At 60.9% G+C, this 57,671-nt stretch carries 38 protein-coding genes (1 of these 38 running past the window's edge); 11 read left to right on the top strand and 27 right to left on the bottom strand.

Translation table 11 applies throughout. The features are described 5' to 3' along the window. Positions 1–46: 46 nt before the first annotated feature. On the bottom strand, positions 47–1,357 hold the full coding sequence (locus E5334_RS01675) for an aspartate aminotransferase type Ic (RefSeq protein WP_275438878.1): 1,311 nt from the start codon (positions 1,355–1,357) through the stop codon (positions 47–49). Positions 1,358–1,607: 250 nt separating this feature from the next. Between E5334_RS01675 and E5334_RS01670 the strand changes: the two genes are divergently transcribed. After that, a complete protein-coding gene (locus tag E5334_RS01670; protein ID WP_136011862.1) occupies positions 1,608–1,865 on the top strand; it encodes a hypothetical protein in 258 nt (85 codons plus the stop codon). Here the strand turns inward: E5334_RS01670 and nhaA are convergent. Then, positions 1,862–3,256, bottom strand: a complete 1,395-nt coding sequence (gene nhaA, locus E5334_RS01665; protein WP_136011861.1) for a Na+/H+ antiporter NhaA — start codon at positions 3,254–3,256, stop codon at positions 1,862–1,864. The genes E5334_RS01670 and nhaA overlap by 4 nt on opposite strands. A gap of 360 nt (positions 3,257–3,616) precedes the next feature. Between nhaA and E5334_RS01660 the strand changes: the two genes are divergently transcribed. Further along, positions 3,617–4,510, top strand: a complete 894-nt coding sequence (locus tag E5334_RS01660) for a DegV family protein (RefSeq protein ID WP_136011860.1) — start codon at positions 3,617–3,619, stop codon at positions 4,508–4,510. A gap of 114 nt (positions 4,511–4,624) precedes the next feature. On the opposite strand, the gene E5334_RS01655 is transcribed toward E5334_RS01660, so the two are convergent. The 10 genes from E5334_RS01655 to E5334_RS01615 all read right to left on the bottom strand — a co-directional run bounded on the left by E5334_RS01655 (position 4,625) and on the right by E5334_RS01615 (position 16,349). After that, entirely contained in the window at positions 4,625–5,536 is a 912-nt protein-coding gene (locus E5334_RS01655; RefSeq protein ID WP_136011859.1) for a Fic family protein, read from the bottom strand. Between the two features lie 195 nt (positions 5,537–5,731). Then, positions 5,732–6,100: a DUF4143 domain-containing protein gene (locus E5334_RS08725; RefSeq protein WP_275438877.1), complete on the bottom strand. Its 369-nt coding sequence runs from the start codon at positions 6,098–6,100 to the stop codon at positions 5,732–5,734. After that, positions 6,061–6,390 carry an AAA family ATPase gene (locus E5334_RS08720; RefSeq protein WP_275438893.1) on the bottom strand — a complete coding sequence of 110 codons (330 nt, stop codon included), beginning with the start codon at positions 6,388–6,390 and terminating at the stop codon, positions 6,061–6,063. The genes E5334_RS08725 and E5334_RS08720 overlap by 40 nt, the downstream gene beginning before the upstream one ends. Before the next feature lie 412 nt (positions 6,391–6,802). After that, positions 6,803–7,861, bottom strand: a complete 1,059-nt coding sequence (locus E5334_RS01645; protein WP_136011858.1) for a nucleoid-associated protein — start codon at positions 7,859–7,861, stop codon at positions 6,803–6,805. A gap of 136 nt (positions 7,862–7,997) precedes the next feature. Beyond that, positions 7,998–8,759, bottom strand: a complete 762-nt coding sequence (locus E5334_RS01640) for a mechanosensitive ion channel family protein (protein WP_136011857.1) — start codon at positions 8,757–8,759, stop codon at positions 7,998–8,000. Between the two features lie 3 nt (positions 8,760–8,762). After that, on the bottom strand, positions 8,763–11,249 hold the full coding sequence (locus E5334_RS01635) for an ATP-dependent helicase (RefSeq protein ID WP_136011856.1): 2,487 nt from the start codon (positions 11,247–11,249) through the stop codon (positions 8,763–8,765). Between the two features lie 45 nt (positions 11,250–11,294). Then, on the bottom strand, positions 11,295–13,817 hold the full coding sequence (locus E5334_RS01630) for a homocysteine S-methyltransferase family protein (RefSeq protein ID WP_275438876.1): 2,523 nt from the start codon (positions 13,815–13,817) through the stop codon (positions 11,295–11,297). After that, complete coding sequence (locus E5334_RS01625; protein WP_136011855.1) at positions 13,814–14,482, bottom strand: vitamin B12 dependent-methionine synthase activation domain-containing protein; 669 nt, start codon at positions 14,480–14,482, stop codon at positions 13,814–13,816. The genes E5334_RS01630 and E5334_RS01625 overlap by 4 nt, the downstream gene beginning before the upstream one ends. Next, entirely contained in the window at positions 14,482–15,345 is an 864-nt protein-coding gene (locus tag E5334_RS01620; protein WP_136011854.1) for a methylenetetrahydrofolate reductase, read from the bottom strand. The genes E5334_RS01625 and E5334_RS01620 overlap by 1 nt, the downstream gene beginning before the upstream one ends. A gap of 62 nt (positions 15,346–15,407) precedes the next feature. After that, complete coding sequence (locus tag E5334_RS01615) at positions 15,408–16,349, bottom strand: undecaprenyl-diphosphate phosphatase (protein ID WP_136011853.1); 942 nt, start codon at positions 16,347–16,349, stop codon at positions 15,408–15,410. Between the two features lie 279 nt (positions 16,350–16,628). Here E5334_RS01615 and E5334_RS01610 point away from each other — a divergent pair, with 279 nt between their 5' ends. The 6 genes from E5334_RS01610 to E5334_RS01585 all read left to right on the top strand — a co-directional run bounded on the left by E5334_RS01610 (position 16,629) and on the right by E5334_RS01585 (position 26,625). Next, positions 16,629–17,081, top strand: a complete 453-nt coding sequence (locus E5334_RS01610; RefSeq protein WP_136011852.1) for a universal stress protein — start codon at positions 16,629–16,631, stop codon at positions 17,079–17,081. 414 nt (positions 17,082–17,495) lie between these two features. Continuing rightward, the gene (locus tag E5334_RS01605; RefSeq protein ID WP_275438875.1) at positions 17,496–18,551 is read left to right on the top strand and encodes a coiled-coil domain-containing protein; all 1,056 of its coding nucleotides are present in this window, start codon (positions 17,496–17,498) and stop codon (positions 18,549–18,551) included. Between the two features lie 742 nt (positions 18,552–19,293). Continuing rightward, positions 19,294–20,277, top strand: a complete 984-nt coding sequence (locus E5334_RS01600) for a DMT family transporter (protein WP_136011851.1) — start codon at positions 19,294–19,296, stop codon at positions 20,275–20,277. 139 nt (positions 20,278–20,416) lie between these two features. Next, a complete protein-coding gene (locus E5334_RS01595) occupies positions 20,417–23,350 on the top strand; it encodes an insulinase family protein (RefSeq protein ID WP_136011850.1) in 2,934 nt (977 codons plus the stop codon). Between the two features lie 20 nt (positions 23,351–23,370). Continuing rightward, complete coding sequence (locus tag E5334_RS01590; RefSeq protein WP_136011849.1) at positions 23,371–24,762, top strand: 2-hydroxyacyl-CoA dehydratase subunit D; 1,392 nt, start codon at positions 23,371–23,373, stop codon at positions 24,760–24,762. Between the two features lie 144 nt (positions 24,763–24,906). Beyond that, positions 24,907–26,625: an acyl-CoA dehydratase activase gene (locus tag E5334_RS01585; RefSeq protein ID WP_136011848.1), complete on the top strand. Its 1,719-nt coding sequence runs from the start codon at positions 24,907–24,909 to the stop codon at positions 26,623–26,625. A gap of 70 nt (positions 26,626–26,695) precedes the next feature. On the opposite strand, the gene E5334_RS01580 is transcribed toward E5334_RS01585, so the two are convergent. The 6 genes from E5334_RS01580 to E5334_RS01555 all read right to left on the bottom strand — a co-directional run bounded on the left by E5334_RS01580 (position 26,696) and on the right by E5334_RS01555 (position 36,127). Continuing rightward, the gene (locus tag E5334_RS01580; protein ID WP_136011847.1) at positions 26,696–28,348 is read right to left on the bottom strand and encodes a hypothetical protein; all 1,653 of its coding nucleotides are present in this window, start codon (positions 28,346–28,348) and stop codon (positions 26,696–26,698) included. Between the two features lie 65 nt (positions 28,349–28,413). Next, on the bottom strand, positions 28,414–29,199 hold the full coding sequence (locus E5334_RS01575) for an ABC transporter ATP-binding protein (RefSeq protein WP_136011846.1): 786 nt from the start codon (positions 29,197–29,199) through the stop codon (positions 28,414–28,416). A gap of 491 nt (positions 29,200–29,690) precedes the next feature. Next, entirely contained in the window at positions 29,691–30,944 is a 1,254-nt protein-coding gene (locus E5334_RS01570; RefSeq protein WP_275438874.1) for a DNA recombination protein RmuC, read from the bottom strand. A gap of 148 nt (positions 30,945–31,092) precedes the next feature. Further along, positions 31,093–32,529: an aldehyde dehydrogenase family protein gene (locus E5334_RS01565; RefSeq protein WP_136011844.1), complete on the bottom strand. Its 1,437-nt coding sequence runs from the start codon at positions 32,527–32,529 to the stop codon at positions 31,093–31,095. Between the two features lie 171 nt (positions 32,530–32,700). Continuing rightward, positions 32,701–34,917 carry an isopeptide-forming domain-containing fimbrial protein gene (locus tag E5334_RS01560; RefSeq protein ID WP_136011843.1) on the bottom strand — a complete coding sequence of 739 codons (2,217 nt, stop codon included), beginning with the start codon at positions 34,915–34,917 and terminating at the stop codon, positions 32,701–32,703. Between the two features lie 289 nt (positions 34,918–35,206). After that, positions 35,207–36,127 carry a proline iminopeptidase-family hydrolase gene (locus tag E5334_RS01555; RefSeq protein WP_136011842.1) on the bottom strand — a complete coding sequence of 307 codons (921 nt, stop codon included), beginning with the start codon at positions 36,125–36,127 and terminating at the stop codon, positions 35,207–35,209. A 159-nt stretch (positions 36,128–36,286) separates the two neighbouring features. Between E5334_RS01555 and E5334_RS01550 the strand changes: the two genes are divergently transcribed. Further along, on the top strand, positions 36,287–37,933 hold the full coding sequence (locus E5334_RS01550; protein ID WP_136011841.1) for a peptide ABC transporter substrate-binding protein: 1,647 nt from the start codon (positions 36,287–36,289) through the stop codon (positions 37,931–37,933). A 384-nt stretch (positions 37,934–38,317) separates the two neighbouring features. Here E5334_RS01550 and E5334_RS01545 read toward each other — a convergent pair whose 3' ends face one another. From E5334_RS01545 to fusA, 4 genes are all read right to left on the bottom strand, one after another. Then, entirely contained in the window at positions 38,318–39,760 is a 1,443-nt protein-coding gene (locus E5334_RS01545; RefSeq protein WP_136011840.1) for a hemolysin family protein, read from the bottom strand. A gap of 206 nt (positions 39,761–39,966) precedes the next feature. Further along, positions 39,967–40,155: a heavy-metal-associated domain-containing protein gene (locus E5334_RS01540; protein ID WP_136011839.1), complete on the bottom strand. Its 189-nt coding sequence runs from the start codon at positions 40,153–40,155 to the stop codon at positions 39,967–39,969. Positions 40,156–40,344: 189 nt separating this feature from the next. Then, on the bottom strand, positions 40,345–41,532 hold the full coding sequence (locus tag E5334_RS01535) for an FprA family A-type flavoprotein (protein WP_136011838.1): 1,188 nt from the start codon (positions 41,530–41,532) through the stop codon (positions 40,345–40,347). A gap of 367 nt (positions 41,533–41,899) precedes the next feature. Beyond that, on the bottom strand, positions 41,900–43,954 hold the full coding sequence (gene fusA, locus E5334_RS01530; RefSeq protein ID WP_136011837.1) for an elongation factor G: 2,055 nt from the start codon (positions 43,952–43,954) through the stop codon (positions 41,900–41,902). A gap of 249 nt (positions 43,955–44,203) precedes the next feature. Between fusA and E5334_RS01525 the strand changes: the two genes are divergently transcribed. Both E5334_RS01525 and E5334_RS01520 read left to right on the top strand, forming a co-directional pair. After that, a complete protein-coding gene (locus E5334_RS01525; protein WP_136011836.1) occupies positions 44,204–45,280 on the top strand; it encodes a 6-phosphofructokinase in 1,077 nt (358 codons plus the stop codon). Positions 45,281–45,895: 615 nt separating this feature from the next. After that, on the top strand, positions 45,896–48,007 hold the full coding sequence (locus tag E5334_RS01520) for a hypothetical protein (protein ID WP_136011835.1): 2,112 nt from the start codon (positions 45,896–45,898) through the stop codon (positions 48,005–48,007). Positions 48,008–48,158: 151 nt separating this feature from the next. Here the strand turns inward: E5334_RS01520 and E5334_RS01515 are convergent, their stop codons facing one another. The 5 genes from E5334_RS01515 to E5334_RS01495 all read right to left on the bottom strand — a co-directional run. Beyond that, positions 48,159–52,355 (bottom strand): hypothetical protein, encoded by a 4,197-nt coding sequence (locus tag E5334_RS01515; RefSeq protein ID WP_136011834.1) that lies wholly within the window; start codon positions 52,353–52,355, stop codon positions 48,159–48,161. Between the two features lie 674 nt (positions 52,356–53,029). Continuing rightward, entirely contained in the window at positions 53,030–53,677 is a 648-nt protein-coding gene (locus E5334_RS01510) for an MgtC/SapB family protein (RefSeq protein ID WP_265592397.1), read from the bottom strand. A 303-nt stretch (positions 53,678–53,980) separates the two neighbouring features. Continuing rightward, positions 53,981–56,434, bottom strand: coding sequence for a hypothetical protein (locus E5334_RS01505; RefSeq protein ID WP_136011832.1), 2,454 nt, complete (start codon positions 56,432–56,434; stop codon positions 53,981–53,983). Then, positions 56,394–56,606, bottom strand: coding sequence for a hypothetical protein (locus E5334_RS01500; protein WP_136011831.1), 213 nt, complete (start codon positions 56,604–56,606; stop codon positions 56,394–56,396). Before E5334_RS01500 ends, E5334_RS01505 begins: the two co-directional genes overlap by 41 nt. 297 nt (positions 56,607–56,903) lie before the next feature. Next, on the bottom strand, positions 56,904–57,671 hold the 3' portion of the coding sequence (locus tag E5334_RS01495; RefSeq protein WP_136011830.1) for a radical SAM/SPASM domain-containing protein. Its footprint extends 699 nt past the window's final position; only the last 768 of its 1,467 coding nucleotides appear in the window; its start codon lies off the right edge, out of view — the gene reads right to left on this strand; it ends in the stop codon at positions 56,904–56,906.

Here is a 57,671-nt window from a genome sequence, read left to right as displayed (position 1 = left end):
CCAAATGTGCATTAGGCTGAGTATGAGCTATATATCCCTTAATTGGTTACGAACGGCGCTCTAGCTCTTGAGCTGCGGCAACGGCTTTGACGCAGGCACAAAAGACGTCCAAGGCCCCCCCTAATTCTTGAAGCGTTGGATAGCTGGGAGCCAACCGAATGTTGGAGTCCCGGGGGTCATCGCCATAAGGCCAGGTGGCTCCAGCGCCAGTAAGCGTAACGCCCACTTCGCGACACAGATCCACGATGGCCTTGGCACATCCTTCCGGCGCCTCAAAAGAGACGAAATAGCCGCCACGAGGGCACGTCCAAGCAGCGCACCCCACCTCGCCCAGCTGCTCTGCCAGCTTAGCCTCCACCAGCTCGAAGCGAGGGCGCAGCACCTGAGCCATCTGATCCATGTGCTCTTTCACGGCAGAGACGTCTGCAAAGACGCGGGTGTGCATGAGTTGGTTGATCTTATCGGCACAGACGCGCTCGATGCCAAAGGAGCGCCTGAGGTCTGCCAGGTCCTCCACGCTCGCTGCCACGCAGGCAATGCCCGAGCCTGGGAAAGTGATCTTGGAGGTAGAGGCAAACTCATAGACCAGGTTGGAGCCTCCCGCCTCCTCGATGGCCGAGAAGATCTCCAACAGCGAGTCCTCTTCGTGGGGGTAGAGGCCATGCACCACGTAGGCGTTGTCCCAGAGAATGCGGAAGTCTGGGGCTGCAGGCTTCAAGGCGGCGAAGCGGCGGACGGTCTCATCCGAGAAGGTCACCCCGGTGGGGTTCTGATATTTGGGGACGCACCAGATGCCCTTGACCGCGGGGTCTTTGACCAGCTCTTCTACCTGGTCCATGTCGGGGCCGGTGGCGGTCATGGCGACCGGGACGTTTTCGAAGCCAAAGTGCTCGCTCACCGCAAAATGGCGGTCGTAGCCGGGCGAGGGGCACAAAAACTTAAGATTTTGCTGCTGACACCAGGGAGTCTCGCCTTGAATGCCGCGCACAAAGCCATGGGCCAGCACGTCGAACATAAGGTTGAGCGAGGAGGAACCAGACACGATGATTTGGGCGGGATCCACCTCTAAGATCTGCGCGAAAAGGCGGCGGGCAGAGGGCAGGCCGTCGGGCGCGCCGTAATTAGCTGCGTCCACACCCTCGTCAGTGAGGTCGCTGGAGGCGTTCACGGCGTCCAACAGCGGGCGGGAGAGGCCCACCTGCTCCGGCGAGGGCTTGCCGCGGGCCATATCAAGCTTGAGACCCAGCGATTTGAGGGCTTTTACCTCGCCTTTGAGGCGCTCCACCTCACAGGCGAGATCCGCGGCGGTCATTGCGCTATAGATGCTGGTTTGAGGGGCACTCAGCACGCTGTCCATGAAAACCTCCCAGACTGGCGGTGGTCTTTTTAACGCCTAGCTGCGCTTTTGTTAGTATAGCGACCCGAGCCCTGTTGCTCTGCCTCACTGCAGCGGCATTCTCTAATGAGAAATGATAAGCGACAGATGACATACTTACTGCTGCAGCCTACAGGCGCGCCGACACCTCGCCTGCCGCCAGCACCATCACCCAACCCGAGCCGGCACTCCTATCGCCGCAGGCCAAGCCGGCCCTACCCAAAGGAGGCTCATGGACGCACAAAACTGGGAGCAAGCTCCCGAGCACGGCGATCTCCAACGCCTGGTAGACGCCCTGTTTGCGACCGAGAAACGCGCCAACCGCCTGGATGCGCTCATACTGGCGCAGGCCCACGGCCTCTCCGATGATCTCATCGAGGTAGTGGGCCTGCTTCCTCCCATGTCCATGACACGGGCGCAATTTTGTGACCAAATCAACTCCACCTTGGCCGCCCATGGCTGGGGCAGGCGCTACGGCATCGTCTCTTAGTCTTGTGAGTCGCCAGAGCCTGCAGACGCCTTCTTCCCGGTGAGGAGGATGTAGAGGCAGCCGATGGTGGCAGCGATCACCGAGCCGCAGAGGATGGCGAACTTGGCGGCCAGGATCTCGACGGGATTGGTGAAGGCCAGGCCGGCGATAAGGATGGACATGGTGAAGCCTAGGCCGCCCATGAGACCTACGCCTATGATCTGGTGCCAGTCAACGCCAGAGGGAAGCTTGGCGAAGCCGATCTTTACCAAAAGCACAGTCACAGCCACGATGCCGATGGGCTTGCCCAAGATGGAGCCGCACATGGTGCCCAGGGTAACCGGGTCTGCAAAGACCGAGGCCACATCGACGCCCACCAGGCGCACTTGGGCGTTCACGAAGGCAAAGATGGGCAGGATGACGAAGTTCACCGGCACCGAGATGGCGCGCTCGGTACGTTCCAGCGGCGGCGTCACCTGGTGCATGATGCGCTCCACGGTAGCCGAGGTGGCCATGAACTCATGCTGGCCCAAGATGTGCATGTTGTCGTCGTAGATGTCGTCCAGCCTGTCTGCCTTCTTCTTGAGCCAAGGGCGCAGGGCGGCCAGCGAGATGTCGGACTTGGCAGGCAAGAAGAGCGCCAGAAGAACGCCGGCCAGAGTGGCGTGGATGCCGCTGTTAAACATGCAGAACCACAAAAGCAGGCCCACGATCATGTAATGGCGTACACGGAACACCTTGAGGTAGTTGAAGACTGCCAGGATGAGCAGGCAGCCGGCAGAGGCGGCCAGCCACGCCAGAGAGGGCGCATGGCCGTAGAAGAGAGCGATTACTATGATGGCCAGGATATCGTCTGCGATGGCCAGAGTGGAGAAGAACACCTTGGTAGCCGGGGCAACGCGGTCGCCCAAAAGCGACATGACGCCCAGGGCAAAGGCGATGTCGGTGGCCATGGGAATGGCCCAACCCGAGGCATTGGAGCCCGAGGAGTTAAAAAGCAGATAGATGGCCGCAGGCACCACCACGCCACCCACCGCGGCCAGCATGGGCAGGGCCGCCTGGCGAGGCTTGCGCAACTCGCCCACGGTGACCTCGTACTTGAGCTCGATGCCCACCAGCAAGAAGAAGATGGCCATGAGGAAGTCGTTGACAAAGGCTTCGATGGAAATGGATCCCACTAGCGGCCCGATGCCCAGCGTGAGCGGCTCCATCAAAAAGTGATGGACTGCCTCGTAGGCGTCGCTGTTGGCCACGATGACCGCCAGCAGTGCGGCGCCCACCATGACCGCCGCGGCAATGGTGCCGTTGGAAGTGATCTTAGTGAGCTTCTTTTGGCGGCGGCGGCGCTCGAGCACCTGGGGCACCGCGATGATGGACTCGCTCTTGGGCGAGCTCTGAGGCGTATCAGACATGGATGCAAAACTCCTCTCAGGCACAGAAGGCCTGGCTAGCTGGAAGAACGCAGGGTGATGGTCCGAAATTCTCAGTTTGTCATCAGGAAGACTCTAGGTGGGGCTCTGAAACCCTGAAGCAGAGAAATCCCACGAGTGAGTTCGTGGTGTCGCCGTGAATTTAAGGCCGGACAGCCGCGCCGCTTGGCATTGGATGCCTGGGGGTAGATACCCTAGAATTCACTGGTTGGCTCAGCTCATCTGCACTATCTGGGCCTGCCTCCTGTTGGCATTGCGCCAGCAGGAGGCATCGCAGCTCTCACGCTGTGATTTGGGTATCAAAGATTCGCTTTCATCCGCGAGGGAAAAGGGATGCACCCTATGAATTCGCAAAAGATCGCCGTTATCACCGACTCCGGCACCAACGTGCCCCCAGCATTTGCCAAAGAGCACGACATCCGCATCGTGCCGCTGCTTATCAACTATACCGACGGCACCTATCGCTCGGAGATAGACATCACCGGCCAGCAGGTCATCGACCGTCTGTCTTCCGAGGTTCCCACCACGTCGCTTCCCAGCCCCTCCTCCATTCGCGAGGTGCTGGAACAGGCTAAGGCGGACGGCTATGAGAAAGCGGTGATCGTCACCATCTCCTCAGGGCTTTCGGCCACCAACCAGACGGCGCACCTAGTCGCCAGCCAGATGGAGGACTTCCCAGTGGAAGTGGTGGACACCCTCTCCATCGGCATCGCCGCCGGTCTCACGGTGATGGATGCCTCCCTGATGATCGAAGCGGGCGTGCCCTTTGAGGAGCTGCCCGGCAGGCTCAATGCGCTAGCCAACCAGACGTTGGTGCTCTTCTCGGTAGACGACCTCACCTACCTGCGCAAAGGCGGCCGCATCTCCGAGGCCACCTATCGGCTGGGCTCCGCGTTGAACATCAAGCCCATCTTTGATTGCGATGACGAGGGCCACTACCGCACCGTCAAGAAGTGCCGCGGCCGCGACAAGGCGCTCAAGAGCACTATCAGCCTCATCGCCGAGCGCGCCAAGGAGTACGAGCAGGTGGTGCTGGCCGCCGCCGTCGCAGTGCATGACGCCGCCAACGATGCCGCCGTACATGCGCTGCAAGAGAAGGTCACCAACGCCGTGGGGCTCATCTCCACCTCTATCTCTCCCGACCTGCTGGTGCACACCGGCCCGTCGCTTTTAGGCATGGCCGTGCAGCCCGCCATCCCCGAGATGGCTGCTGCAGCCGCCGCCCTGGAGGGCTAGTGCAGACGCTTCGGGCAACCCACATATAACGTGCGGGCCCACTTATTACGTGCAGGCGGCTGGATGACGAGGGTTTTCCAGCCGCCCTTTTCATGTAGAGCAAAGCGCGGCTTTCTATCTCTTGATGCCAAGTGCATCCATAAGGGCAACCACCGAATCTTGACCGTCGAGACAGGTGTCGATCAGGTAGCCTGGCTCCGACTCCCACTGAGCAAGACCGCGATAGTAGAACGCTTTCTTTGAGTCCTCGATAAGAAACGGCACATGGCCGTGGCGCAGACACTCCTTGAAAGCTACGAGTCTACCCACGCGGCCATTGCCATCCTGGAACGGGTGGATGCACTCGAACTCCTGGTGAAATCTCACTATGTCAGTAAATGAGACCTCATCTTGGGTCTCGTATTCCTGTATCAGTGAGCCCATCTGGCGAGGGACATCCTTAGGAGCACAAGTGGTGCGCCCTCCCACCACATTGGGGCGCGTCTTGTAGTCTCCCACCGCGAACCAGCCAAGGTGCGAGTCATGAGTGCCCCATTTCAAAATATGGTGCAGCTGCTTCACAAGGTCTTCCGTAAGCGGTTCTTCCGCTTTGTCGATACAAAAATCGATCGCCCTAAAATGGCCTACCGTCTCTAGGACGTCGTCCACAGGTATGCCGCCAGTCGCATCTATCGTACGGGTCTCGAAGATCATTCTGGTCTGATCCTCGGTAAGCCGACTCCCCTCGATGTGGTTCGAGTTGAAAGTCATTCTCACCTGGAGCTCGTGGTAGATACCGCCAGAGATGTGGGCCTCCTTCTCGTCTCGCAAGGCTTGAAGAAGCGCGTTGTCCGAGATGGTCCTGCAGAGGTCATCAGCCCGACATCCTAGATAGGCGGCCATACGATTGATGACGCGACCTGAGACCGACTCTCCTCGGCCAATCTTGGCCATGGTTCTGGAGGATATGCCAAGAAGCTTGGCGAAGGCGGTTCTCGAAAGGCCACGCTCACCAAGCCTTTGGGACAGGCCTGTATAGTCGACCATTGCGAACCTCCATGCTTTACTTTTCGCCCGCATCTAGGCGAAAATACTTTACTTTTAGTAGTAATTTTAGCTTATAAGTAAAGCACTCGGCTGTCCGGACGCGAGGCTAAAGCATCACTTGGCAATAACCGAAATATCTCGCCTATTATTTCGGTTATTGCCTGGTAGGCAAAAAGAACCGCAAGGCCGCAGTGCCTACACAGTAAGCGTGTCAAGCGGTATCACATAGATACCGCTATCAGACAGCTGGCGTGCATAGGCTCCACTTCCCACCACCACCGCCTTGAATACCGGCTCGCACCCGCGTGCAAGAGGATTGTTAAGCACTTTCTTCTCAAGACGCAAAAGATTCTTTACTCCCTGATCTACCTTCGAATCACCAAGCTTTGTCTCGATAGCAGCCCACCGGCCATCTGTGAGCTCAATGATGACATCTACTTCGAGGCCATCGCTGTCGGCATAGTAATGAAGCGGATGAGCCCCGGCTCCTGGCAACAGACTGGCATAGACACACAGATCGTGAACTACCAAGTTCTCAAAGAGCGTCTCCCAACAGCTGCCCATCCATAAGTAGCGCTTCGGGACCCACACCGAGAAGAGCCCGTGAGAATAAACTGCCCAGGACGGCTTCCTGAATCATCCACTGCATGACGCACTCGATTCCAAATGGCAGGCACATCTTGCCATTCATCAATGGCCACCGGCTTCTCCCCCACCAAAGCCAAGGAGGGGTCTGCCTCAAGAATCTCTCGCCGATCATCAACTCGCACCAGGCTCTTGGCGAACGCCGTTGACGTCCATGACTTCCCCGACCAGCGAGTTCCGCATATCTCTACGGCGCCAAAGGCATCCATACGCCGTTGAACAAGCACATCCATAAGACGCGGAGCATATCCCTCTGGCACCAATGGGCCATACGCAACCATGCTGTCCCTCTCTCACTATTGCCGCATGACAATACTAGCATGTACCTGCAATAATCGTGATTTTCGAGGATGTCCAACCGGGTTTTTCGAGAAATCGTCCTACATGCTCAGAAGCCTCTACTCCGGCATGGAGGCAATCCAGTCAGCCATATAAGGGGGCGCAAAGGAAACCTTGCCACGCTCTGCCGCCAAAATGATCTGAGCATCGGTCAGCACGTGACGGCGTCCCCAACACTTGTGTACAAAAAGTACGTTTGTGTACATTTGTGTATTCTAGCAGCTCAGGAGGGATGTTGTCTCCCCCCAGAACATCGCAGCAGCCCTCTCGTCGCCCTCTCCCCTAGCGGTTCTCGATGGCAGAGACATTCTTGATGGCGATGGAGATGGTGCCGTCCAGGTTGCTGGTGAACTCCAGAAAATCGGGATTCTTGCCAAATTCCGCCGGGAAAGTGATGTCGACGCCGGTATCGGTGCGAATGTGGTGCTTGGCCGCCACGCGGCGCGCCACCTTGGGCTCCACCTTAAGCTGCGCGGGCAGGTCGCGGTCGGCGGCCTCCTCCACAAAGCGGTCGTGGGCCTGGGGAGATCCCGAGAAAACCTCCCGTGCCAGCTGCTCCGGTACCAGCACCTCGTCGTCCTCTGCGTTCTCGGACACGTAGGCCTTGGCGGCGGCCACCGCTGCTGCCGAGTTGGCGCCAAACTCGTCAGCCACCTCGCCCACCAGCTCGGTCACCGCCTCCACGCACTCCTTGCTGGAAGCCTCCGAGGTGCACTGCAGCAGCCCCTCAGGCAAAAGCTGGATCGACTGCCCCGCAATAACGCGCGACACGTCGCAAAAGCGCACTTCACCAGTGACAGACACCACCGCAAAGGAGCTCACCTTCTGGCCCGGATTGGGCAGGATGGCGTGATGGCGCGCGATGGAAGCCACCTGATGCCCCAGCGCATCCATCCCCACTTCGCACATGTAGGCATCGCGGCTCTCCAGCACCACAATGGCCAGATAGCGTGGCGCTTGCGCCTCATACATCATCTCGACGTCTTCATCGCTCAAATCATTGAGCGTCTTGTCAACGTCGCCCTCAAAGTCGATGACCAGCACGTCGGTCGAGGGCGTATGCTCCTGCTTCCCTAGCTCGCCCAGGAGGTAGTGGGCTATCTCTGCCGAGAAAGGCGCCAACTCCTGCTGCCCGCGAAAGTAAGCCTCGACGCTCTCTTTGAAGGCGCTCTCCGGCAAGAAGGCGCCGCGACGGGCATCCAGATTGGAGAGCGACCGGCGCGCCTGGGAAGTCACGTAGCGTTTGATCTCGGCCTGAGACAGGTCCATGGGGGCTTCCGAGAAGACCGTGACGCAGGAGCCTGCAGCATAACTGTGGAGGATGGCTTGATTGACGCGCATGAAGTTCCTTTCTGGAAGCGTGGGAAAAGTCGACGGCTTAGAGAGCGCAGGCAGCCCATGAATAGCGAGCAGCATGGGATCCAAGAGGCAGCGCTGGGGCCTCAACGGTCCCAGCGCGCGGCGCAGCGACCCCTTATTAGGCCAAGGGCTCGAAGCCCTCCAAAGACCGCACCACGGTGTCGATGGCTGACTCAAAGGTGGTGCCCGGCCGCACGTTGAAGAGCAGAGTGGCCTTAGTGCCTGCGGACCCAGTGCCCGTGCAGACTATCCGTGTGGCGTTGGCAGGATCAGCCACGGGGCCTAGGGCCTTATCGGCGCGGGCGATGACCTCCTGGCAGGCCTGCTCCAGATCGCAGCCAGGCTTGAAGGTCACGTCCAGGGTGGCCTGGCTGGCCAGCTGCGAGGTGAGTCGGGTGAGCGACGAGGAGTTGAGCTGGGAATTGGGCACCACCACGGTGTTGCCCACTCGGTCGCGAACGGTGGTGTCGCGCCAGTTGACGTCCACCACCTCGCCGGTGATGCCGTTGACGGTGATGTAGTCGCCCGGCTGCACCACCTTGGAGGCCATGAGGGTAAGGCCGCCCACCAGGTTGGATATGGTGGTTTGCAGGCCCAGCGACACGGCGATGGAAGCGGCCCCCAGCGAGGCGATGAAGGCGTTGGGCGAGATGTCGAAGACCGGCTTCAAGATGCAGAGGCCGGCCACCAGCCACACGCTGCCACGGACGATGTTCACGAAGATGGAAGCATCGGGGATGTTGGTCTTAGCCAGGGCGTCACGCAGGATACGAGTGAGCACCCGCTGGACCCCGTAGGCGACAGCGGCGGCGATTGCAAGGATGATGAGCTTGCCGGTAAGGTTTCCCAGATGGTCCACGATAAACTGCGCAGGATTCATGGGCTACTCCACCTTCACGATGGGCGCGAAGCCCTTCATGAGCTTCTTCACCTGCCCGCTCTTGGCAAAGCGCACCTCGATGACGTCGCCCTTGGCTGAGAGCACCTCGCCCACGCCAAAGGTCTTGTGGCTCACGCGGTCGCCAACAGCAAAGGACTCGGCTGCAGCCTTGGGGTCCCGGCGCGGCTTGGCGACAGGAGCGGGGCCAGAAGCCCCGCCGGCCGAGCGCGTGCGGTTGCCAAAGACGGTGCCGCCATACATCTCGGAGCCGCGGCCCGCACCAAAGGTGCCATGGCGGTCGCCGCGCTTCTCCCAGCCCGTGCCCGAGAAACCCGCCGACCCCACGCCGGTAGCCTTGAGGTGCTCGGGCGGGATCTCGTTGATGAAGCGGCTGCGAGGATTCGCCTGCGTCGCGCCGTAGGTGCGCCGGGTAGCGGCATAGGTGAGGAACAGGCGCTGGCGGGCTCGGGTGATGGCCACGTAGGCCAGGCGACGCTCCTCCTCCAGCCGCGCCGGGTCGTTCTCGAAGGTGAGGTTGGGGAAGAGGTTCTCCTCCATGCCGGCCACAAAGACCACGGGAAACTCCAGGCCCTTGGCCGAGTGGATGGTCATCAGCGTCACCGCGGAGTTCTGCCCCGCCAGCGAGTCCAGGTCGCTCCTCAATGCCAGCCATTCCATGAAGGCGGGAAGCTGAGCGCAGGCCACCGGCTCGAAGCGCTCCTCCAGAAAGGCCCCGGCCACACCCGGAGCTTGGGCGCCCGCAGGAATCCCCGGCAGCACTCCTTGGGAAGAGGCCTCTGCTGCCGAGAAAAGCGTGCCCTCGGGGGCTGTGGCAGCCAGGGTGGGCAGGTCCTCCTCGGCAAGGATGCCGGAATCTCGCAGCTCTTCGATGGTCTCTAAGGCCGATACCACATCCTCGTGGCTCTCGTCGAACTCCTGGGCGATGAGCATGAACTCGCGGATGTTCTCGACGCGGCCCTGGGCCTCGGGGGTATGCTCGGCCTCCAGGGCGGAGATGAGGCCGCTCTTGTCCACAATGGCCTCGATGACGCGGGAGAGCTCGCCGGTGTAGTGGCGCGCCTGCTCGATGGTGGAGGTCCAGGAGGCCAACGCGTTGCGCACGCGCGGGGTGAGCAGGCCTTCCTCGGCCACGCAGGCCTGGGCGGCCTCGAAGAAGGAGAGGCGGTGGGCAGCGGCGTAGGCGCCGATCTTGTCCTGGGAGGTGGCGCCGATGCCTCGACGAGGTACGTTGACGATGCGCCTTGCAGCCACGTCGTCTGCGGGGTTCAACACCAGCTTGAGGTAGGAGGTTACGTCGCGGATCTCGGCGCGGTCGAAGAAGCGGGTGCCTCCCACGATCTTGTAGGGCACGCCGGCACGCAGGAACATGTCTTCGATGATGCGGCTCTGGGCGTTGGTGCGGTAGAAGACCGCCATGTCGTCGTAGCTGGTGCCTTTACCATGGAGCTTCTCAATTTGGGCGGCGATCCAGGTGCCCTCGTCGCTCTCGTTGGCCGCTTGATAGACCTGGACCAGCTCGCCATCGCCTAGATTGGTGAAGAGCTTTTTGGGCTTGCGCTTTGAGTTGTGGGCCACCACGGCGTTGGCCGCCGCCAGGATATGGCCGCTTGAGCGATAGTTTTGCTGAAGCTTCACCACGTGGGCGGCCGGATAGTCCTTCTCAAAGTCCAGGATGTTTTGGATGTCGGCACCGCGCCAGGAGTAGATGGACTGGTCGTCGTCGCCCACCACCATGAGGTTTTGATGCTTGGCGGCCAACAGCTTGGTGATGAGGTACTGCACATGGTTGGTGTCTTGATACTCGTCCACCGAGATCTGCAAGAAGCGGTCCTGATAGCCCTCCAGCACATCCGAGAACTTGGTCAAAAGCTCTAAGGCGTTTACCAGCAGGTCGTCGAAGTCCATGGCGTTGGCGGCCAGCAGGCGGCGCTGGAGCTCCTCGTAGACCAAGGCAGCCTTGGCCACCGCGGGGTCGTCGGCGTCTTGGCGCATGTCGTCCGGCGTCACCATGGCGTTTTTGGCTGCCGAGATCTTGGAGCGGATCATGTTGAGCGGAAAGCGCTTGGGATCGATGTTCAAGTCGCCCATGATGGCCTTCACCAGGCGTTTTGAATCGTCATCGTCGTAAATGGTGAAATTGGGGCCATAGCCCAGGCGCTCACCGTCTTGCCGCAGGATGCGCACGCACATGGCATGGAAGGTGCACACCCACATGCCGCGGGTGCCCCCAGGCAACAGGGCGCCTAGGCGCTCGCGCATCTCGGCCGCAGCCTTGTTGGTGAAGGTGATGGCCAGAATCTGCCAAGGGCGGTAGCCCAAGTCGCCAATCATGTGCGCGATGCGGTAGGTGAGCACCCGAGTCTTGCCCGAACCCGCCCCCGCCAGCACCAGCAGCGGCCCTTCGCAATCCAGCACGGCCTCGCGCTGGGCGTCATTGAGCGAGTCGATATCAACCACGCTGTCTGCCATGAAGGGGTCCTCCTTGCGATGCTGCGGGCAAAACGGCCTTCTAGTCTAGCGCAGGTCTGGCCGCTCCTCGAAAAGCTCTGTGAGTAACCGAGCGCTCTCTGCCGCATCCTTGGCATAGGCGTCTGCCCCTACCATCTGGGCATACTCCGGGTTCAAGACCGCTCCGCCCACAAAGACATAGGTATTTGGGGCTTTTTCGCGCAGCAGGTCGATGGTCTCGCCCATGGCTTTGACCGTGGTGGTCATCAATGCCGACAAACCCACCACATGGGCCCCGGTGTCTTCCACCGCGTGAAGCACCGCCTCAGGGGCCACGTCGCGACCCAGGTCGATGACGGTGAATCCGTAATTTTCCAGAAGCATCTTGACGATGTTCTTGCCAATGTCATGGATGTCCCCCTTGACCGTGGCCAGGATGACGCGGCCCTTGGAGGCAGCAACCTCGCCCTTGGGCATAGCCGCCTTGATGACGTCGAAGCCGGCGCCCGCCGCCTCTGCCGAGGCCATGAGCTGCGGCAAGAACATGGCGCCAGACTCAAAGCGGGCGCCTACCTCGTCCAATGCGGCAATGAGCACGGAGTCGATGACCTCCAGCGGATCTTGGGTCTCCAAAAGCCGCGAGGCCAGCGCGGGGATAGGGCCCTTGCGGCCTTTCAAGATGAGGTCGTAGGCCTGCTGGGCCGGCGTGGCAGCCGCGGCGCCCTCTGGGACCTCCCCGGCAGCTGCGGCATCTGTTGCAGGGGTTTCTCGGTAGCTGGGGGCGGCGTCGGTGCGGCCTGCATAGCGGTCTACATAAGAGGCGGCGCCTGCGTCTTGGCCATCTAATAGGTAGTGGACGGCCAGGACGTCTGCCAAGCGGGGGTCCAGCGGGTTCACGATGGGCAGGGTGAGGCCGGCGCCTAGGGCCTCGGCCAGGAAGGTGGCGTTTACCAGCGGGCGCAGCGGCAGGCCGAAGGAGATGTTGGAGACGCCCAGCATGGTTTGGACCGGCAGCTCCTGGCGCACCTGCTTGAGGGCTTTAAGGATCTGGGCGGGCGCCTCCTGGTTGGTGGATGCGGCCATGGCCAAGCAGTCGATGGCGATGTCATGAGGCGCTATGCCTGCCGCTTGCGCGTGTTCCACCAGGCGGTGGGCGATGGTGACGCGCTCGCTGGCGGTTTGAGGTATTCCGGACTCGTCCAGCGTGAGGCCTACCAGCGCTGCGCCGTATTTGTGAGCAATGGGCAGGATGGCTGCCAGGCTCTCGACCGATCCGTTCACAGAATTGATGAGCGGCTTTCCAGCGTAGTGGCGGCAAGCCTCGATAAGGGCGGCAGGGTCGGTGGAATCCAGCTGCAGCGGCAGATCGCAGACCGCCTGGATCTGGGTGACGGCAGTGGCCAAACAGGCAGGCTCGTCGATCTCCGGCAGGCCCACGTTGACGTCCAAAACAGCGGCTCCGGCGTCCTTTTGGTCCAGCGCCTCGCTCACCAGATAGTCGAAATCCCCTGTGCGCAGGGCCTTCTTGAGGCGCTTTTTGCCCGTGGGGTTGATGCGCTCGCCCACGGGCGCCACCGCATGTCCGGCCGCCGGCAGATGCACTACCCGCTGGCTGCTCGCCACGGTAAAGGCAGGCTCTACCCGGCGCTGGGGCAGCTGGGAGCGGTCCAGCAGGGTGCGTAGGGCGGCGATATGGGCGTCCGTGGTGCCGCAGCAACCGCCCACCAGGGTGACGCCGGCGGCAATAAGATCCTGCGCTGCAGCCACGTAAGGCTCTGGACCCAGATCGTAGACCGTGGCGTCGCCCTCCATGCGCGGCAGGCCGGCGTTGGCCTGGCACACCAGAGATACCTCTACCAGGGGAGCCATGGCGCCGATGAGGGGCACCAGCTTGTCGGGGCCCAGCGAGCAGTTGACGCCCACGGCCGAGGCCCCCGCCGCCGCCAACGTCACCGCACAGGCCTCAGGCGAGGCGCCCAGGAAGGTGAGACCGTCCTCCCCAAAGGTCATGGTGCACACAATGGGGATGTCTACCTGCTCCTTTATGGCGATGAGAGCGGTTTTAGCCTCCAGCAGGTCACCCATGGTCTCGATGATCACCAGGTCGGCATCGGTGGCAGCAATGGCTTCGCCCTGCTCGCGATAGAGCGCCTCGCACTCATCCACGCTCATGGGTCCCAGCGGTTCCAGGAGGGCGCCCGTGGGCCCCACATCTGCCGCCACATAGCGGGCCCCCGCCTCTCGCGCCAGCTGCACTGCCCGCCCATAGACCTCCGCTACGGTAGCCTTGCCCGCCAGTTTGCGGGCGTTGGCCCCAAAGGTGCAGGTAGTGATCACGTCTGCACCGGCTTCCACATAGGCCTCATGGACGCCTGCCACCAGCTCAGGATCCTCGAAGAGCAGCAACTCCGGAATAGCTCCCGGTTGCATGCCCCGCGCCTGCAGCATGGACCCCATGGCCCCGTCCAGCAGCAAGAATGACTGGCCTGCCAGCGCCCGACCCAGCAAATCCTGGGAACCAGAAGCGGCGTCCGGCCCTTGGCGGACGGGTTTCTCGGCAGCGGAGGGGGCCTGCGGCACATGCATCATAAGTTGTCCGTTTCTTTGAGGCCCATGAGGGCAGTGACGGATTTTTGCGGCACCATCCAGAGCTGGGGCGTGAGGGTGATGCCCAGAGTGTTCTGCGCGTCCAGGGCATCTAGAAGGGCCGGCTGGACCGAGAGTGGCAAGTCGCCGTAGCCGGGGCTGTAGCGTTTGGTGGCCGAGAAGCCCTGCCCTCGCGACCAGGCGTCGATTTGGGCATTGGCGGCATCGGCGGCGCGTTCCACGATCTCGACGGCGCAGGCGTTGTAGATAAGGCTTTGAGTGGGATGCTTCTCGTGGGTGCGCTGCCAGGCGAGATCGGGGCCGGGACCGCAGGTGACCGCCATGAGGACGATGGCAGAAGCCCCCTGAAGCAGCACCTCCATAGAGAGGCCGTCGAGCACCAGCGAGGTGCCTTCCACCAGAAAGCGAGTGCCCGTAGTGCTGCCGCTGCAGGCGATGCCGTCTTCTTGGCGCAGCGGGAAGACGCGCCAGACCCAGCGGGGACGAATGGCGGCGGCTGCCCGAGCGCAGGTGGCCTCGAGGGTGGCCTTAAGCTCGGGGTCTATGGCTTGGGACTTGTGGCCCAGATAGCGCAATACCTCCGAGAGGCGGGGTTCTTGGGCGCCCGCGCCCTGGCGAAGCGGCGTCAAGGGTGAAGCGGTGGCCATTAGAGCACCTCGCGGATGGCAGCCACGGCCGCAGCGGCTACCTGCGGGCGGTTCATGGTATAGATGTGCAGTCCGTCTACCCCATGGGTCGCCAGGTCTTGAAGCTGGGCGCAGGCATACTCGATGCCTGCGGCGCGAAGGGACTCCGGATCGTCCTCGTAGCGGGCCAAAAGCTTGACCACCGCTGACGGCAGGCTGGCGCCGCACATGAAGATCATGCGGCTTACCTGGGACTTTGAGAGAAACGGCATGACGCCGAAGGTGATGGGCACGGTGATGCCCGCCTTATGGCAGCGCTCGCGAAAGCGGTAGGCCAGCTGGTTGTCGAAGAAGAGCTGCGTCACCAAGAACGAAGCTCCTGCGTCCTGCTTACCGCGCAGGTAGGCCACGTCGATATCTGGGTCCAAGCAGGAGATGTGGCCCTCGGGGTAGGCAGCGGCCCCTACGCAAAAACCGCCCTCTACCAGCTGGGGGATCATGTCGCTGGCATATTCGAAGTCGCCGGGAGCGGCCTCAGGATTGGGGTCGCCGCGCAGCGCCAGAACATTTTTGATGCCCGCCTCTTTGAGGCGGGCGCTTTTCTTGGCAAGGCTTTGGCGAGTGAGCCCCTGGCAGGTAAGGTGGGCCACTGTGGACACGTCATAGTCGCGCTGGATGAGCCGAGCCACCTCCAGGGTGCGCGAGGAGTTGCCAGAGCCTCCGGCCGAGTAGGTCACAGAGATAAACGCCGGGTCCAGCGGCGCCAGCTGCGAGGCTACCTGTTGGGCTTCTTCCTGGGACAAGTCACCTTTAGGAGGAAAAATCTCAAAGGAGACGGGCAGCTTCTGGGTGGCGAAGATCTGGGAGACGGTTTTTGTGGCCATGGGTCCTCCAGGGCGTCCGGCGTTTTGAACCCATGCTAGCCCCAAGGCGCCTTGAGGTCCCTTTAGCGCACCAGAACGAAATAAAGAATTACTAGAATGCCCAGGGCGATGCGGTACCAGCCAAAGACCTTGAAGTCGTGGCGGCGCACGAAGTCCATGAGGAAGCGGATGGCCGCAACGGAGACCAGGAAGGCCACGATGCAGCCCACGGCGAGGATGGAGCCCTCGACAGCGGTAAGGGCGTTGCCTGCGATAAAGAACTTCACCAAACGCAGGGCCGAGGCGCCAAACATCACGGGAATGGCCAGGTAGAAGGTGAACTCGGCGGCTACGGTGCGGGTGCAGCCCAAAAGCAGGCCGCCAATGATGGTAGAGCCGGAGCGCGAGGTGCCCGGCACCAGCGACAGGATCTGGAAGCAGCCGATGCCCACGGCGCGGCCCAAGGTGAGCTGGGAGATGTCTTGGACGGGCTGGTCGACGTCTGCCAGCTCGGCTTTGGTGGTGCGGGGCAGGACAGCCTCCTCCACCTGCTTGAAGTGTTTGGGCTGAGGGGCGGCGGCAAGCTCTGCCTCACGGGCCATGGCACGGCTCTCGCGCACCTGCTCGATGACGATGAAGATGACGCCGTAGACAATGAGGGCGGCCGCGATGACGAAGGGGCTGGAGAGGTGCTCCTCCATCCAGTCGTCCAGAGGGATGCCCACCGCGGCGGCCGGGATGCAGGCCAGCACGATCTTGCCCCAGAGCGACCAGGTGCCGCGGCGCTCCTCAGGGGTCTTGGAGGGGGCGAAGGGGTTGAGCGAGCGGAAGAACAGCACGCACACCGCCAAGATGGCGCCCAGCTGGATCACCACCAGAAACATGTTCCAGAAATCTTCTGACACATCCAGCGACACGAATTGGTCCAGCAGCAGCATGTGACCGGTAGACGAGATGGGCAGCCACTCCGTAATGCCTTCTACCAGGCCAAACAGCGCAGCCTTGAGCAACTCCACAATCTCCACCAGGTCCTCCTTGATCTAAGATAGCCCGCGCGCAAAGCAGATATCGCTTGCAGGGTTGATGCCCTGGCCCTGCGAGCCCGAGCAATTTGCCAGGTTCATACCCCGCGCACGCGGCCGTGCGTGCAGACCATGATGGCGCACTCAGAACATGCCTACTGCTATTCCACCGTTTCTCTTGATGAGATGGCGGCTCTTCTCGGCTGCGCCTACGCCCGGCGCCACTACTATAGGGTCAGGGAAATGAGCTAGTTGTGAGCCTCTACCAACCAAAGGAGACCCATGGAGAACTTTAAGGATCTGGAGTACCAAAAAGTGTTCGTGTGCCTGGACGGTACCGAGCAGCAACGCCACGTGCTCAAGCGCGCTGCCATCGTCGCCGCCAACAACCATGCCGAGCTGGTCATTGGCCACGTGGTGGACGTCACCCCCTTCGAAAGCTTCGAGCCCGCCAAGGCCGAACAGGCTCTCGAGGCCAAGGAATCGGAGTTTCGTGCCTCCATCTCCGATGCCTTGAAGCGCATTCGCGAGAGCGACCAGATCCCCTCGGTGGAGGTGGTCATCGAGCGCGGCCGCATCCGCGAGACCCTCAAGGACAAGATGCTCGACGCCATCGAGCCCGACATGGTGGTCTGCGGCGCAAGAGGCCTCTCTTCCATCAAGTACGCCCTTTTGGGCTCCATCTCCACCTTCCTGCTGCGCAATTGCGACTGCGACATCCTGGTGGTCAAGTAAGGCCGCGAGCGCTCCCCTGCAGATGACCTTTCATTGGTATACAAGTGACTCTCAGCCCGGCTTCCGATTCCTGTAAACGGAGGCCGGGCTTTTTGGCAACGTGGGCCTTTATCGGTATTCTACGCTGCGTTTTTATGGACAATGGTTGCATTTAAATATGTCTATGCGCTCGTTCAAGCTCTGTGGGCTGTTCATGGACAGCCCAAATCGCGTTTATCGTGACTAACACGATGCTTGTTGGGGAATGCTGTTGGGTTTCTGACGCAACGGCAGGCTGCCCGCGATGGCGCCCTTCTTTAGCGCGACGTCAGGCGATAGGTTCGCTGGCGTGCCTTTCATTGGCACTCTTGGTGGTTTGCCAGGGGTCTTGCGCTCTGCCCTTCAAGCATGAAGACAGACAGAACGGGAGTTTGGATGAACGCACTGACCCTTCGTATGCGCGCCGCCATTGTGGTGCTGTGCGCCGCGCTTGCCCTGATGGCAATGCCGGTGCCCGCCTTGGCAGACGGTGGCGAGCAGGAAGGCGACTTGTCGGAGCTCCAGATCAAGATCGAAGAGTCTGGGAAAGCTTACGACGAGGCTTGTGCCAAGGTAGAGAGCCTTAATGAAGAGGCTGCTCAAAATCAAGCCCGCATTGACGAGGTTTCTGCACAGCTTCCGGCCCAGCGCCAAAAGGCCTCGGCCGCCATCGCCGCCAGTTACAAGATGAGCCAAAACCAGCCAGGCCTTATGGGCCTCATCCTCTCATCGGAGAACTTCGATGACTTTTTGGCCACCATCACCTATCTCAACGCCGTTCAGGGCCATAACCTTGACCAGGTGGACCGCCTGAACGACCTCCAGGACGAGCTGGAATCCAACCAGGCAGAGCTTGCCCAGCGCCAGGCGGAGGCCGAGGCCCAGAAACAGGCAGCCCAAACCGCTCTGGACGAGGCCAAGGCCGCCCGCGAAGAGGCCCAGCGCCAGGCGGAGGAGCAGGCTGCCCGCGAAGCCGCCGAGGCTGCCGCCGCCCTCCAAGCCGAAGCTGACGCCCAAGCCGCTGCACAGGCCGCGCCCGTCTCCCAAGCTGCCGTACCCTCTGCTCCTTCCTCGGTGGATTGGAGCAGCGACAAGAGCTCCTTTGTGGCCCAGTGGGCCCCCCGCATCGACGCCTATCTGGCTGGCTCCCCCCTGGCGGGCCAAGGCACCACCTTTGCCTCCGCCGCCTGGGACTACGGCGTGGATCCCCGCTGGTCCCCCGCCATCTCCAACACCGAGAGCTCCAAGGGCGCCGTGTGCTTCCGCCCCTACAACGCCTGGGGCTGGGGCAACGCCAGCTGGTCCAGCTGGGAGGAGGCCATTCCCGCCCACGTGGCCGGCTTGGCCCGCGGCTACGGCTACACCATCTCCTGGGAGGCCGCCAAGAAGTACTGCCCGCCCAACGCCGCCCACTGGTACAGCGCCACCCTGGCCGAGATGAACTCCATCTAGCCCGCGCGCCCTTTGGGCTGCACCTGCAGCCCACACCCGGCGCAGCCTGCGTCTCGCAGCCACCTGCGACTCATGCCTCCCGTACATCCCAAGCTACCTGCGACTTTCAAGCAGCCCCTCCCCGTGCGGAGGGGCTGCTTTCTTTTGGCGCTGAAGCTACGGGGCTAGATGTGCTTGCTGGCTGGGCTGCCAGGCTAGCTATAGTTCGAAGTTTGTCGATACACATTGGTAGGGACGGCGGGGTTTCTCGGCAGCTGACAGGAAAGCTCTCTAGGAAGTGGCAATCTTGGCATAAGAAGCTTTTAGGGTAGGGATTCTGATGAAATCCCTACCCTATCGCGATTCTATGCCAACTTTTCCATGTCCTAGTTGCGTCTTGTGCCAACAGGCCCGTGCTCCCGTCTCGTGCCAATAAGGCCTACTGCCCGCCGCCTGTCGCACGCTGCAAACTGCCCGCCGCCTGTCGCCCGCTGAGAGCCGCGCCGCACGCTGCGAGCCAGAGGGCGTCGCATGCTGCCGAGAAACCCTCCCGCCAGGGACGGGCCCTCCATTCAAATCCCAACGCCTACAAGGCTCCGCCATATCCTCCAGAATGTCCCACAAATAGAGGGACTCCCTGCTAGAATCGGTAAGGCGCGCCAGTGGGCCGGTCAGAAGCCCCTACGGCGTATACAGGCGCAGGCGTTTGGTATACACCCAAGGCGCAAGATCTTTGCAGTTGCAGAGCAGGAAGGGACATAGAGTGTCACAGGAGCCACAGAGCGAAGAGGTCCAAGAGGAAGACGGGGTCACCGCCAAGGTGGTTCCCGGACAGCAGCTTCAAGAATCCGGCCCCGGCGCCGCTCCTGCCAAAAAGCTCACCATCTTAGGCGTTGCATGCACACTCATAGGCGGCATACTCTGGGGTTTCTCAGGCACCTGCTCAAAAATCCTTATGGACACCTGGGGCATCGGCTCCCTGTGGCTGGTGGCAGTCCGCCAGCTGTTCGCCGGATCGGCGCTGCTCATCATGGGCGTCTGGGCCCACAGAGACGTCCTCGCACGCCTCGCCTCTTCCCGCCGAGACATGCTGCAACTGGTGCTTGCCGCCTTTGCAGGCATGATGCTCAATTCGGCGGCCTACCTCAACTGCGTGCAGATTACCGACTCCGGCACCGCTACCGTGCTCCAAAGCCTCTCCATCGCCATGGTGCTCGTCTACCTGTGCCTGCGCACTCGCACCGCCCCCAGCAAACGCGAGGTTGTCGGCCTGCTGTTGGCCCTCCTAGGCGTGTACCTCATCTGCACCCACGGAGATCTGGGCGCTCTGCGCATCTCGCCCTCCGGCCTGTTTTGGGGCTTCTTCTGCGCCTTGGGCGCAGCTCTGATGAGCGTTGTTTCTCGGCGTCTCTTGGTGACCTATGGCTCCACCGCCATCACCGGGCTCATGATGCTCGTAGTGGGAACAGTGCTGCTCTTTGTGGTGCAGCCCTTCTCCCACATGCCCGCGCTGGATGCCGCCGGTTGGGGGCTTTTGGCCTTTACCGTGGTCTTTGGCACCGTGGCGGCCTATGGCCTTTACTTTCAAGGCGTCAAGATCCTGGGCGCCTACAAAGCGGGATTGCTGGGCACCATCGAGCCGGTGACGGCGACGGTGGCCTCGGTGTTGCTCACGGGTACCTCCTTTGTGGCCCCTGAGCTCGCAGGCTTTGCCGCCATCATCCTCATGGTCTTCCTCACCAGCTAACTGCCGAGAGACCCTTGAACATCCCTGCCTGAAATCTCACCATCCTCGTATCTTCCCCACGCAAAATTGGGGAAGCCTATCATCTATGGAAGACAAACCCAACCGGTAGCCCTTGTCCAAAGGCTCCCAAGGAGGCTCTATGACTCAGTCCGCACCCGTGTGCCCTAACCTCAAGCCCGGAGATGTCATCGGCGACTTCACGCTGGTCTCGCGCGAGCCCGTGTCAGAGATCGACGGCGAGGCCCTGGTCTTTAGCCATTCCCCCTCGGGAGCTGGTCTTTTGTGGCTCGCCAACAGCGACAACAACCGCGCCTTCTCCATCGCCTTCAAGACGCCGCCCACCAACGACACCGGCGTCTTCCATATCTTGGAGCACTCGGTGCTGGACGGCTCCGACAAGTACCCGGTCAAAGAGCCCTTCGTGAACCTGCTCAAGAGCTCCATGCAAACCTTCTTGAACGCCATGACCTTCCCAGACAAGACCATGTATCCGGTGGCCTCCACCAACGTGGCAGACCTTGAAAACCTCATGGACGTCTACCTGGATGCCGTGTTTCATCCAGCGCTCTATCGCAAGCCTCATATCTTTGAGCAGGAGGGCTGGCACTACGAGCTGGAGAGCCCCGACGCGCCGCTCACCTACAACGGCGTGGTGTTCAACGAGATGAAGGGCGCTCTCTCAGACCCCGACGACGTGCTCTTTATGCACCTCAAGCGCCAGCTGTTCCCCGACACCTGCTACGCCTTCGAGTCTGGCGGCAACCCCGTCGCAATCCCCGAGCTCACCTACGAGGAGTTCTGCGACACCCACGCCCGCCACTACCAGCTGGCCAACTCCCATACCGTGCTCTACGGCGACCTGGACATCGAGCGGGAGCTGGCGTTTTTGGGGGAGCGTTTCTCGGCAGTGAGCCATGAGAGCGTGGGAGCCCCCAACGCGCTGGAGTTCCAGGAGGCAGTGAGCCCGGATCCTGTGGAAGTGCCGCTGTCTACCTCGGCAGAAAATCGCTGCGTAGGCGTGGGCTACGTGCTGGGGACCTCCAAAGACCGCGAGCGCGTCCTGGCGGCAGACGTGCTTATCGACGCCCTCATGGGCTCCAACGAGGCGCCGCTCAAGCGCGCCATCCTGGATGCTGGGCTGGGCGACGACGTCTTCGCCTACCTCATCGACGGCGTGGCGCAACCCATGGTGATCTTCGAGCTCAAGGGCGCAAAGCCAAAAGTAGCCGGCCAGTTCAAGGAGCTTTTGGAGTCCACCTGCAAAGGCATCGCGGAGGCCGGCGTGCCCGCCGACCGCCTGGAGGCCTCCTTGGCCCAAGCCGAGTTCAACCTGCGCGAGGCCGACTTTGGCTATCCCGACGGCGTGGGCCTGGCCATCTGTTCCATGAACAGCTGGCTCTACGACGAGGGCGACCCGCTGTCCTTCGTGCGCTACGAGGCCGCCTGCGAGGACCTGGAAAACTCGCTGGGCCTGGGGGTCTTTGACAAGCTGCTGCGCGAGCTGGTGGTAGACAACCCCCATCAGGCCCTGGTGACTGTAGAGCCTCAGGAAGAGACCGCCGCAGCTCAAGAGGCGCAGCGGCTCGCCCAGCTCAAGGAGACCCTGAGCCATGAGGAGCTGGAGAAGATCTCCTGCGACATGGCCGAGCTCAAGGCCGAGCAGGCCCGTCCTGACAACCCCGAAGACGTCGCCCGCCTGCCCCACCTCTCCATCGCAGACATCGCCGCGGCCCCTGCTCTCCCCGTTGCCGAGAAGGTCGAAGCCCCCTACCCCTGCTATTCCTACGACCTCGAGACCCATCACATCGACTATAGCTACCTCTACTTTGATCTGGAGCGGGTAGGCTGGGGCGAGCTGCCCTACGTCACCGTGCTCTGCTCGTTGCTGGGCAAGCTGGACACCCGCCAGCACACCGCCGCCGAGCTGGACACCCTCCTAGAAAGCCAGCTGGGCTCCTTCTCCACCTTTGTGGAGGTCTACGGCGACGCCCGCACGCCCCTTAAAGTAGCCAAGCCCAAGCTGGTGGTAGGGGCCGCCTCCCTCTCAGAAAAGGTATCCTATCTGGCTACCCTGCCCTGCGAGGTGTGCTGCGAGACCATCTTTGGCGACACCGAAAAGATCCGCGCCATCCTGGTACAACAGCGCATTGCCATGGAACAGTCTTATGTCAATGCGGGCCACGCCGCCGCCCTGGCCCGTTGCGGCAGCTACTTCTCTTGCGCCTCCAAGGCCACCGAGGCCCTGCGCGGCATCGACTACTACAAGTTTTTGGTGTCGCTCCTGGACAACTTCGACCGGCGCGCCAGCTCGCTCTGCGAGATCCTGCGCAACCTCCAGGGCCGCATCTTCAAGGGAGACGGCCTGGAGTGCTCCTTTGCCGGCGCCCCCGGCGACCTGGAGCGCTACTGGGAGGCCGCAGGCGATCTGGGCCTGGCAAACGACGGCCACCCCACCGCGCCTCAGCTCCAGGTGCCCGAGCCCACCGTCGCCCGCGAGGGCTTCACCGTGCCTGCCAACGTGTGCTTCGTGGCGCAGATGGCTGCAGGCAGCCTTATGCCTAACAACCAACATACGAGCTACAACGGAGCTTGGATCGTCGCGTCCAAGGCCCTCAATTATGGGTACCTCTGGAATGAGGTGCGCGTGCTTGGCGGCGCCTACGGCTCCGGCTTCAACTGCGCTCCCTCATCGCTTTTGGGGTTCTACTCCTATCGCGACCCTGCGGTAGACCCCACTCTGGCCGCCTATGCCAAGGCAGGCCAATGGCTCGCTTCTTGGGATCCCACCCAAGAAGACCTCGAGGGCTTCATCGTGTCCTCGGTGGCAGGCCTCGACGCGCCCCAAAAGCCCCGTACCGCCATGCGCCAGTGCGACAGCCTGCGCTTCTCCCACCGCCCCGCCAACTGGCGCCATCAGGTGCGAGACGAAGTGCTCGCCGCTTCCATCGACACCGTACGCAGCCTTGCCGGCTCCCTGTCTGGCATCCCTGAGTACGGCGGCGTCTGCGTTATTGGCGGTCGCGACCAACTCGACGCATCCCAGGCCGGAATCGAGGTGCAACCCCTCGTCTAGCCTCAGCTAGGAGGGGCTTCATGACCCAGATGACCAAATCGGACGACCAAAAGCTTGGCATCAAGATCTTGGATGCCTGGGCTTCCGCCATCGACGGCGTCATGGACGACCGCCCCGACATCACCGGCTTTTGGCTGCTCAAGGCCTTCCAAGTCAAACGTGCCCAATGCCGCTTTCTGCCTGACCGCTGGGCCCACCCCAGCGGTCAGCAGGCGGCCCTTTTGGCGCTGGAGTCTGTGACGGGCGCCCTCGAGCACCCCCAAGACATCGTGCTCACCTCCATCTTCATGCCCAATGAGATCTTTCAGTCGCTGGGGCTCTATCCCCTTATCGCCGAGGCCGCAGCCAACTTTGTGACCGGAGCCCACGCCGAGCCTTCCTTTATTGAGAGTGCCGAGAAACACGGCGTCCCTGAGACCTACTGCTCCTTTCACAAGGTGCTTCTGGGAGGAGCATTCGCAGAGGTGTTCCCCTCTATCCCCTTTATCGCCAACTGCTCGGTGGCCTGCGACGCCAACAACCTCTCCTTCAAGCTGCTGGCTGCCCACTACGGTGCCCCTCAGCGCTATATCGATGTGCCGGATTCTTATACAGAGGAGAACTGCCGCTACGTGGCAGAGCAGCTGGAAAGCCTGGCTCACGCCTTGGAAGAGGCTTATGGGCGCACGTTGGACCTGGAAGATCTCAAAGAGCGCGTAGCCCGCTCCCAGCGCACGTTAGACAAACTGGCAGCCACCCTCCCCTTGCGCCGCAACCGCTTTGTGAAGAACAACATGGGCCTAGAGATGCAGCATGCCCTGGTGTTCCATACGCTGTTGGGCGACCCCAAAGCCGAGCAGCTGGCAACCCAGATGCTCGAGGACTACGCGGACGCCCCAGAGTTCCATGGAGTCAACCTGGTATGGAGCGCCACGGCCCCGTTCTTCTCGGTACCTTTGCAAAAGCTTGTGGATGTCAATCCAGAGCAGCAGATCATCGCATCAGACATGTGCTTTGACCAGGTCACCTTTGACGGCTGGCATCACGACGGCGCGCATGAGCCCTTCTTGGCCATGGCCGAGCGCCTCATTCGCAACTCCTACAACGGCGGAGGCCAGCATCGGGCAGACAGAATGGCAGAGCTCTGCGAGATGACCAAGGCCGACGGCGCCGTGGTCTTTTGCCACTGGGGTTGCAAGGAGACCATGGGCTGCGCCCAGCTGGTCAAGTCCACGCTAGAGCGGGCAGACTTCCCCTGCATCACGCTGGACGGCGACGGCTGCAACCGTGCCAACTTCCCCGGCGGCCAAGCCGCCACACGGCTGGGCGCCTTTTTGGAGATGCTCCACGCTCGCAAAGACCAGCGGGCAGCGGCGCACCCGCAACCTGCAGCCTCCCCGCGCGACGAGAGCGACGAGCAGACCGTGGCATAACAGATCCCGTGGCCCCAGGCCTCTTGGGCACCCTGGGTTTACAATGCCTAGAGCTTGCTCTATTCAGAGACGTGCCATCCCCATGCGCCTGAACCTTTTGGCAGCTGCTTCACTTTAGAAACCCCCAATCCATAGGAGCGTCGGGTGACTCCCACCGTTTACTATCCCTGCAAATACGCGCCCATCGAGCTTTTGGCCGGCTACGGCGCTGCCTGCAAACCGGTTACCTACGAGGCCACTTCCTTTGAAGATGCCGATAGGCTCGCCCATCCCAACCTCTGCGGCTTTGGCAAGTCCCTCATCGCCTTTGCCCTGAAGCCCGAGGTCAAAGCCCTGGTGCTCACCAGCTGCTGCGACGTGATGCGCCGCGTCTACGACGTGTTGGATGCCGAGCAGTGCTTGGACTTCCTGTTCATGGTAGACCTCCCTCATCTCACCGGCCCTGCGGAGCGCGCGCGTTTGGCTTCCGAGCTTGAGCGTTTGGCAGAGGCTTGGGAGCGCTATTCGGGTGAAATCTTTGATGTAGGGGCTGCCCTCTCCTCCTTCGAGCCCCCGGTGGCCAGACAAGACGCCCGTGTCACCCTGTTGGGCGCCCATGGCCCCGAGTCGCTGCTTAAGGCTGCCGAGTCTGCCTTCGACCTGCCGGTGGAAAACCTCACCTGCACCGGTGGCCGCAGAGTGGCCTCTCCTCCAGCCTCGCTGGGTCGCGCCATCCGCGAAGAGGCGTGCCGCGAGAATTGCGACGCGAGCACACCGGCCCCAGACCCCAAGGAGGCGTTTATCGGCTGGTATGCAGGGGCATTGCTCGACCAAACCCCCTGCCTGCGCATGGCCGACATCTCTGGCCGCCAAAACCTCATTGGCACCCCAGGACAACGCGGCGTGATCTACCACACCATGAAATTCTGCGACTACTACGGCTTTGAGTACCTTATGGCCTCCCAGGACGCCGTGGTTCCCATGATCAAGGTGGAAACCGACGGCACTCGCCAAAGCGCGGGCCAGCTCTCCACTCGACTAAAGGCTTTCGACGAAACGTTGGTAGGTATGACTGACACGCTCAAGTTTGACAAAGGCACCGGCCCCATTTACGTGTTGGGGGTGGATTCGGGCTCTACCTCGACCGATGCCGTCATCGTAGACAAAGACGGCACTCCTGTGGCCACGGTAATCCTGCCCACCGGCGCCAAAGCCACCGAGAGCGCTCAACGTGCTATCGACTCCGTGCTTGAGAAAGCCAGTCTCACCCGCGACCAGATCACGCTGGCGGTGGCCACGGGCTACGGCCGCGACTCCATCCCCTCCATGGACACCTCCATCACCGAGATCACCTGCCATGCCCGAGGGGCCCATGCCCTGTGTCCCGAGGCCATGACCATTGTGGACATAGGCGGTCAGGACTCCAAAGTCATCAAGCTGGACGAGGACGGCAATGTGGTGAACTTTGTGATGAACGACAAATGCGCCGCCGGCACCGGGCGCTTCTTGGAGATGATGGCCCGCACCATGGAGCTGCCTTTGGATGAGTTTTGCACCCAAGGCCTATCCTGGAAGCACGACGTGAAGATCTCTTCGATGTGCACGGTCTTTGCCGAGAGCGAGGTTGTAAGCCTGGTAGCCGATGACACTCCTGTGCCCGACATCATCCATGGCCTGGATCGCTCGGTAGCCTCCAAGATCACCAGCCTTGCCAAGCGCGTGAAGGCCGAGCCTCCCTACCTCATGACCGGCGGCGTCGCCAACAACGAGGGTGTGGTCACCGCCATTGGCGAAGCCCTGGGTGCGCCGGTAGCCACCAGCGAAGACTCCCAACTCTGTGGTGCCCTGGGCGCCGCTTTGCTAGGCTTGGAGGCCTTGGTCTAAAGCTTGGCTGCCGCCACTGCCCGCATGCATTGCTGCACGCTTGCGCGTCCTGTCCCTTACCAAAGCCTGCTTAACTTTGGTAAGGAATGGGGCGCTTTTCCAGCCTTTTGAAGAGCACCCAAGCGGCAAGGGCCAGTGCTGCAGCCGCGGCCCACCCTATCGCGTCACATACCCACGCATCCCAGCCGCTCAAGCCATACCCCAGCCCGCAGACAAGACCCATCGCCAGGCAGATGCCCATGGACAAAAAGACGCACACCCCAATGGGCAGCGACTGCTTTGCCAGCGCCGTAGCGCTCACCCACTCAAAATTGGGGCGCCTCGCATCCAGTGTCATGCCTACCAAGCCGCAAAAGCCATAGAGCACCACGGTGAGCACGAAGCATAGCAGCACGCTCGATGCGGGGACGCCGCCCACCAGAAGCAGCACCGCGGAGATCAATGCGCAAAGCGCAGCCGCTGCCAGCCAAGGCGCCAGCTTTGCCCCATAAAACCGCTTCTTTTCTATGGGCAGCGTCTCCATAAGCCAGATCCCCTGGCCTTCTAGCGAGATGGCGATAGCCGAAGGAGGCGCCATAGCGCCGATAAACGCCATGATCCAGGGCAGGATCACCAGCATCACAGGAATGGCTTCCAAGGGGTCTTCCAGAGAGTCTTTGGTGAAGAAGCTTGCTATGCCGTCAAGTCCCACAATGGCTACGAGAGCCGCGAAGATAACGAGCAACAGCAACGAGATGAGGTCGTTGGCCACGACCGTGCCGTTGTCAAAGACCAATCCCACCTCCTTGCGGCAAAGCGCCTGGAGCGGAGAGCGAAGCCCTGCCGCTTTAGAAGCCTTGCCGCGCCTCTGTTGCGCACGGGCATTGATGGCAGAAACCACCTGGGTGTAGGTGCGCGCAAGCCCCTCTGTCAAAGCTGTTCCCACTGCCAGGTTCACCAGCACAAAGACCGCCCAGTAGAGCCACCCTGAAAGGTCCTGGCTCACCCAAGCATCCATCGCCCAGCCACAGAGGGGCCAGACCGCCAACGCATCGCCGAAGCCCGCCAACATCTGAGTAAGCGTATCCAGCGTGACATTCTCATAGCCTGCGCCAGAGATCACACCGTTGAGGGCAAAGCTTGCTACCACAGCCACCAATGCCACAAACACGGAAGCCAGCGTAGTGAGCGCTTTGCCATGACGTAGGCGCCCAAGAGCCGCCGTGATAAGAGCCGAGAGAAAGACTGCCGCCACAAGACCTGGCATGGGCCCTACCGCCACGATGGAGAGCAGCGTTATCCACTGAAGAGGGGTAGATGCCATACCCTGGATGCCCATAAAGATGAGAGCTGCCACTCCTAGGGGAATCACCATAAGAGCTGTGAGTTCCACCGCCGTTAGGTAGAGGGATGCCAAACGCGCAATGACTTGGTCACGCTTTGAGACAGGCATGCTCATAAGCAAATCGAAGTCTCCTGCCTCATAGAGCATTCCCGGCGCCTTGATAAACGAGAATATGGCGCCGCAGAACGTCGCAATAAGTACTGCAATAGCTACCAGAAGCCTATCGGCGCCCAGGGCTGCAAGGCCAACCCCCACTCCAGCCGAATAGCCAACCATCAAAAGCCCCAGAAAGGCCTGGGCGATCCTCAATCCAACGATTCCGCCTCGAGAAGCGTTCTTAGAAGAAGAGCTGCCCAACGTGCGCAGTTGCACCTTGATCAAGAGCCACAGACGATGCATGATGAGTACCTTTTCGCCTAATGCGTGATATCAAATACTGAAGATATTGCCTTAGCCTTACATCCTTAGGAGAAGGGGGTTTGAGGAGCGTCGGAAGGCCGCACTGGCGCCGCAGGAGCTGCCGTGGCCTCATGAGTCTCTACCACGTCCATAAAGACGTCTTCCAAAGACTCGTCGCCCAACACCTGATCGATGGGGCCAAAGGCGCGAAGCTGGCCTGCCTGAATGATGGCCACCGAGTCGCAGAGGCGCTCCACCACCTCAAGCACATGGGACGAGAAGAGCACCGCCTTGCCTTGGGCGGCCCGCTCTTGAAGCACAGTGCGAAGAGTGCGGGTGGCTACAGGGTCGAGCCCCACGAAGGGCTCGTCGAGCACCAGAAAGTCTGGGTCATGCACCAACGCCCCCATGACCACCAGCTTTTGCAACATGCCATGGCTATAGGAATCCGCGCGATCCGCAAGGGCATCTACCATCTCCAGGCGCTCTGCCAGCTCTTGGATGACGCTTCTGCGCCGAGCGCTGTCCACCCCAAAGATGTCGCAGACAAACTCTAGGTAGGCCATGCCCGTCATGAACCCATAGACCCAGGGGGTGTCTGGCACGTACGCGAGATGCGTCTTGGCGGCGATAGGATCTTTCACCACGTCGTGGCCGCAAATGGCAATAGACCCCTCGTCAAAATCCTGTACGCCCACCATAGCTTTGATGAGGGTGGTCTTGCCTGCGCCATTGGGGCCCACCAGGCCCAGGATCGACCCGGGTTCCACGGCAAGAGAATAGCCGTGAGCCGCCACTTTGGTGCCATAGCGCTTCACAAAACCGCGTACGTCAAGAATAGGGCTGGCCATGACATGCGTCCTTTCGCACAACTGGGATAACTGCGCCACACGCCTTTTCGAGGCATCACTACGACTAACGAGGGCCAACAAAAAAATGCTTGACCTAGTCTAGCCATTTTTACGCCCAGCGGATATTGGTTTTAATGCCCCAAGGCCAACTGTAAGAAATGGGTCACCACTGAGACCCATGACGCAGGCCAGGCACAGAACAGGGCGTGAGACGCCTGCGCAGCCCGCGATGCCACCGCCGGGCGATCAGGCGAGAGCGCAGTGAGGTAAGCCACCCTATAAAGGGATGGCGCTGTCGCTTCACCCAACTAGAAAGCCTGCGGTTGCCCATCGTAATTCCAATCGTCGGAGGTGGGCCGTCCCTTGGCATACTAATCGATAAATACTGATCTGTCGACAATCTGAAGGACTACTGGGGTGACAAATTCTAAGAACGGCACACCATCTGGCCCTCAATGCACGAGAGCATACTTGTTCTTGTGTGCTGCAGACTAGAGCTCCTCACCTTCCAGCTCAAAGGGGTCAGACCCCGCAGTAGAGCCCGCGCCCCCTTCTTGGGTAGGCAGCGCGATAGAGCGCAGCTTGCGTTCCATCACATTGGTGCGAGTAGTGATAATGGACTCCACCGTGTTGCTGGCCGTATCTATCTGGCGCTTGGCTTTGATAAGAGCTTCTTGATAGCGAGGGAGCTCGGCCTTAACCGCTTGCAGAATGCGAAGCACTTCGTCTGTGCGCTGTTGAAGCTCGAAGGTTTGGTAGCTCAAGGCCAAGCTGTTGATAAGTGCGGCCATGGTAGACGGACCAGTTACTACCACGTTATAGGTGCGTTGGAGCGTCTCCAGCAGACCCGGCAGCGACACCACCTCTGCATAAAGGCCCTCGAAGGGCACGAAGAGCACGCCAAAGGCCGTGGTATGAGGAGGAGCTACATATTTGGAAGCAATATCTGAGGCCTCGCTCAGGATGCGGTCCTGCAAGTGCTTTTTGGCTGCCGCAATCTGAGCCTTATCGCCTGTGTCATAGGCATCCAACAAAGCCACGTAGGTGTCCCCGGGAAACTTCGCGTCTATAGGAAGCAAGACGGGGTCGCCTTGAGCTACCGGCAGTTTGACGGCGTACTCCACACGATCGCGGCTCCCAGGCTTGGTGGCCGCGTTTTCCAGGTACTGGGAGGGAGCCAGGATGTCTTCCAAAATCGCCCCCAGCTGCACCTCCCCCAGAATGCCGCGAGTCTTCACGCCTGAGAGCACGCGCTTGAGGTCGCCCACAGAGCCTGCCAGGTTTTGCATGTCGCCCAGGCCCCTGTAGACAGCCTCCAACTGCCGGGAAATCTGTGCAAAGGAGACTGAGAGCTGCTCGTTGATGGCCGCCGTGAGCTTTTGGTCCACCGTCTGGCGCAGCTCGTCGAGTTGGTGGGTATTGTCCTGGCGCAACTGAGTGAGGGCGCCGGCCAGGGTTTGATCCATATGGGCCAATCGAGCGTCTGTGCGATCGCGATCTGTGCCCAGCTGAGCTGTGACATCGCGACGCAGCTCATCAACGCGCCCTGCCATGGCCGCAGAGGTTTGGGCAAGGCCATCCAGGCGGCCCAGCACCTGCGATTGCTGGTCAAGGAGCCTGGTTTGTACCCCTGTATCTGCATTCTGCTGCGATTGGGTGTCTTGACGCAGCTTTGCAAGACTCCAAAGGGCGATGGCCGCCGCTCCCACCGCCACCGCAATGGCACAGATCTCTCCTACCGACATAGCACTCCCTGCTCCCCGGACACTACAGCTACACGCTCTAAGCGTATCGAACATCTGTACGCCTTAGTATAAGCGAGCCAGCGCCCCTGTCATCCCAGATTCTGAGGAAGTTTTTCTCGGCAGGAAATGCACTATGAGGACTGTCTGGCTAACGCACCAGCAAGCGGATGACGGCGTTGGATAAAGAGTTGTAGGGCTGGTAGCGCATGGGCAAGTCGATAAGGCACGACTTTTTGAGCATGGCCTTGTAGTTGGTGAAGGTATCAAAGGAGAACTTTCCGTGATACCGCCCTAAGCCGGATGCCTTGTTGCCGCCAAAGCCAATGTTTGAGACCGACACCTGCATGATAGTGTCGTTGATGCAGCCGGACCCAAAGGATAGTTGCTTGAGATAATAGTCGATGATGCTCTGATTGTGCGTGAAGAGGTAGGCGGCCAGCGGCGTGGGCAGCGAGCGGATTTGCGACCATGCTTCATCGATGGAATCGAAGACCATAATGGGCAGGATGGGACCAAAGATCTCTTGGCTCATCACCTTGTCGGCAGGCTGCACGTTATCCATCACGATGGGGGCGATGCGGCAGGCAGCGTCATCGTGCTGGCCGCCAAACACCACCTTTGCCGGGTCCACCAGGCCCAAGATGCGCTGGTAGCCGCGCGGCTTGCAGATCTTTCCCCAATCGGGATTGTCCAGGGCGTTCTCGCCGAATTGGCGCACGATCTCGTCTTTGACCGCCGCCACGAAGGCGTCGTGGGCCGAGCGGGCCACCATCACGTAGTCGGGGCACACGCAAGTCTGTCCACAGTTGAGGAACTTTCCAAATACAATGCGGCGCGCCGCCAGCTTGATGTGCGCATCGTCACACACGATGCAGGGGCTCTGGCCTCCCAGCTCCAGGGTGACCGAGGCATGGATCTTTGCCGCCTGCTCCATGACGTAGGCTCCCACCCCTTTGGAGCCGGTAAAGAAGACGTGGTCGACGGGCTGGGCCAAAAGGGCATCAGCGATGTCGTGGGACCCCAGCACGCAGGCAACATGCCGGAAGTCAAAGGCCTCAGCGACAAGAGACGCAAGTGCTTGACCCACGTGCGGCGCCGAGTCGCTAGGACGCACGATAACGCAGTTGCCTGCAGCTACTGCTCCCACCAGAGGCTCCAGCGCCAGCATCACCGGGTAGTTCCAGGGGCTCATCACATAGACGACCCCTTTGGGGTTAGGCACATCAAAACTGAGCGCAGGGAAGTTGATAATACTAGGCGCCTTTAGTTGCGGCTTTGACCAGCTTCTCAGGTGGGCGATTTGATATTTGGTCTCCGAGAGCACCAATCCCACTTCGCTCATATAGGTCTCCTGGGCGCTCTTGCCCAGATCCTCTTTCATAGCCTTGGCCAGTTGCGGCTCATGGCGCCTCACCGCATCGTAAAAACGCTGAAGCGCCAGGATGCGGCGGTTCACGTCCAGCGTCGCCCCGGATTCAAAATAGGCACGCTGGCTGCTCACCAGCTGCGCCGGATCGATTTCTGGCTGGGACGGTGCGGGTTTCTCGGCAAAAGAAGCCGATTTCGACACGGTTTGACGATCCATGATGCTTCCTTTGGGCGACGATGTGCATGAGATGCATGTACCCGTTGAAAGGCTCGCCCAAGGCGATGCCGAGAAACCCTGCCGCCGTTAATGGGAGGGTGCCTGAACCCGTAAAAAAGGCGCTCCAAGACAAGGCTTGGAGCGCCTGGAAGGTGGCGCCTGAGGTATAGCTCAGCGGTCGGCAGCCCTACGGCGGCGAAGCACTGCCATGGTGGCGCAGGCCGCAGCGCCAAAGGCAAGGCTTACAGTAAGGGCGCCGTCGACCACCCGGTCGCCAGTGGCAGGGATGACGGCCACAGAACGCAGGGCTTTCTTAACGGGGACCACAAGGTCAGACCCGTTGGTCTCGTTTTCTGCATAGGGGTCCTGGACGGTCTTGATCTCGGCGATCCCAGCAGCGTCTACCGCCACAATGCCTCCGGACTGGATGCCTGAGGAGCCATCGCCGGAGGGGTCGGTGAGACCAAAGCCGGTGCCAGAGGCGCTGGCGCGGTTGACCACGGCTGTGCCATTGGCGGGTTTAGACAGGTCACAGGCGAAGGTGACGCGCCAGACCTCGCCGCCTTGGATAGTGCCAATAGGTACGGTAAGCTCGCGAGTCTCAGGATCGTAGAGGTCGCGGGCGAGGCGCTCTTGGGTGCCGTCGGGATGGATCAGCGTGAGCGACGTGGCCACCATAGCGAGGCCGTCTGGCAAGGTGTCATGCACCACCACGTCTTCCCAGGCGGTACCCGGCTGACTGTTGCCCGCCTCGATGGAATAGGTCACTTGGTCACCCTCGTAGTAGCCATTGGGATGGTCGTCATCAATCACAGTCTTTGCCACGGTGGGCTGGGGGATGGCGAACTTGATCCAGCCTGAGGGGAAGATCTTCTGAGACTGCTGCTGCTCGCCCTTCTTGTCTTCGGGCGTGTTGCCATCGACGGTGGCGACGTTGCCAATGTCGTGGGCTTCAGGAGTCGCCTCATCCACAGCAGAGCGGTTGACCTTCGCCTCGAAGGTCACGACCACCTTCTCGCCCCCAAAGATGTTGCCCACAGGAACCGTGAGGGTATGGGTCTCGTCGTGGTAGACGTCGGCAGGATCCATAGCTTCCTGGGCGCCATCCGGGTAGGTGACCTTCACGGTATCAGGGACCAAGTCAAGGCCCAGGGGCAGCAGGTCTGAGGCCACCGCATCCTTGAGCTCGGAATAAGGATGGTCGTTGGCCACCGTGACCGTATAACGCAGAAGGTCGCCCACCTGGGCATCGGTGGTATCGCCGCGGGTCACATTGGTGACCTCCTTGGTGACGGTGGGATCCGGGTTCGCGGGGAGCACCTGTTCGCTGCCAGGAGTCGGCGCCTCGCGCTGGAGCTCCTCCACCGGCGAGCCGTCTGGATTCTCGCCTGTGACCTTCACAGAGATGTCTACCTGCGGGTCAAAGGGATCGGCGGGGTTGGGATCGTCGGGATCAGAAGGGTCCGTGGGCTCATTGGACTTAGGCGGCAGCGCCTTGCCGTTGACCTTGGTAGGGATATGCACCTTTACCTGGGAATCTCCAGGCACGTCACCAATGCGCAGGGACACTGTGCGGGTTTCAGGGTCATAAACGTCTTTGGGATCCAGTGTTTGGGTGGTGCCGTCGGGGCGCTCCACGGTGATGGGCTCGTCCATGAGGTCGACGCCGGCGGGCAGCGGCACAGAGACGTTCACGCCCTGCCAGTAGCTGGTGGGATCGCCGGTGTTAGAAGCGGTCACTGTGGTGACCAGCTTGTCGTCCACCTGGGGATGCTCGGCCTTTGGATCGGTGATATTCTCGGTCTTTACGGTTACCTCAGTCTTGGGGTTGGGAACCCATACGGCATAGTAGGTGCGGGTGTCGTCGGGCTCTTCCCAAAGCTGCTCGTCGCCGTCGAAGTTGGGGATGAGAGAGCCTTGCTCGGTGCTCCAACCCATGAAGGAGTAGCCCTCGCGCACCGGCGTGCCCTCGGGCGCAGTGACCGTCTTCAGGGCTTCGGAGTGCTGCACGATGGGGTCGGAAGAAGCGGGGTCGCCTTCGTTCTCGCCGGGCATCTCGCCGCCATCCAGATCAAACACCACGTCAATGGGTTTGGGCGACCACTGGCCATAGAGCACCATGTTCTTAGTAATGGGAGTGGCTGGGCCAAAGGAGTCGCCAGAGCCGTCAGCCTCGGTATTCCAGCCATCAAAGCGCCAGCCGTCGGTGGCAGGCGTGACAGGCACGCCCTCGGCAGCGCTGGCAGAGCCGGGATAATAGGCGGCTGCCACGGTGTCGCCAGGCAGATAGGCACCAATGTCGTAGTAGTAGGGGCTTGCATTCTTTTTGGTATTGAGCGCTTGGCGCAGCCCCGTGCCACCGGCACGCCAGAAGGCAATGGGCTCCACCTGGGGGCGCTCCCCCTGAGAGGCGGGCTTTCTTATTATTTACTGCCATGAACGACACCGCGCATTTTCTTATAATATTAAGAAGATATATATTATGAACATATAAGAGACCAAGACATTGTTGGGCACCCTGAGTGCAGGTTTTTCTCGGTAGGATTTGAGGGCTGCACAAAACGCGAGATCCCCACGCAACAGCGTCATCGCGCAGGGATCCTTTAGATGTATTTTTATATTGTGCAAGTGATATCGACGACGGCATTAGGGCGCGTGCCGGCGACGAGCCTGAAGGCTATGCCGGGTCATGCTCAGAGAGGAAGTCCTCCACCAGGGCGTTGTAGGTCTCGGGGATCTCCAGATGCACGCAGTGGGTGCCGCGCAGAAGCTCCCAGCGGGCGTTTGGAATGCCGTCGACGATCTGTTTGGAGATGAGCGGGGTGGACTCGTCGGCGTTTCCGGAAGTCACAAGGGTGGGGATGGTGATGGAGGGCAGTTCATCCACCACGCTCCAGTGGGAGAGCTTGCCGGTGACCACGAACTCACTCATCCCCTGCATGATGTGGTACACCTCGTCGCCATGGGGGTTGGGGATGGGGCGCCGCAGGTTGTTGGGACGCTGGTCCTCAGGGACGAGGCTTACATGGCGGCGGTAATACAGGTCGCTGGCGGCTTTGACCTCAGGGCGCTCATAGTCTCCGTCGCGGTCGGCCTGGGCCAGGGCCGCCTCCATCTCTTTAGGCAGGTAACTGCGCAAGCGCAGCGCCTCTTCAAGCCACAGGTCAAGGGAGGCAGGCGAGCTGGCGATGACCATGGAAGCGACGCCTTTGGGATGATGGGTGGCGTACTGCAGCGCCAGCATGCCGCCCCAACTCTGGCCCAACAGGTGGCACTGGTCCAAGCCCAAGTGCTCGCGCAGGCATACCAGCTCCTCTTCGAAGAGCTGGGCAGAGGCCTCCTCTTGGGGGTTGGCCAAAGGGGTCGAGTTGCCGCAGCCCACCTGGTCGTAGTAGATCACCTGGCGGCCATAGCGCCGTGCAAGCTCGTCCAAGGAGCGCAAGTAGTAGTGGGTGTTGCCAGGGCCTCCATGGATGGCGAGCAGCGGGAGCTTATGGGCCGACGGCTCCCCCACCACGCGATACCAGGTCTTATAGCCATGAAAGTCCATGGCGCCCACTTTTTCTTGAAGCGTCATAGCAGCCCCCTTCGAGGTCATGAAGCACTCTTTCCGTCGCGATGGGCCAAAAGGCCCCACATCAGGCCCCCAGTGTAGGGTCCCTTGATTGCGTCCCTATTAATAGTGGACTCTCGTTTCTTGAAGGCAGGGGTTTCTCGGTCACTATAAGGCCACTTTAGTTTGACAGAGGAGGGTCCCATGAACATCCAGCTCAGCCGCGCCCAGTTTTTGAAGGCAAGCGCAGCAACCTTGGCAGCCTGGGGCGTGGCGTCACCTTTAGCCGGTTGCAAGACCGGCAGCGGCGCTGAGGCCGTCTTGGTCTACGGCATCCAAAACCCCACCGGCATCGAGCCCTACACCCTTGAGGACGAGAACGCCATGGCCGTGTGCTACCAGCTGTTCGACCCTCTCACCCGCTACAACCCCCAAACCCAGGAGCTGGACCCTCTAGTAGCCAAAAGCTGGGAATCCAACGAGACGGCAGACGAGTGGACCTTCCATCTGCGCGACGACGTGACCTTCCACGACGGCAGCAAGGTCACCGCCGCATCCTTCATCTACGGATGGACGCGCCTGGTGAATCCAAAGTCCTACGACACCCCCTCGGCTGTGGGCTACCACCTGTCCATGGTGGACGGCTACGACCAGCTGGTGAGCGGCGAGAACGTGGAGTTCACGGGGCTTTCTGCTCCCGATGACACCACCTTAGTGGTCAAGCTCTCGGCCCCCTACGCAGACTTCCCCTACGTATGCTCCACTTGCACGCTGGCTCCCATCCCAGAAGGCATGGGCACCGGCGATAACTACCAGTCTTATGCGGCCGCCCCTGTGGGCAACGGCGCCTTCAAGATGAAAGGAGAGTTCAAAGACGGCCAATATGTTGAGCTAGAGCGCTATGAGGATTATTGGGGCGACGTTCCCAAGATCTCGGGTGTGCGTTTTACCGTGTACCGCGACGTGCTCACGTCCTATAAGGAGGTGGAGGCCGGCAGTTGCGACTGCTCCAATGTGCCCCTCAACCAGTGCATGCAGTCCAAAGAGACCTACGGCGAGGCCGAGGACGGCGGTTATGTGGCTAACCCCGGCCACCAGTACTTCTCTGGCGAGATGCTCTACACCCAATACCTGGTGTTCAACATGGGCGCTCAAGAGATCGCAGACATTCGCATTCGCCAGGCGCTCTCCCTGGCCATCAACCGCGACGCCATCTGCACCAACGTGTACCAGGGCTCTGCCGAGCCAGCCACAGACATCATTCCTCCCGCCATCGCAGGCTCCACCCCCGATACCTGGCCCGTGGAGTTCGACCGCGACCGCGCGGGCGCTCTGCTGGACGAGGCGGGCTACCCGGCAGACAGCAATGGGCGCCGCGGACTTGCCATCCAACTGATGACCAATGCGGCCAACGACAAGACCGAGTATGAGGCCATCATCTCCGACTGGGACGCCATCGGAATCGACGCCTCCATCAACCAGCTGGAATATGCCGCCATGCTGGACAACTACTACTCGGGCAACTTTGTAGTGGCAGCCCGTGGATGGTATGCAGACTACCCCATCGCCGACAACTACCTCTATCCGCTCTTCTCGGCATCCTCCAGCGACAATATGAGCCACTTCGATGACCCGGAGTTCGACCGAATGATCCTTGCAGCCCGCGCCGTGCGAGACGACCAGGAGCGCGTGGACGCCATGCACGCCTGCGACGTCTATGCTGCCGAGAAGCTCCCCATCGCCCCGCTCAACTGGCGCGGGCTTGCCAAATGTGCCACAGCGCGCTGCCATGACTTCCGCATCACTCCGCAGATCCTACCGGTAGCCGCGCAGATGACCATCGAAGGCTAGTGCGTCTCACTCACATCCCACCCCCTTTGTTCTCCTAGGCGCTCTAAGAGAACTACCAGAGAGAGCAGCTGTTCTCCTAGGCGCTCTAAGAGAACAGTCATTTGGGCTCTCCGTACTCCTAGGCAGCTAAATAGAACCCATTCTGTTCTATTTAGCTGCCTAGGATTCCATTACCGCTTGAAAAGCGTTCTATTTGGAGCCTAATAGCCATCGCCGCTTTGCAAGTTGTTCTCCTAGGTGCCCATCTAGAACATCGGGATTAACGGCCCAGATGGCCCCCACAGGAGGGATCCCAAGATTGCCCCTTCGAAACGACGATGGGCCCTGGGGTTTTGCTCCCAGGGCCCATCACATCTCGCAGCATCTTTGGCACACGAGGACGCCTTAGCGTTTTTCCTGCTCGTCGACGGTGGCGTCTTCCACGTCCACATCTACCGGGGCATCTTTGTCGTCGTGGCCCTCGCGGATGCGGGAGAGCCAGCCGCCGTCGCGCTCATGGGAGCGCTCGGAGTCCTCATCGGCTTCCTCCTGCTCGGGATCGTGAGGCACCGGTGCGATCACGCGCAAGAGGGCGATGCGATTGCCGCGCATGGACTGCACGCGAAAGCGCCAGCCCTCTACCTCGAAGACCTCACCGGGACTGGGCAGACCGTCGGCCAGATCCAGGATGAAGCCGGCGATGGTCTCGTAGGCGTCGGAGTCCTCGATGGGCCAGCCCAGCTCAGCGGCGTCATCGATAGAGAAGCGGCCGTCCACCAGCCACTCGCGGTCGGCCAGCTTGGTGAGGTACTTGTTGTCGGGGTCAAACTCATCCTCGATCTCCCCCACCACCTCTTCGACGATGTCCTCGATGGTGATGACGCCGGCAGTGCCGCCGTACTCGTCTACCACGATGACCATCTGGTCGTGGCTGGTCTGCATCTCGGAGAGCAGCGGGATGATATCCTTGGTGTCAGGCACAAAGTCCGCCTCGCGCACATAACCTGCGATGGCGTCCTGGCCCTTGCCCTCGTCGATGATGGGGGCGATAAGGTCTTTGATATGCGCGATGCCCACGATGCGGTCCACGTCCTCGTGGAAGATGGGAATGCGCGAATAGCCCGTCTGGCGCATGCAGGCCAGCACCTCGTTCAAAGTGAGGGTGTCTTCCAGCGCCGTCATGTCCACGCGAGGCACCATCACCTGGCGAGCGGCCGCGTCGCCCAGGTCAAAGATCTCGTGGATCATGCTCTTCTCTTCATCGGTGAGCTCTTCTGCATCGCTCACCATGTAGCGGATCTCTTCCTCAGAGACGTTCTGGCGCTCATCGGCGCTCTTCACACCCAGCAGGCGCGAGAGGCCGTCGGCACTCTTGGCGGTGATCCAGATGAGCGGGCGCACCGCCTTGGTGAAGCCCTTCAAAAAACCCGCCACACCCTTGGACACGCCTTCGCAGTCTGCCAGAGCGATGCGCTTGGGCACCAACTCGCCCACCACAATGGAGAAGTAGGACACGATAAGAGTAATGATCACCGGGGCCAAGCCCGAGGCCACAGAGGCTGGCAAGCCCAAAGAGATCATCCATTGGCCAAAGGGGTCGGACAGGTTGGTGGCCGCCACAGCAGAGCTAAAGAAGCCCACCAGGGTGATGGCCACCTGGATGGCTGCCAACAGGTCGCCAGAATCACCGGAGAGCTCGAAAGCGGTGGCCGCCTTCTTGTCGCCCTCCTCCATGTCGCGCTCAAGCAGCGGACGCTTGACGTTTACCAGGGCCATCTCGCTCATGGAGAAAAAGCCGTTTACCAGCGTGAGCAAAAAAGTGACGATGATACTAAGAGCTACGTCCATCTAAGTGTTCGACCTCTAACGGTTGAAGGATTGTCTAACGATACTCGAGTGTTCATATTACCTAAAGGCCCCGAGCCGCCCAAATGCACGCTGTGCGACAAGCCCTATAGACAGGCTCCGCAGAGCTCAGAGTGGCCCGGACGCCTTTCTCTTGCCGAGAAACACTTGCACCCAAGGGCAGCAAAATCCCGGCTGCAGGGCTGGTTTTAGGCCAGCTTGAAGCCTGCGGCCTCGATCGCCTCGGAGACTTGCTGGGGAGTGAGATCTCCCTCGTAGGTGACGGTGCCGGTGGAGGCGTCTGCCTTCACGTCCTTGGCGCCGCGATCCTCAAGCTCCATGGCGACCAGCATCTCGCAGTGCTTGCAATGCATGCCTTCTACCTGAATGGTATTCATGGCAAACCTCCTTAGTGCCAGTGGGGACCATGCTGTCAGGAGCCACTCCGCTAAAGGCGCCCCAAAAGATCCCCGATGTGCCAAGAGGAGGAGTCCGCCTTGCAGGACCCCTCCTCTTGGATGACGGTCTTTTAGCTTAGGCCATCGCCGTGCAGGACCTGTGGCTCGCGCCGGTGGCCAAAGCAAGGGTTACTCGGTCTCCTTGATCATGGCGCGGACCTTGGCCTGCAGATCGTCCAGATAAGCCTGGTCGGGGCGCCAGTTGAGGCTCACCGGGTCGAGCGGCAGCTGGAAGCCGGTATCTGCCAGCACTTGCTGCACCTGCTTTTGGGCCACCGGAGCCCAGCCATAGGAGCCAAAGGCCAGACCTACGCGGGTGTTGTTGCGCGGGGACAGTCCGCGGAAATAGGTGAGGAACTTGGCCACGTTGGGCAGCATCTGCATGTTGAGGGTGGAAGAGCCTACGCACACATACTTGCAGTCCATGATGTAGGACAAGATGTCGCTCTCATGGGTGTACTTGAGGTCGAAGTAGCGGCAGTCGACCTCCTCTTGGACAAAGGCTTCGCAGATGGCCTTGGCCATCTTCTCAGTGGAATCCCACATGGTGTCATAGATGACTGCGCACTTGTCCACGCGCTCGTTTTGGGTCCAGTGGCTGTAGCGTTCCAGGATGTCAGGTATATGCTCGGTCCAAATGACGCCGTGGGCCGGAGCGATCATCTCGAGGTCAAGACTCTTGACCGCCTCGAGCGCCTTGGCGGCCTGCATGCCGTAGGGCTGCACGATGTTGGCGTAGTACTTGCGGGCCTGCTTCATGACCTCGCAGTAGTCGGAGTCCACGTCGAAGCGCGTGGTGGACGCGAAGTGCTGGCCGAAGGCGTCGTTGGAGAAGAGCACCTTGTCGTACTCGTCGTAGGTGACCATGTTGTCAGGCCAGTGAACCATGGGGGTCTCGACAAAGGTGAGGGTGCGCTTGCCAATGTTCAAGGTGTCGCCGGTCTTTACGGCATTGAACTCGATGCCCGCCTCCTGGTAGTGCTTGGCAAACTCGCCCACGGCTTTGGTGGAGCAGTAGAAGGCGGCGTTGGGGCACGCTTGGGCGATCATAGGCAGGCTGCCGGAATGGTCCATCTCCACGTGGTTGGCAATGACCACGTCGATCTTGGCAGGGTCGATCACCGAGGAGATGCGCTGCAGCAGGTCCTCATGGAACTTGGCCTTCACGGTGTCGATAAGGGTGACCTTCTCATCGATGATGAGGTAGGCGTTGTAGGTGAGGCCCTTCTCGGTGGTGTAGCCGTGAAAATGGCGCTCGTTCCAATCCAGCGCGCCCACCCAATAGATGTCTGGCTTGATTTGCTGTGCGACCTGCATGAATACTCCTTTCCCCAGCAAGCGGCCGGGAAGGATCGTGAGACCGGCCCTCTACGCCGGCCTTCGAAGACAAAAATATACCGCTAAGTTATCCCCACAAACCCGTTGCCCCATCCCCTCGCTGCCGAGAAGATCGAACCCCCCTCACAAGGGCATTGCCCCTCGTAGAACAGGCTGCCCATCCAGGCAATGCTGAGGGCCGCGGACGCACCCGGAGCGCGCTTGGGGGTATCCGCTCCACCAAAAAACGACCCAGCTTCCCTAGAAGGGAGGCTGGGTCGCCTGCTAAAGGGTGGGCGAGGCTAAGAAACGGGCGTCAACCTGAGGCGACGGGGGTTTCTCGGCAGGGAAAAGGGCGCGGGGCGGCCTAACGGCCCTGGGAACGGCGCTCGCGATACTCGGCGGCCAGACGCTCCTGGACGTCGTGGGGCACCTGCTCGTAGCCCTCCACCTCGATGGAGTACTCGCCGGTGCCGCGCGACAGGGAGCGCAGGCGGGTGGCGTAGTCCACTACCTCGGCGTAGGGAGCGGTGGCTTGGATGCGCACGTCGCCCTTGTCGGTGGTGTCCATGCCCTCCACGCGGCCGCGGCACGCAGAGATGTCGCCCATGACGGAGCCGGCGTAGCTCTCGGGCACCGTGACCTCCATGTGGGCCATGGGCTCGAGGAGCACGGGCTCGGCCTGCTCGACGGCGTCCTGGAAGCCCAGGCGCGCGGCGGTGCGGAAGGCCATCTCGTTGGAGTCTACAGGGTGGAACTGGCCGTCGTAGAGGGCCACCTTGACGTCGATCATGGGATAGCCCGCCAGCACGCCCTCGCGCATGGTCTCCTGGGCGCCCTTGTCCACCGCGGGTATGAAGCCGCGGGGCACCGCGCCGCCTACGACCTCGTCCAAAAACTCGTAGCCGCCGTCGGGGTTGGGCTCGATGCGCATGCGCACGTCGGCGAACTGGCCGGCGCCGCCAGTCTGCTTCTTGTGGCGGCCATGGCCCGTGGCGGTGCGGCGGATGGTCTCGCGATAAGGAATACGCAGGGGCACCGTGTGGGCCTGCACGTTGGCGCGGCTCTCCAGGCGGTCCAGCAGCACCGACACCTGGGCCTCGCCAATGGCAGAGATGACGGTCTGGCCGGTGTCCTCATCGCGATCCACCTTGAGGGTGGGGTCGGCGTCGGCCATCTTCTCCAGGAAGGTGTAGAGCTTGTCCTCGCTGCCGCGCTGGTCGGCCTCGATGGCGATGCGGTAGAGGGAGTTGGGGAAGCGGAAGGCTGCGGCCTCCACCTTGCCGGTGGCCGAGAGGGTGTCGCCGGTCTGGGCCTCCAGCTTGGGAACCACCACGATGTCGCCAGCCTCGGCGCTCTTTATCTCTGTCATCTCGCGGCCCATCATGCGGTAGATGTGAGCCAGGCGCTCGGACTTGCGGGTGCGTGCATTGGTGAGCTCGACGCCCGTGGCGATGGTGCCCGTAAGGACCTTGATGAACGCCAGGCGCCCCTGCTGCTGGTCGTTCATGATCTTGAAGACGAAGACCACCGGGCGGTTGTCGTCCGGGTCCACATCCAGCAGCTCGCCGTTGACCAGCGGCACCTTGCCGTAGGTGGCGGGGCTGGGGAAGTAGGCCACGATGTCGTCCAGAAGCGACACCACGCCCTCCTCCTTCACGCAGACGCCGGCGAAGACGGGCACAAAGAGGCGCTCGGCGATGGCGGTGGAAAGCAGCCCCTCGATCTCCTGGTTGGTGAGGGTCTCTCCCTCGATGTATTTCATCATGAGCTCGTCGTCTGCCTCGACCACCAGGTCGCAGATGGCGTCGCGGGCAGCCTCTGCGGCGGCCACGTACTGCTCGGGGATATCGAAGACCTCCACCTTGCCGTTGGCGTCCAAGCGCCTGGACTGCATGCGTATGACGTCGATGATGCCCTCGAACTCATCCCCCACTCCCATGGGCAGCGTCACGGGAGCCAGGCGATTGCCAAACCTGTCGGTAAGCATGGCCAGGGTATCGTCGTAGTTGGTTTCAGAGCGGTCGATGCGGTTCACAAAGACGGCGCGGGCCAGCGAGAGGTCCTCGGCGGCATACCACAGGCGAGTGGTGGTGGATTGAGGGCCCGAAGCCGCATCTACCACAAACACTGCGGTCTCGCAGGCGGCCATAGCGCAATAGGCGTCGCCGATAAAATCTGGATAGCAAGGCGCATCGATCACGTTAAGACGGCAGTTCTGCCACTGGATGGGGGCTACCGAGAGCTTGATGGAGAACGAGCGCTTCTCTTCTTCTGGATCGTAGTCGAGAGTGGGCTTGGTGCCGGAGTGACCGCCCAGGCGAGTGGTGGCGCCGCTCAGATGCAGCATCGCCTCGGCCAGCATGGTCTTTCCCACACCGCCCTGACCTACAAGTACGACATTTTTCACGCTTTCAGCCATAGCTGCCTCCTTGCAGACGGTGCGTTAGGTGCGACTAGCATACCAGTGCATCGACGGTGAGGCACCCTGGATGCCCATGGCTTGGGTGAGCGGAAGGTACCTGAAACTGCAAGACGCCCGCAATGCGCCTTGCCGCAACCCCGCCGCGACGGAGCGTCCTTAAAAGGCTTAAACTCATACCACAAAAGCGCACAGGTCAACAGAACCGGAGCCGCGCCTAAAGCCCAAGGTCCAAGGAGAGGAAACCCTATGCTCAGAGTTGGAATGCTTACCAGCGGCGGCGATTGCCAGGCACTCAACGCCACCATGCGCGCCATTGTGAAGACGCTCTGCCACAACACCGAGGGCAAGGTGGAAGTCTACGGGTTCCTCGACGGCTATCAGGGACTTATCTACAATCGCTACACGCGACTCTCCCCCGAGGATTTCGCCGGCTCCCTCACCCACGGCGGCACCATCCTGGGCACCAGCCGCACCCCCTTCAAGGAGCTGGACAGACCCACCGCAGACGGCATCCAAAAAGTCCCTGCCATGATCTCCAACTACCGCAAGCTGGGCCTGGAGTGCCTCTTCATGCTTGGCGGCAACGGCTCGACCAAGACCGCCAACCGCCTCTCCGAGGAGGGCCTCAACGTCATCGCACTGCCCAAGACCATCGACAACGACACCTGGGGCACCGACATGACCTTTGGCTTCACCTCGGCCGTCGAGGTGGCCACCCGCTGCATCGACGACATCCGCACCACGGCCACCAGCCACGGCCGCGTCTTTGTCATCGAGATCATGGGCCACAAGGTGGGATGGATCCCCCTCTACGCCGGCGTCGCCGGCGGCGCCGACGTCATCCTGCTTCCCGAGATCCCCTATGACATCGACAAGGTCATCGAGGCCATCGACACCGACCGCCGCGACGGCGAGCGCTACGCCATCGTGGTCGCGGCCGAGGGCGCCATCTCCAAGGAGGACGCCGCCCTTTCCAAGAAGGAATACAAGGCCAAGCTGGCCAAACGCGTGATGCCCTCTGTGGCCTATGAGATCGCCGAGCAAATCTCTGCCCGCACCGACCGAGAAGTGCGCGTCGCCGTCCCCGGCCACACCCAGCGCGGCGGCCAACCCGACGCCCAGGACCGCATCTTTGCCATGCAGTGCGGCGTCGAGGCGGCCATGGGATGCCTGGAGGGCCGCTTCGGCTTCATGGTGAGCCAAAAGAAGGGCAAGATGTGTCGCGTCCCCCTCAAAGACGTGGCAGGAAAGCTTAAATACATCGACCCCAACGGCGAGATGGTGCGCGAGGCCCGCGACCTGGGCATCTCCTTTGGCGACTAACCGCTGCTCGTCTGCTGCGTGCCGCGTGGCCCCTGGGAGGGGGCTAGTTGGATGCCGCTTGGCCTTCGCGAGGGATCGACCTATCACATGATCTCGTAGAGGGCTTGCCCTATCACATGGTCCCAAAGAGGATTTTGTGCCCCTCAGAAAATATGCTTCATTGGCTACACCAAGTTGTAACCAATGAAGCATATTTATTACTACTATAACTGTATAGTAGTAATAATGTGTAGCTAATGTAGTATTTTTTTACAGAGGGCCCTACACCCTTTTAGGGCCCTCGCCCCTTTCAAAGTGGCTCTGGCTCTTATTCCTAGGAACCTCATTCACCTCTTCAGAACCTTTTCATTGCGAACCACTCCATAGCTTTGAAGAACCCGGTTCAATGGGCAATTTGCAGTCCATCCTCACCACAAATCTTGCAGTTTCACCGCCATCGCTATTGCCCAAGATGGCTCCTTTCTTGCGCCAAAACACAAGATGTAAGACCTATTCCAGCAATGTCATAAACCCGTGAATATTTACACCGTAAATCATTCTTAAAATTTACATACACCTATCACATGTACATGTGTCTATGTTTATGCACCTGCATATGTGAGAGGAATTGCCTCCATGGGACTACTCAACCATTGCGATCACCGCACTGTCGCCGACCTTGCTTCCAACAAAAAGGTAACCGCAGGATTTCTTGGTGCCACACTGGGAGTCTCCGTTGTACTTCTTGGTGCCACACCTGCGCTCGCCGTTGACAGCGCCTTTACATCCACCACACCATCTGTTTCTGCATCTCCCGTCTTGGAGCACTCTGAATCTGCATTTTTGGCGGTGTCTCAAGGCACCGAGACAAGTCAGCCCGGGCAAGCCTCGCAAGAGGCGAGCGCCCCACAATCTGAGCCTACCGCGCAGCAAAAGCCGCAAAGCACAGCCTCCGCACAGGCTGCCGCCCCCACCCAAGCTGCGGTCTCTGCAGATGCCGCAGCTCAGGAGATAGGCTCTGTCGTCTACAACGCCTGTGAAGGTTCCCTCGCAGGCGACGGCGCCCTCGCCCATGGCACCGAGATCTCGGCCACCGATACCGCAACGGGTGCCTCCATGGACAGCGGCTGGAACAACAACACCGCCATTCTGGACCTCACCAAGTCTGGTCCAGCCATTGACGGCCATGTCAAGATCGCCAACGACTCCAACGAGCGCCTTAAGGTGGAGGAGATCGTCCTTCTCCATAGGTTTGGGAAGACCGATGAGCAGCTTGCAGACCAGTGCCGTCCGGACGTAGTGGTGGATGAAGGCCGCGTCCAAAACGACAGCCTGTCCCTGGGGCTGGACAACGAGGAGATCAGGTACAGCGTCAAGGCTGGCGAATACAAGACGCTGGCCGAGCTGCGAGCTGCCCATCCTGACTTCTCCTGGAGCCAGGTCATCGCCATCATGTCTGTTGGCTATTTGAATCCCGGCAGCTCGGTAGATGCCATGATCCCCTTGACCATTGCCAACTACGATTCCATAAAATCGCAAGTGGAGTCCCTTGCACAGGGGAACGGCTCCGACGAGCTGGCCTCCTCTGGGTCCCGCTTCTTCGACCTGGGCGCCTATGCCTATTATTGGAGAGGCGCAGACTTTCGCACCATCCCGGCGGCCGGCTCCTCTGTCGCCGTAGGCGCCCCCTACACAAGCCTCATGGACTCTATCCGACAGATGACCCGCGGCGAAGCGCATTGGGATGCCACCGTCATGACCGTCGACAAGAACGGCACGCGCGTCTACGACCCCGCCCCCAAAGAGGTCCAGGATGCCCTAAAGCCTCTCGCCTACTCGGATTTCGAGTTCACCAACCGCGGGGTTGTGAGCGACGTGCTCTATACCGACGGCCAGTTCGACATCAAGCTTGAAAATGCTTTCAATTCCATCAAGGACCTTGGCTATACCGTCAACGTCCTTCCTGACGGCAGCGACATCTGGCCCTATTACTCCTACACCACCCGAGGGAACGACGGCTCTGTCATACACTCCAACGGGGTGATCTATCTCCAAGTGAGCCAGGTCTTCGATACCAAGGACCTGACCCTCGACCAGCCAGGACCCTGGCGCCCTACAGACAACCTCGTCTCCGCCCAAATCGAGCGCTACCACCAAGGCTCCATGCGCCTCACGGGCACCAGCAACCTCAAAGACTCCGGCGACTACGACTTCGAGCTCTTCGACGCTCACCATCAGCTCGTGGCCTCCGGCCATGGCGACCAGCCTGTGGAGCGCCTTGCCCCCGGCGAGTACCAGGTGTGCTATTCCTATGCCATCAACCCTACCCATAAGGTCACCAAGACCGCCAGCATCACGGTTGCAGACCCCAGCGCGACAGACCCCAGCACCCGCCCCGAGGACCCTCACGACAATCCTCGTGAGCCCGACTCGCCTGCCAGCCCTGCCGATCCCATGGCCCCCAAGACTCCCTCCGCAGACCCCGCTGCCGAGAAACCCCTGCAACCTCAGGCCGGACAGACATCGGAGGCCTCTGCCAAATCCAAGGTCGACGCGGGTGATGTTGTGCAGGTTGGCGCCGTCGCATCGGCTTCTCGCGCCCAAAGCCATGCCATCCCGCGGCTGGGCGACCAGGGCAGCGATGCCGCCAACGCCGCTTCTGTCCAAGGGACTGGCGTAGCTGCTCTTTTGGGCATCGCGATTGCCGCAGCCTCAGCCGCCCGAGCTCACCTGCGCCGCCGCGACTAAGCGCACCGGGGCAGGAACGGGCCCTTAGGCGCCTTGCCAACCCACAACAAAGCACCAGCTGGCTCCTGCCAGCTGGTGCTTTTTCTCTGATGCTCTTCCTCAAGGCGCCACAGTTTCTCCGAGGACATCCTTAGGGGTGCGCTACGCCTGGCTATCCGCGCCTTTTGCGCGACGACAGGATTGCGCCTAGGCTCAATGCAGCACCAAGACCGGCTCCAACGCCACCCAAAAGACCTGCAGCAGAGGCCACGTCACCGGTAGCCGGTATCACCTTAGAACCTGCCAGCGGCAGCGAGAAGTCATAGTAGGTCTCGGCGAGCAGGTTGTTGTCGCGATCAAAAAGGCGCACAACCACGCGATAGTTGCCCGGGGTTGTAGGAGCTGCATCCAGGTGCGTGAGGGTGCCATCTTTGTTGCGCCTGTAGTAGGAAACCTCCAAGTGCCGACCTTCAGGATCGCTCGCTTCATTGAAAGGCTCACCGTCCACCTCGACACGAGGTCTGGGCACACCGTCAACCACCTCGATATCGGTTATCTGGAGGTGAGGGGTGTTCTTCTCGGCAGGGGGAGCTGGCGCAGGACTCACCACAAATACCGAGCTGCCAGGGCCATAAGGGCCGCTGGGATCGGCAGGAGTGGAGACCACCAGATAGGTCCCCGGCTCACCGGGCTTGTCAACCGGAATCCAGTGGGTGGGATCCAACGGATCCTGCATGAGAAACGCGTGAGTGACCTCCACAGGCTCGTCTTGGGCGCCCAGATCGGTGATGCGCGGATCGCCGCCCTCCAGGATATCCTCTGCGCCCACCAGCACCGGCTGCTTGGATGCGCCCGGAGATGGCGCAGGGGAGTCGGCGGTGCCGTCATCGGCGCTATTGGGATCCACCACGTTGAATATATCGTTCCCTGGAAGCGCCGGCGTGCCGTCAGGCAAAGCGCCGGTGGAGATCACCAGGTAGGTGCCCGGCTCATTGGGTTCGCCAGCCACAAGCTCCCAGCGGCCATCCACTCGCTTGAAGTAAGTGCGCGTGGTCTCCACGGGGTTTGCGTCCAGCGTCTCTGTAACATCCATAGGATCGCCAGCCACCACGTCTTGGGCGCAGGTGGAGATCTGACCCGCGCGCACCGGCACAGGAGACTTTTGTACCGTCACAAAGGCAGGCTCGAACGTGTACCGATAATTGCCCAGCGTGTAGGTGCCGTCCTCATTGGCTTCGACATCAGCCAACGTCGCAGGCTTTGGCGTCACCTTGTAGACGCCAGGGGCGGGATTGGCGCTATCCAGCGCTCCAAGATCCCAGGCAACCTCACCCAGCACCTTTTCAGGGGTCTCGTCGCCCACCAGCTCCCCTGCTGCCGAGAAAGACCCCTCATAGGGTTTGTATGCCGGAGCTTTCGGCACAGAGGGAACGGCCGTGATCGTGACGTCTTTAGGCGTCACTGTGCCCTGAAGCACCAGGTCTTGGCCGCGGGTGTAACCCAAGAGGATGACTTTATCGGCATCCGCACCTTTGAGCTCGGTGTTCTTGAGGGTGATGGGGTGAGTGCCCGCGTTGGCGCCCTGAGGATGGTAGGTCACCTGGGCAGGATCGTAAGCCAAGGAGACGTCAAAGCCCGCAGGCACAAATCCCAGGATGTGTGAGCCATTGAGCTGGGGGAAGGCAGGACTGCCGTCATAGACCTTCTCGTAGTCCCACCACTCGGGGTCAACCGCTACAAAGAAGTCCTCGTTTGAAGCGGTGTTTGAGTCGGTGTAGTTGCCCTTTTCTGCCGGAATGAACTGGGCCGTGACCCGCTGGCGGCCAAAGGGGACAGAGGAGTCGAGGTCGGCGACGCCCAGCGTGGCGCGGCGCAATGCAGTGCGACCTTGGGCGTCTTCACCAGCGAGGGTGTCTTGAGGATTGATAAGCAGGGGCCGATAGGTTTCGGGAGCCACCTCGAGCGTCGCAATGGACTGCTGGTAGCCGTCGCGCAACTTGTCGGGATCTTCGCCCTGATCTATCACGGGTACGGGAGTGCCCACCGGTGTGCCATTGATGGCGAACTGCACGGCGCCTGCCGGAGCCTCGCAGGTGGTCGCCTCTTTTACCTGGGCGTCATGGCGCGGGGTCACCGCAGCGGTCAGGCGCACAGTGGCGGTATCGCCCACACGCTCTACCTGGAGGTTTGTCTGGGTGTCGGCGGGAGTGATCTCTGCATAGTCGTAGTAGCAGCGATGGCCGTAGAAGCTCTCGGTAAAGCCGGCTTCCTGGGCGTACTGGTTGGAACTGATGGTGAGCTTGTACTTGCCTACGTTGGCGTTAAAGCCCTGGGTGATGCCGGAGTCAGTGTCCACCTCATAGATGTTGGACGGGTCAGTGGTGTCGGCGCGCTGGATGAGGTTGCCGTCCTTATCGGTAGCCAAACGCTGGGACTCCATGGTCATGGAGTCTGCCTTGTCTAGCTTGTTCTTATCCAGGCCGGCGGGCACGGGCGGGTTGTCCACCTCCACGGCCTGCTGAGCCACCTCGGAGAGGAGCTTGCCAGAGACGTCCTTGCCCCAAGGCAGGCCGTCGTAGCGCTTGGTGAGGTTCTTGAGAGTGGGAACCTTCTGGGGGTCGATGGAGAAGATCACGAACTGCTTGAGGTGATCGCCGCCGTGCTGCACGTCGTCCATGTAGTAAGGCTCGGTCTTCACCACGTTGCCGTCACGGTCGACAGCAGTGAGGTTCACGCGGACCTCGCCCTCGGTAGTAGTGGGCAGCCACAGGTAGAGATTGCCGCTCTCGTCGGTGGAACGGGGCGCGCCGTAGGGGTAGGCCACACCGTTGACCGTCATGTCGAAAGCCGTGATGTTGGCATTGGCCCCCAGGGTGCCCGGCACCTTGATGGTGCGCATCATCACCTGGGTTGACTTATCCAGCGAGCCGTAGGCGGTCTTCTGGGAGTAGTTGGTGTAAAAGTCTGAGGGCAGATGGTCTGGATCGATGGGGTCGCCGATGTAGGCCTGGTACTTCTCTTCGGTAGTGCGACCATTGTCGTGCTTCACCGTGCCGATACGAACGGACCCTCCCGTCACGTAAACTTCTCCGCCCAAGGCGCCGATAGCGTGAGCATAGCCGTAGCCGGAGTCCTGACGAGAGGTGTCGGGCAGGAGGGTGCCGCCGGTGATGACGATCTTGCGGCCGATGTTCCAGCAGAAGCATCCTTGGCCAATGGCATTGCCATGGTCGGCTGAGATGGGTGTAATGATGCCGCCATTGAACTGCAGGTTTCCAGCGCACACCTTGGAGTGCACCGGCGTGCCGGCGTTAGCGCCAAAGCCGGAGCCTGGCTGGCGGTCGCTAAGCTTGGCATCGGGGAAACGATAGTTGTTCTCACGCGTGGTAGACCCTGCGGTTTGATAACTGGGGCCACCTCCGCCGATGGCTGCGCCATGATAGGAGGCATAGGCTGTGACAGTGCCTCCGTTGAAGGTGATCCAGGTGTCGGGCGTGGTGCCGTGGCCACCGTGAGAGCCGCCGATGCCAGCGCCAAAACCGTAGGTGCTATCTCCTGTAGCCCTGGCTTTGATGGTGCCACCGTTGAACGTCATCTCCCCAGTAGTCTCCCAGTCGCTGCCGCCAATAGCGGCGCACAGGTAGCCTCCGGTGACATTGAGTGCGCCAGGATTGTCGCTCTCAAGATTGGAAATGTTGGCATCGGGGCCGTTGGCAGTGGCGGTGCGGGTTGTGCCGTCCTTGTCCACATAGACGGTGCCCGCCTTGATGCGGCCTCCGGCAACGTCGATAGGAGCGCCGTTCACGTCCACGTTAGGCACGTCGTCATCGATGGTGAGTGAAGTGTCCTCGCCGCAACGCATGCCAGGGGCATAGGAGCCTGCAGGTGACACCAACGTGTTGGTTGACCCTGCCGCCAAAGCGATGTGAGCGCTGGTCTTGGGCTCGATGGAGTTGCCCGCCTCGTCGCGGTTGCGCTCCAGCGTGAAAGGCACATGGGAGCTGATGTTCACCCCATCGAAGGTGAGGTTGGCCTGAGTGCCCGCCTCCACGAAGATAGTGGCATCTACCGCCATGGCAGGATCACCTGTGTTGGAAATCGTCATGGGCGCGCTCGAACAGATAACCAACTTGTTGAGGGTGCTCGTGACGGCGTTGCCCGGGTTTCGCGTCCAGGTGTCGGTGGCATAGTAGTAATCGCGTCCTTCGACGCCGCCGATCACAGTGAGTTGGCAGGCATTGGCCGGATGCGTGTAACCCGCAGGCGGTGCGGCAAGCGCAGGCGTACTTGCAGGAGGAGCGACCGCCAACGTGGTGCAGGCGAGGGCGACAGCGGCCATCGTGGCCAGGGTACGAGTCATGGAGTTCATTGACACCGCCTAATGAATGCAGCGGACGTCTCACGGCTCACTTTGGCTGCAACCGCACCTTGCGAACCGCGGTTAAGGAAGGGTAGGCCAGCGAGAGATGTCCGCTATTTTGCAGTTTAATTTAAGTTAGGACGGGTATCGAATACTGTCAATATAATATGCGACGATTTGCCCATATTTACCTGCGATTATATATGGCCATATTAAGCTAATGGTTGCCTAATAATACAGGCGGATTTACCCTTGCACAGTCTGGACGCAACCAAGGCCAATTGTGCCTGCGGCTAGGCTTACACTCTTCGCTGAAGTTCTCCCATGGCTATACCCGAGAGCCACTGAGAGTCGCGTTTGTCTATGAGCTGGACGATCTGCACCGATGCTTATCTGGGGCCTGATCTGAGGCGTAGGCTATCCCGAAGCGTAGGCTATCTATGGCACCCTCACTTTTTATACTTCAATTGCTACAATAATTTGTAGCTACTGGAGCACTTTAATTCACATGTCACAAATTAATGAAGCTAACGTAGTATGTTTTTAGAGGGCCATCTACCATTAATCTCCCAGACGCCCTAACCCGCATGCCCCAGCAACATCCTGCCACTCACCCAAGCCGCGGCCACCCATCAGGACTCCTATGCGCCCGCACAAAAGCCCGCTATTCCTCGAAAAGCCCCCTAGATCTCCTCGCAAAAGCTCACGAATCTAAGGCGCTGGATGGCGTCGATGAACACTTGCTTGCGATCCATGGTGGGCAGCGTGATGGTGAGAGTGGCAGCCACAAACGAGCTCCCGCTTTCTCCGCCGGTAAGCAAGAAGTTGTCGTAGCTGCAGTCCCAGCTATGAAGCTGCTTTAAAAACTCCTTCACCGCCAGCCGGTTCTCAAACTCCACGTAGAGATCGAACTTCTTGGTATGGCGGTGCACCATCACGTCGAACCACGAAAGCACCGTGAAGGTGAAGATGACAAAGAGCAGCGCGATGATGGTGGCGTCCACCTCGCCTATGCCTGCGGCCAGGCCAATGCAGGCGCATACCCACAGTCCGGCGGCCGTGGTGAGGCCGCGCACCTCGTTCTTGCCTGTGACGATGATGGTGCCCACGCCAATGAAGCCCACGCCGGAGATAACCGCGGCGCCATTGCGCACCATATCGAGCTGGGCGCCCGGCAGCTCTTCAAGAATGTATTGGCTCACGATCATCGACATCGCCGCGCCCAAGCACACCAGCACGTGAGTCTTGACGCCCGCGCCTTTGTTCTTGAACTCGCGCGTCATGCCGATGACGGTACCCACGAGCATGGCAAGGAGCAGCCGCAAGAACACTGCCTCCGTGCTCCAGCCAGCTGCTACCTCACTGAGATGTACAAAGTACCTACCAAGCATCCTGCCGCCGTTCCAGCCACTAACGCAACCCGTTTCCCAAGCCTATACCTCTCGCGCTTCCAAAGGCGCCCAGATATAGGGAGTATCCCCCCATAAAGCCCAAAGCATAGCGTCGGCGCAACAAAAGATTGCCCCTGGGCGACCGCGGTCTTTCCCAAGGGCAATCTCTTACAGATTCCTAGGGGCTGCCGATAAGAACCCCCCTCGTCCTAGGTCTTCCGGGAAAACCCCAAGACCCATGAGCTACAGGTTCTCCTTCTTGCGAGCGCCATAGGCCACACGCACGATGAGTGCGCCAAGGATCCCTGCAGCGGCCAATGCGGCTGCGAGGGCGCCCTGAGACGACTCTGTGTCGCCCGTGGCGGGCACGGCACCGTTGGAAGCGGCGGGCTTGACGACCTTGGAACCGACTGCAGGCTGCCCCGCCTCGGTCTTTTCTGCCACAGGCCCTGTCGAGCCTCCCCCGTTATCTGCGGCAGGCTTCTCGTCGTCGGGAACGGGGCCTTCTTCGGCCACTGGCTCGAGCACTACCTCGATGGTGTGGTTGGAAGCCACGTCCTCGAAGGTGTAGGAGGCAGCCTCTGCCAGCTCAGGATGCTCCTTGCCGTCGATGAGCACCTTGGCCACCCGGTAGCGCACGCCGTCGCGCTCTCCGGCTGCCCAGGTCACAGTATGGCTCGCGCCCTCCATGACATCGGTGGTGGCAGTGACGGTGCCGGGACCTCCGGAAATGCTCGAAGCAACCTCATAGAAGGTCGTGTCGGCCAAAGACTCGCGCTGCTTCGGCGCCACGTCGTCGCCTTCGCTCTCCTTCTGCACCTTGAGCTTGACCACGTACTCGCCGTCGCTCTCGAGGATGCTGGAGGGGATGTCCACGGCGGTTTGGCCAGGCGCCACAGGAACAACCACAGGATCGCCCGAGCCGCCCTTGGGATAGATCTCTACCTCGACGGGAGTGTAGCCCTCGGGCACCTCCCACTGGATCTTGGGCGGGTTGTCGGGATCGACGTCGTCGGGATCAAAGATGCCTCCGCCAGTGATCTCGCCGGGGCCGCCATCCACCTGAGTCTCGATGTCCACGGTGGATCCCAGCGTCTCGGGAGTCACAGCCGGCTCGCCGTCCTTGGCGAAGTAGACCTTGATTTGATGGTCCTTGTCGATGTCGCGGATGCCCATGTCCATGCGGGTTGTGCCTGTGAGCAGCGGCTCGATGATCTCCTCGGGGTTGAACACCGCTGCAGGAATCTCTGCGGCGTAGGCCTTGGTCATCGTTGCCGAGAAGAGCTCCTCCAGCAGGGTGGTCTCCTCCTCGGGTTCGTCAGTCTGAGAGGCAGTGTTGCTGGCAGGCGCTTCTTGCTCGAGCTTGTTGGTCTGAGCCGCCTCGATCTGAGCAGCCTCTTCGCCCGCGTTATCCTCTTCGCTGGCAGGCTGATCTTGAGGAATGGCCAGCTTTTGGAGTTCAGGGGCTTCGGAGCTGGCGTCTTCGCCTCTAAGGGCGGCGGCTGCCGCAGCTGACAGCGCTTGAGGGGACTGGGCGTCCTTCTCGGCAGCGGTCGAAGGATCCTCTGGAGCCGTCTTGGGGACCGCATCGAGCTCTTGGCGCAAAGACGGGCTCTTCTTGATGCCTTCGCGGTAGACCTCTTTGCCGTCGATCTCCAGATAGGTGATGCGGGAGCCCGCATTGGCCTGAGCGCTGATGTCTACGTAATGATTGCCCTTGTACACGGTCTTGGAGGGCTTGGCGGTGCCGTCGCCGTACTTGAGGATGGCCACATTGAAGGTCACCGGGCGCAGCTTTACCACCACCTCTTGGTTCTCCTTGATGTTGGTGAGGCTCACATCGCTGGCATCGCCATCCACCGCGGCGCCGTTCACAGAGACGCTTTCGACCTCGTACACCGCGTAGGCGGGATCGTCGCGGTCGGCGGTGGTTTGGATCACGGGATTCCAGGCCACAGTGTAGCTCTCGCCTTTGGCCACAGTGGAGCCGCCGGTAATGGTGCCAGGGCCGCCTTCGATCTTGGTGGAGACCACCACGTTGTCGGGAGCGAGGCCGGTAGTGCCGTCCTGGGCTTCGACCACGATATCCACCACATGGTTGGCGGCAATGGCGGAGAAGTTGCAAGAGCCGGCGGCCACTTGATCCAGGCTCAGCCTGGCTCCGTCCACCGAGACGCTCTTGATGACATGGCCTTCCTTGACAGACCATGTCACCGCCTCAGAGGAGCCGGCGGCCACCGCCATGGAGTCGGAGGCCTCCACGCCTTTGGAAACGCCATAGGTGTTCACAGTGATGGTGTAGTAGCCCTTGGTGGTGTGGGCGGGGATGAGAGGGATCTCTGCCAGGGTGACCACCACAGAATGGTCTCCAGAAAGGTGCGAGAACTCATAGCGGCCGCCCTTGGCATCCACGCGGCGGCCGTCCACCTCGACGCGGGAGACGTAAGTATTCTCGCCAGGAGCCCACACCACGGCGGCAGAGGCGCCCTTCACCACATTGGCGCTCGGGCTGATGGAGGCGCCAGTGGTAATGCCGCGCAGCTGCGTGGTGATGGTGTAGGTAATCACCGGCTCGTCCACCACGTTGGTGTCGGGGATGCCGTCATCGTCTGTGTCGATGTTTATCTGCGGTTTTGGCGGGTTGGCAGGATCGATCTTAGTGGGATCCACAGGCTTGGGCTTGCCATCCCGCCGCATAGCCGGAGCCCAGGTTGGCGCCCGGGAAGTTGATCCACTCGCCGAAGACCTCTTTGAGGTCGATGTAGGTGTCAGCGGCGTAGGCATTGATTGGCGCAGCAAGCGCAGCTGCCGCCGACAGAGCAACGGCAAGCAGCATGCTTGCGATGATCTGCCGAGGTTTCTTTCCCATGACAACCCCGTTCGCGTGGTAAACATCGCGTCCAACGAGGCTTCAAATTGACGGACCTTGTTCCCCATCAGATGCATCTAGTGAGAAGCTCCCACATATAGATACTTATAAATTGAATACCAGGCAAAGATTTTCTGCCAATATTCTGAAAGTTTAGAGGCTCCCATAATATATTGATTATGCAGCTAGATGCCTATATCCTTATAAAAAAGCTCCCGGTTGCCTTACGCATCCGGGAGCTTTAGGTTTGCATGCTAATTAGCTTATCTCATCGATGGGAATTGCATTATTTATAACTTACCCTACGACGGCCTGATTCTCCTCGTCAGACTTGGCGATGATCTTGGCCTTCTCGTCCACAGGCATGTTGGAGAGCTCGTCTGCGTAGATCTTCTTGCCGGTGGGATGCTCCTCGAGCCAGAGCTTCTCAGCGGTGGCCTTCCAGCTCTCAGCGTAAGGAGTGGTGCGGGCGCAAAGGTCGTCCACAGACTCGGGCGCCGCGTAATCGGTGCAGGGAGCGTCCGCCTCGTGGACGATCTGGGGCAGGATCTCCGGGTTCTCCAGCATGGGGCAAGGCTGGAGCATGTTGTCGTTGAAGGGATAGTGCGAGCGGTAGGCCTGGAAGATAGGCTGCTTGAGGCACTCCAGCCAGCTCTTGTCGTGGATGTTGGCGTTGGAGTAGTGGATGAAGACGCAGGGCTCCACGTCGCCGGCTGCGTTGACATGGCAGAACACGCGGCCGCCGGCGATGCAGCCGCCCACATACTCGCCGTCGTTTTGGAAGTCCATGGCAAAGATGGGCTTGCCGCCGGTGATGCCGCGGATCTCGCGGATGCGGTGGAACATGTACTCGCGCTCCTCAGGGGTGCACATGAGGTCGGTGCCGGCGCCGGCGCCCACGGGCATGAGGTGGAAGTACCAGGCGTAGCGGCAGCCCTTCTCGATAAGCATATCGAGGTACTCGTCAGAGGTGACGGTCTTGTAGTTCTTGGTGGTGTAGGCCGTGGAAGTGCCAAAGAGCAGGCCGTTGGCCTTCATGAGGTCCATGGCAGCCATGACTTCCTG

Source organism: Muricaecibacterium torontonense, assembly GCF_004793925.1.
GTDB lineage: Bacteria > Actinomycetota > Coriobacteriia > Coriobacteriales > Atopobiaceae > Leptogranulimonas > Leptogranulimonas caecicola.
This window is presented reverse-complemented; position numbering and strand designations above follow the sequence as displayed.

Bases quoted from the DNA above. Each gene is read 5' to 3' on its own strand.
- E5334_RS01620 (WP_136011854.1), bottom strand. From the start codon at position 15,345: ATGGCCACAAAAACCGTCTCCCAGATCTTCGCCACCCAGAAGCTGCCC.
- E5334_RS01645 (WP_136011858.1), bottom strand. From the start codon at position 7,861: ATGCGCGTCAATCAAGCCATCCTCCACAGTTATGCTGCAGGCTCCTGC.
- E5334_RS01630 (WP_275438876.1), bottom strand. From the start codon at position 13,817: ATGATGCATGTGCCGCAGGCCCCCTCCGCTGCCGAGAAACCCGTCCGC.
- E5334_RS01655 (WP_136011859.1), bottom strand. From the start codon at position 5,536: ATGGTCGACTATACAGGCCTGTCCCAAAGGCTTGGTGAGCGTGGCCTT.
- E5334_RS01505 (WP_136011832.1), bottom strand. From the start codon at position 56,434: ATGCGGCGGGATGGCAAGCCCAAGCCTGTGGATCCCACTAAGATCGAT.
- E5334_RS08720 (WP_275438893.1), bottom strand. From the start codon at position 6,390: ATGGATGCCTTTGGCGCCGTAGAGATATGCGGAACTCGCTGGTCGGGG.
- E5334_RS01520 (WP_136011835.1), top strand. From the start codon at position 45,896: ATGGGACTACTCAACCATTGCGATCACCGCACTGTCGCCGACCTTGCT.
- E5334_RS01640 (WP_136011857.1), bottom strand. From the start codon at position 8,759: ATGAATCCTGCGCAGTTTATCGTGGACCATCTGGGAAACCTTACCGGC.
- E5334_RS01580 (WP_136011847.1), bottom strand. From the start codon at position 28,348: ATGCATCGTCTGTGGCTCTTGATCAAGGTGCAACTGCGCACGTTGGGC.
- E5334_RS01575 (WP_136011846.1), bottom strand. From the start codon at position 29,199: ATGGCCAGCCCTATTCTTGACGTACGCGGTTTTGTGAAGCGCTATGGC.
- E5334_RS01565 (WP_136011844.1), bottom strand. From the start codon at position 32,529: ATGGATCGTCAAACCGTGTCGAAATCGGCTTCTTTTGCCGAGAAACCC.
- fusA (WP_136011837.1), bottom strand. From the start codon at position 43,954: ATGGCTGAAAGCGTGAAAAATGTCGTACTTGTAGGTCAGGGCGGTGTG.
- E5334_RS01670 (WP_136011862.1), top strand. From the start codon at position 1,608: ATGGACGCACAAAACTGGGAGCAAGCTCCCGAGCACGGCGATCTCCAA.
- E5334_RS01635 (WP_136011856.1), bottom strand. From the start codon at position 11,249: ATGGCAGACAGCGTGGTTGATATCGACTCGCTCAATGACGCCCAGCGC.
- E5334_RS01500 (WP_136011831.1), bottom strand. From the start codon at position 56,606: ATGGGAAAGAAACCTCGGCAGATCATCGCAAGCATGCTGCTTGCCGTT.
- E5334_RS01550 (WP_136011841.1), top strand. From the start codon at position 36,287: ATGAACATCCAGCTCAGCCGCGCCCAGTTTTTGAAGGCAAGCGCAGCA.
- E5334_RS01605 (WP_275438875.1), top strand. From the start codon at position 17,496: ATGAACGCACTGACCCTTCGTATGCGCGCCGCCATTGTGGTGCTGTGC.
- E5334_RS08725 (WP_275438877.1), bottom strand. From the start codon at position 6,100: ATGGGCAGCTGTTGGGAGACGCTCTTTGAGAACTTGGTAGTTCACGAT.
- E5334_RS01545 (WP_136011840.1), bottom strand. From the start codon at position 39,760: ATGGACGTAGCTCTTAGTATCATCGTCACTTTTTTGCTCACGCTGGTA.
- E5334_RS01570 (WP_275438874.1), bottom strand. From the start codon at position 30,944: ATGTCGGTAGGAGAGATCTGTGCCATTGCGGTGGCGGTGGGAGCGGCG.
- E5334_RS01555 (WP_136011842.1), bottom strand. From the start codon at position 36,127: ATGACCTCGAAGGGGGCTGCTATGACGCTTCAAGAAAAAGTGGGCGCC.
- E5334_RS01660 (WP_136011860.1), top strand. From the start codon at position 3,617: ATGAATTCGCAAAAGATCGCCGTTATCACCGACTCCGGCACCAACGTG.
- E5334_RS01590 (WP_136011849.1), top strand. From the start codon at position 23,371: ATGACCCAGATGACCAAATCGGACGACCAAAAGCTTGGCATCAAGATC.
- E5334_RS01525 (WP_136011836.1), top strand. From the start codon at position 44,204: ATGCTCAGAGTTGGAATGCTTACCAGCGGCGGCGATTGCCAGGCACTC.
- E5334_RS01610 (WP_136011852.1), top strand. From the start codon at position 16,629: ATGGAGAACTTTAAGGATCTGGAGTACCAAAAAGTGTTCGTGTGCCTG.
- E5334_RS01595 (WP_136011850.1), top strand. From the start codon at position 20,417: ATGACTCAGTCCGCACCCGTGTGCCCTAACCTCAAGCCCGGAGATGTC.
- E5334_RS01625 (WP_136011855.1), bottom strand. From the start codon at position 14,482: ATGGCCACCGCTTCACCCTTGACGCCGCTTCGCCAGGGCGCGGGCGCC.
- E5334_RS01675 (WP_275438878.1), bottom strand. From the start codon at position 1,357: ATGGACAGCGTGCTGAGTGCCCCTCAAACCAGCATCTATAGCGCAATG.
- E5334_RS01540 (WP_136011839.1), bottom strand. From the start codon at position 40,155: ATGAATACCATTCAGGTAGAAGGCATGCATTGCAAGCACTGCGAGATG.
- nhaA (WP_136011861.1), bottom strand. From the start codon at position 3,256: ATGTCTGATACGCCTCAGAGCTCGCCCAAGAGCGAGTCCATCATCGCG.
- E5334_RS01515 (WP_136011834.1), bottom strand. From the start codon at position 52,355: ATGAACTCCATGACTCGTACCCTGGCCACGATGGCCGCTGTCGCCCTC.
- E5334_RS01535 (WP_136011838.1), bottom strand. From the start codon at position 41,532: ATGCAGGTCGCACAGCAAATCAAGCCAGACATCTATTGGGTGGGCGCG.